Genomic DNA, 57,671 nt, shown 5'->3' with positions numbered 1-57,671 from the left:
ACCCTTGCGTAAGTTGCAATTGGCGGAGATGGCAATAACGAACTTCTATGTGGACTCTGTGAATGAACAGAAGCTCTCGGAAGATGCCATAAGAGGGATGTTAAAGGGCTTAGACCCGCACTCTACTTATACAGATGCTAAGGAAACGAAGGCAATGAATGAGCCTTTACAGGGCGACTTCGAGGGTATTGGCGTCCAATTTAACATGATTGAGGATACGTTAGTGGTGATTCAACCCATCGTGAATGGTCCTTCTCAGAAGGTAGGAATACTCTCTGGAGATCGTATCGTTAGTGTGAACGACTCAACGATAGCGGGTACTAAGATATCACGAGTGGACATTATGAAGCGTTTGAGGGGTAAGAAAGGAACGAAGGTGAAGTTAGGTATTGTGCGTCGAGGCGTCAATGGTATCCTAACATTCGTTGTCACACGTGATAAGATACCTGTTCATACGCTCAACGCAGCCTATATGATTCGCCCAACTGTGGGTTATATTTGCTTAGAAAGCTTTGGTATGAAGACCCACAAAGAGTTCATGGATGCTGTAAAAGAGCTTGAGAAGCAAGGTATGAAGAGCCTGATACTCGACTTACAAGACAATGGGGGCGGTTATCTTCAGGCTGCCGTACAGATTGCCAATGAGTTCCTAAAGGATAACGAGATGATTGTCTATACTGAAGGACGCAATGTTCGACGCCAGAACTACAAGGCTATTGGCAATGGAAGACTACAAAAGATGCGTGTTTATGTACTTGTGAATGAGTTCACAGCATCGGCTGCAGAGATTGTTACAGGGGCTATTCAAGACAATGACCGAGGCACAGTTGTTGGGCGCAGAACCTTTGGCAAGGGGCTTGTTCAGCGTCCGTTCGACTTCCCTGATGGTAGTATGATGCGTTTGACTATCGCCCATTATTATACACCAAGCGGTCGTTGTATTCAGAAACCATACAAGAAAGGCGACTTGAAAGACTATGAGATGGATCTTGAGAAACGTCTGAAACATGGTGAACTAACCAATCCTGATAGTATTCACTTCGACTCTTCTCAGAAGTTCTACACGCTTCGCAACCATCGAGTAGTATATGGTGGTGGCGGTATTATGCCCGATTACTTCGTGCCTTTAGATACAACTAAATACACGAAATATCATCGTCTCTTGGCTGCAAAGAACATCATTATGAATGCTTATCTGAAGTATGTTGATGCAAACAGAACAACTCTGAAAGGACTTTATAAGTCATTTGACACCTTCAATAAGAATTACGTAGTACCACAATCATTGCTTGACACGATTATAGCAGAGGGTAAGAAAGAGAAGGTGGAACCAAAGGATAAGGCAGAACTAACGGCTACCATGCCTTATCTCAAAGTTCAATTAAAAGCACTCGTAGCACGCGATTTGTGGGATATGAACGAATACTACCGCGTTTGGAACGAGCAGAGTGACATTGTGAATAAGGCCATTAAACTGTGTACAGCACCTAATACGGACAGGAGTCTGTAATTGATGTTTTAATCAAAAAGCGATATAAAAGACATTACAGGCTTCTATCTTGAAGAGAAGAACGTATGTAATAAGAAAAAGCGGCATGTGTGGTTTGACAAAGCCATACGTGCCGTTTTCTGTAAATTCACATATTCTCTGCCCTAATTTTACGTGTATTTCTATTCCTACTTGTTTCCCGCTATTTACAAATGCATGGGAATAAGAAAGGAAAGGAGACTGGGATTTGAAGCTATTCAGCCATCTGGAGGATTGTTCATTACCATAAAGAGTCCTTTTCCATTCCCTCTTTCATTCTTTCTTTGATACTCTCCATTGCTGTGGTGTCATGCCTTCCAGTGCTGAAAAGAGGTGAGAGAAATTGCTGACCGATGAGAAGCCGCAGGTCTGAGCAGCCTCTGTAATACTGAGCGAGGGCTCATCAATTAGCATCTGTTTGGCTTCATTCAGGCGCAGTTGGGACAGCCAAGTACCGAAAGGCATATTCAGCTCCATGTTGAGATATTGTGAGAGATAGGTGCGATTGGTATGCAGTTGCAGTGCTACTTCGTTGAGCGTTAGCTGCGTCTTCATGTATCGTTTCTTCTTTATCCACTGTTGGATCTCTTCTTCTATCTTCCTTTTTCTCTTCTGCCTCCCTGATAGTACTACCGCTTGTTGTGCCAGTGTGTTCTTTTCAAAATGCATGGCATAGTTGAGAATAGAGACAAAAAGATGGCAAAAGAAGATGACAAAGTTGAATAGTAGTAATATGGCAATCTTTTTACTGACGACCATGACTGCAACACCCAGCACTCCAGTGACAACACCCCAATACATGGGTAGTCGTAACCACAGTATGAAAGCTTGGACAGAAGGGTGTTGCCTTTGTGTCTCCACCCGCTTGTTAAGCGATCTTCTCATCAAAAGACTAAGGGTGAATGTCTCAACGAGAAAAACGACAGAAGCAATGACAAGGATGACAATGCGAACTCTGTCGTTGCCAAATCCTCCTCCCCACAGGGTTATGATGCAGGCTATAACGGGGATGAAATTACGTTCCATGTGTTCTGACTTGATTTCTTCTTCGCTGATAATAGCGGTGAAAGCCATGATAAAAAGAGTAAGGGCAGGGAAAAGTACGCCTATGGTGATGGCAATAGAATAGTAAGAAGAAAGTTCTCTGAGGTGAAAGTACCAGTGGATGAAGCTGAGGATAGCGACCATCAGCAGCCCTGTGGCAATGGCATAACGAGCCTGTCGGTAGCGACGTTTGGTAGGAGTATGGGGAAAGATAATGGAGAATAGGTTCAAGGCAAAGATGCACGCAACGATTGCCAGATAAAGTAGCAGGTAGTTATAGATACTATTGAAAAGCAAACTGTTCATTTTGTTCCCTCCTTATTAGTCTGATTGATCCGTTTTCTTGTGTCGAGTTTGCCTGCGCCATCTTATGGGTGAAAGTCCCTCATGTGCCTTGAAGTAATGGCTGAAAGCGGATGACGATGTGAAGCCTGTAGCCTCAGCAACTTGCTCCATGCTCATGATGGCATTGGATGCCAGCAAAATCTTAGCTTGCTTAAGGCGGATTTGTCCTATCCATTCACTAAAGGTTAGGTTCAGATAGGTATTGAGGTAAAGTGAGAGGTAGGTGCGGTTGGTTCCTAACTGACGAGAAACATCATTGATGGTTATGTTCTTCGTCAGGGCAGCAGGTGTCTTTTGCCAGCGTAGGGTACATCGCTGGAGTTTCTCTATGGTACCTTTATCAAGCCGTACATTCTTCTGCGGAAGTGTGATATTCAATACGACAAAATTGGCATTGAACATATAGTTAGTGAATGACAAGAACATATAGATAATAGAAAGGAGGCAGAGTGCCTTGTAGATTTCAATGCCCCAGTGAGGGAGAATAGACGGAATATAACTGGGGAATCCCAGTGCAATGACAAGCGTTACCGAACGTGCGAGCCAGGCGATAGACTGCTTGAAATTGTCAGCATAGAAGTTAGCCATCTTTTGTTGCGCCTTTCGGTAGTAGCTGTAGAAACGGATTCCCAAAAGAATAACCATTGTTAAGAGAACCACCGTTACAGTTATATGGCTGATCAGTCTGAACGTTCCACCTATGATGGCTCCGATGCAGAGGAAAGAAAGACAGCCAGCAAGGAAGATGATATTGTGGAGTACTCTTTTTCGAGTAATGTAATCAGGTTGGACAAACGGCAGGTAGATCATAGAAAGGAGCACCGTAACAATAAGATACAAGCTTAGGCTAATGGTCTCTGGATAGGGAATGCTGTAGATTTCTTCCTCCTTCAGCCAATACAAGAACGGCTCCATGGCAAAGATTAGGAAGTTGATGGCAAGCAGTTGACGTGCCCTCGTATATAGTTGGTAAGCTGGTTTCTTCTGCTTTTGGAGTACAAGGAGACAGATGCCGAATGTGACGAGTGTTGTCCATTCTGCAAACAGAATACTTTTCAAGAGGTCTATTTGTTGGTTCATCATTATACTTTAGACGGTTGGATCCTCGCTTCTGGTCAGCCGATTGGCTGCCCGCCACTGGCTGGTTCTACTACTGAAACCCGACTGACTGGCTATCTCGTCTTGACTGGCTTCTGGGTGTTCGCTGGCATACTGGGCTGCATATTCCAATCGTAGTCGGTTGATGTAGTTATAGAATCCACCGAACTCCTGCTTGAAAACCTTTGATACATAAGTCCGACCATAATCAGTCTGTGATGCTACGTGGGCAAGTGTTAGGTGAGGATTGAGGAAGCCTTTCTTCTGCTCCACAATCTCAAGAATGTCCGCCTTTATCTGGTTTACCTTCGCTGCGCTAATACCTTCCGTATTCTCAGGCTCTATATCTTCAGGTGATGGGATGAGGTTATTTCGTCTTATGTATTGCGATATAACTTCATCCATCTTTCGCATTGCCTCGGCATTGCTGCGGTTGGGATGGAGGGAGGCGAGCAATATGATGATATGCCAACCACTGAGCAGAAAATCAATCCAGGCTTTAAGTAATCGGCTGTCTGTGAAAAGAACAATCCATCCCGTCAGTGTGTAAGCCAGCGGCTGCCAGAGTACATAATTGGCAAACCGTACTGGGAACTCCTCCTCGTTGGAGTAGTTGTCTTGGTTGTATTCATTGGTCTTGCGATAAAGCCAGAAGGTAGAATAAACAAGATAGGCGAACAGGGATGCGCCTACTCCTATACAGACGTAGGCAATCTGACCACTCTGGTGTTCTGACAACTTCTTCGGAATGATGCTTAGGGCAAAGAGCAACAAGATAATCAGTACTGGAATCGATGCCATCAGTCGCAACCTATATTTCTCCCGCTTATAGCCAGAAGGATCAAAGTACTTGTGAAACAGTATGATCCATGTCGTCGGCATGAAGAGAATCGCATAGAACTTTGCCAGCATCCAAGTCTCTGTACGCATCGGATTGAGTACGTAAGGAAATAGAGCGATAGAGAAAAGAAGAAAGAAAATGCTTATTTTTCGTGCTGGGAAGAACTTGTCTGCGTATTTTGCATAGGGAGAGCACACGTGCCCCCATCTTATTGCTGCAAAGAAGACGCAGGAGAGGATAAAGGAGAAGCAGCCCAAAGAATATATCAGGATGTTGCTCATGAATAGGTGTTATTATTTATGTAAAGACAGATGTAAAGGCAGACAATATGCCCTTTTTGTTGTCTGTAGCACTGCAAAGTTAGTAAAAAGAAACGATAAATTACCTCTTTCATTGTTTAGTTTTAATCCTAAAGTATATTTCTATTTAGGCTATCATTCTTTAGTCATCATACTTAATTATGGTATAACTTCTATGTTTCTCAAACGTACACACTATACTTATTTTGTTTCTCCAAGTACTTTGGAGAGGTTCTCCAAAGCACTTGTAATAGTTGTACAAATGCCTTGGAGAAATAAAGAAAGACATTTGTATTGACCTTTCGAGATAAAACTTAAGGTTCTTCCGTTAAATGCGTAGATTGTTAATAGAATGAGATTAATCCACATACATGGTATGATTACCTTCAATTAGATGGTTTTACAAAGGGGGATAAACTACATAATAAACGTCATTAGGTGTGATGTCTATCTGTCTTCTACAAACAACTTATCCCCATGCCATAGATTTTTGTAAACTATTTTCACGCAGCTCTATACTAATACATGCTATTTGGGCTTCCAAAAGGCGCCAAATTGGCTTGCAAAAGATGCCCTTTAAGACCCTTACTAACGCCCTTTTGAAGTCCACTTAAGCACCTTTTACGTTACCACTTTATAACTAACTGGTATCTTGTTGGTTACAAGCCCACCCTTTTTATGTGCTTTTAGCCTTATTGATAAAAGTTTTATGTAATATTATGTAAAGACTTTTCAAGGCATTGTCATTGGATTTTCGAGTATTAAAAAGAAAAAAACTGGTTCGGAGGATGAGAAAAGAATAGATAGTTGATAGTCTTGGCTATGTCTTTGTTAAATGAGTACGTTATGTTCTGCCGTTAACACTATACAAAAAGTATCCACACATTTAACGGAAGAACCAAACTTAATTCCTCAACACTCTATTAGTTGAACTTGTAACCACCCTCTTTTGAGGAGCTTCATGTGTCCTGTTCCGTTACTACTTTGTACTGATTGTAGCAATTTTTGTACACTTTGAACGCTTCAAATTAGTATTTTTGATTCCATGGATAGTTGAATGTCCGTTAATATATGCACAGACGCATATTAATGATAGCCACAGAGTCTATCGTTTGTAAAGTTATTTGGCGACATTAAGTTGTTTTTTTATTTTTGTGAAAGCAACTATTGAGACCAAGAGACATTTTACGTATCAACTCCACACAATATATATCAGATTAATATAAGTATTTATGAACTTAAAGAAAAGAATTATGAAGCACCTGTCTTTATCATTAAAAGGGAGAGGGCGGCGGCTGATTCTGATTCAGCGGACAATGGTATTATTGATACTATTTGCCTCTTTCTCGGTTTCCAAAGCACAAAACGTGACTATAAGTCCCCAGTCTGGGAAGTTGGTTGCAGGTTTGACCTATGAAAATGAAGTTGGATTCCAACATGGTTGGAGTTCGTTGTGGCGGCATAATCAGTTGCCACTAACACTGACTGTTTCCGACAAGACGGAACTGGTGGAAGGGGGACAGCTGAAGGATCCAGCAGGTAACATCTCTTTAGATAACCAACAAGGAATGTATGTTGTGATGGGTGGAAAGAACGTTACAACCTGTATGAACATTTCTCTGCCCAAGGGCTTTCGCTTTACTCGTTATCGCATCGTTCTGATGAATAATCTTAATGGTAAAACGGTCAATACCATGCAGATTAAAGGCATGAATAAAGTTATGTACGAAACAGATGAAAAGTTTAATCAGAGTATTCCGAAAGCAAAAACAGACGTAATGGGATCATACAATGATTCCAAAGAGTATGTTATTGAGCGAACCAGTAAGGATGATGCCGATATGGGTAACAACCTTTATTTTTATTTCTGGAGGCAGTGGGACGAGTTCTATGGTGTGACTATCAAGTCATGCGAGCTTTACTTCACCGCTGAAGGACCATTTCAGGCAAACGTAGCTCCAGGTTCACCTTCTATGATTATCAAGGATGGTGTTAATATGGTGGATGTTCCTTTTGCTACCAGTAAGCTGGACTTAGGAGAAATAAAGCCGAACCAAAAAAGTGGCGTGACCTATTTTAGTTACGACTATCGTAATGTCAGGGAACTTATGGCGAACAATCATTTCTATCAGCAGGATGCTGTCACAAGTGACAAGAAACTGCCAGCAACAGCTAATACTGGTGACATCCAGGCATTAAACAATGATGGAAAGCTCTATTATGCCGTTGGTAATAACACCTATTATATTGAGACACCCACTTCAACCAAGTCGCAGGATGAAAAAGACATTCCGCTGGGTTATCGCATTACGAGTGCCAAAATCAAATATCACTATGGCACGGCTGCAAATTCTAGTAGTGTTCCTTACAATGATGGCTTCTATATTACGGCAAAAGGAGGAACCTTTGGTTTGAAGACATACTATCTTCAGCCAGATGGTAAGTGGAACGAGAACAGACCAGTAGTCTGGACAATGACTGGTGAAGGTAGTGGTAAACTCTACAGTGGGGGCAGTTATCTGTATACTCATTATGCAAACAAGACGTATTACCTGTATCCGACAAACAGTCCTACGAAGGCTTCGGTATTTCAGAAAATTGATGATCGTATCAGGAGAGTTGTTGATGGTAAGACTTTGTATCTCTCTATGCCTGACAGAAAGGGCAATGCCCAGCTGCAAGACAAGAGCAATGCTTTTGCCACATACTCACAGGCAAATGGAATAGTAGACAATCCAGCCTTCACTCCTTCACCTTATACTTTAAAGGTATATTCTACCGACAAGAACACCCCTTATAAAACTATTAAAGTAACCTCAGGGGCTGACGGAACCATTGAGATACCCAATCTAAACAACGATGCTGTCAAGTTTGAGGTGTCTGGTCTGGCTTCTGGTTCAAAAGCTCTTGTTACCTTTGAACTAACCCTTGAAGCACTGGATCCATTCATCAACTCTATTGACATCATCTGTCATTCGTTGAAAGCAAACGGTCCTACGCTAATGCAACAGTTCACATCCAACGATTTCCAAGTATCAGGGGGCAAGTTTCTTTTCTATGTGCCAAAGGATTTCATGGGGGATACAGAGAGATGTAAGTTCACGTTTGAGAACCTATACAGTAAGTATGGAGACAACACTTATCCCGGTGGAACACGCCATGCACGCTACTACTTCGCCAAGTCAGACTATTACAACAGCTTCGGTGATGGAAAGCAGTATATGGCTACTGGTATGGAAGAAGCCGACAAGAAAGTGAGCACTAAGATGTGCGGTGACAAGCCTTTCAAGTATAGCAACATTGATGAACTGAACAACAATAATACCAGTTCGAGCCCGACAACACTCAAGGAGTACCCTTATTCTGAGTCACTTTATAGAGAACAGGGCGGAACATTCACCAGCAACATTGAAGTTGCCATCAATAAGTCCAAGGAATGTTACCTTTTCACGGGAGATGAAACACGATGGAACATAGCACCGACCACTGCATTGGAGCATCGCTACTATGCCTATTACCTCATGGACATCAAGCTCATTGTTAAGGACTACAAGGCGCAGTGTGAATTGACAAAGATCTATGACCATACTTGCTACAACCTTGAAGGCAAAGATACAGATAAGCCTATGTATGGTGGCAGATTCGTTGCCCTTGATGCGCAGACAAATCAAAAGATACCTACAGGTAATGCTTACCTAACTGTTCCGATGATGGAGAAGGCTCTCACGGAAGCACTTGCTGCTAAGCATGCTACGGGATATGAGGTACTATATCTTGACTATACTGACCTTTATTCTGTCCATATTCCAGAGAAGAAAGAGATGGATCGCATGAAGGGACTGCTGAACCCGAACTGCTTAATCTACTTCCCAGAGCGTTCCAATTACAATGAGGATAACTATGTGCAGAAGACGAAGAGCGGAGACTACCATGCCTGCAAGAACATCGTTATTACTGACAGGCAACCATTCTTTGCTCCATACAAGATTACTGTTCCGAGGGAGAATTATGCAATCTATCAACGAGAGATCACTATCCCAAAGAATGGTAAGGTAGCGAATGCTTCCATTATCCTGCCGTTCACGCTCTCGTTGACAAATGGCATACACACTAATGCCACTGCGGATGCCTGCTCGTTCGAGGTGTTGAGAATGCACGAGGAAGACTGCCTGTTCCTGTCAGATCCCGAGACTGCTTCGTCCCGTAACTATTACGCATCGGCAAAGTTCGATCGTGTTGAGGGCAGCAGTACCGAAGCTAACGTACCTTACATGGTCAAGGTAATCAATGCACCTACCGATGAAAAGATTTCCTTCATTGCCACACAATATGGTGCGGATGTGATGGCATCTGAGGACAAACTGGAAACTTCAGGCTACACCTATTCGGGTGAAAAGGCAACAGGCAAGATTGCAGGCAATGCTTATCAGTTCAGCAACTGCGGTTCTTATGCAGGCATGAAGGTAGACAGAAACACAAAGAACGTATTCTACTTCTCTGGGAACATGTTCCTTAGTTCTAAGAATCTTCTCCTAATGTATCCGTCAGTTTACGTTTATCCTTTCCGTGCATGCTACCTCTACAACAGAAGTAGTCAGGGAGCAAAGGAGATGATAGGCTTTGATGTTATAACTGATTATGACGGTATGACAACAGGTATCTCCGACCTTACCCATGAGCCAGATCTTGCTGTCCAGACGGGCAGGGGACACATTATGGCAACGGCTGCAAAGTCCGTACATTTCAGTATCTACAATGCAAACGGAATGAAGGTCGAGACTGTGACGTTCAATGCTGGTGAAAGTAGAACGATAGAACTACCAGCAGGACTCTATCTTATCAATGGTACAAAGGTTATTGTAAACTAAATAATTCAATGTTATGAAACGAACGTATATTCCGCCTAAGACTTGGGAAACTCTGGTAGCATCCGAACTCCTTCTCACTGTAGGTAGTGGAAGTAGCAATGACCATGCTGATAGCAAAAAGAATCCTTTTTGGTCTGAAGGATATGAAGAAGATGAATCTCTCAATTCATCTTGGTCGAGAGTAAGAGGCATCTGGGAAGACTAATTGTCAGAGATTACAAACTTTGGTCTTGACAAATATTGAGATCGAAGTACCTTTCTGGCAAAGATTCCAGACAGAGGTTGTATTCTTTTAATTTAGAATCTGACACTTTAGTCAGATTAAAGTACTCTATATAAGATTTAAGGAAAGCGACACGCATGGTTCTTTGAAACCATACGTGTCGCTTTCTAGTATTTTATGTATCTTCTTTTTAGAAGCTAAGTGTGTAATATTTTACTATCGAAACAAGGGCTGATAGAGCAGAAATAATTATATGGTGCAGCCTTTCTGCAATTATGCTGAACTATGGGAGTACAATACAGGATGGCTGGTATAACGATAGACTACCTATTTCTCTGTCTGCATTCTCTTGAGAAGTGCAAGCGCCTTGTTCTCGTTCTCTTCCATAATCTCACGTTCGCCCGGACCCTTGTCATTGATTCCACAGAGATGAAGAATGCCATGTATGATAACACGAAACAGCTCTTCCTCATACAACTTACCAAATAGTTCAGCATTGGAGCGCACTGTGTCGAGTGAAATTACAAGGTCGCCATTCAGCACATCACCCTCATCATAATCAAAGGTAATGATGTCTGTGTAGTAATCATGCCCCAAGTACTCATTGTTCACTTCGAGTATCTTCTCGTCATCAACGAACATATACCCTATTTCCCCGACCTTCCTTCCGTAGGTAGCAGCGACTGCTTTAATCCAACGAGAAGTATCACGTTTCCTGATTTTAGGCATCTTTACGCCTTCTGCACTATATGTAATCATTTGCTTCAGTTGTTTTTCTATTCTTGTTAATACCCCTTTGGAAGGAACTCCGATATATCTCTTCCAAAGTGTTGAAGCTCTCTCACCATAGTAGAACTAATGCTTGACAGCTGTGGTTCAGCATAGAGGAAAATGGTCTCAACGCCTGACAATAATCTATTCACATCTGCTTGCTCCCGTTCATATTCGAAGTCTTTCACACTGCGAACACCTTTTATAATATATGTCGCTTGCTCTCTACGAGCGAAATCGATGGTTAAGTCGCTATATGCTTTTACTTCTATCTTGGAATTATCAGCATAGAGACGCTTGATACGCCCCACTCGCTCCTCCGCATCCAACATATACTTCTTCCGCTCATTCACCCCAACACCAATGATAATATGGTCGAAGAGCGGTAAAGCACGGCGTACAATAGAGGCGTGCCCAATAGTAAATGGATCGAAACTACCAACAAAGAGTCCTTTATTCATCTATTATCTCCCACCTAATCTTCTGTGCCAACATCTCCAAGAGAGCATTATCAGCAGCAGGAATACTTATTGTTCTATTCATCTTAACCTCCTTGTTTCTACCGCAAATATAGTTTATTTCCATTAGAAAACCAAATAGATAACAACTTTCTTATCAGTCGAATAGACTGGGTTGAAGCGGGTTGTCATGGAAAGAGTTGCGTCCTAAGTGGTCATAAGCAAGCTGAGTTGCAACACGCCCACGCGGTGTTCTCTTGATGAAACCTTCCATAATCAAGAATGGTTCGTACACCTCCTCAACCGTTCCGGCATCCTCACCTATGGCAGTAGCAATGGTTGATACGCCAACAGGACCACCTCTGAACTTGTCAATAATGGTAAGTAGTATCTTGTTATCGATCTCATCCAAGCCATATTGATCAATGTTCAATGACTGCAAGGACATCATTGCTATTTCTGGAGTTATCGTTCCATTGCCCTTCACTTGGGCGAAGTCTCTCACACGTCGAAGCAATGAGTTACAGATACGAGGCGTCCCACGCGAACGTCGAGAAATCTCAACTGCAGCCTCATCAACGATTGGAACCTTCAAAAGATACGCCGACCTCTTAATAATACGTTGTATTGTTTCGGGGTCATAATACTCTAGATGCAGGTTAATACCAAACCTCGCACGAAGCGGAGCAGTAAGAAGTCCACTGCGAGTAGTGGCTCCGACGAGTGTAAAAGGGTTCAGATCAATCTGTATGGAACGTGCTGAAGGACCCTTATCAATCATTATATCGATGCGATAGTCCTCCATTGCAGAGTATAAATACTCTTCAACGACAGGCGAAAGACGATGAATTTCATCAATAAAGAGTACGTCGTTGGGTTCTAATGATGTCAGAATACCAGCCAAATCACCTGGTTTATCAAGCACCGGACCAGAAGTTATCTTAAAGCCAACGCCTAATTCGTTTGCAATGATATTACTCAACGTCGTCTTACCCAGTCCCGGTGGACCATGCAAGAGCGTATGATCGAGTGGTTCTCCCCTGTACTTCGCTGCTTCAACGAACACTCGAAGGTTCTCAACAACCTTCTGTTGTCCACTAAAGTCATCGAATTTCAATGGGCGGAGAGCGTTCTCAAAGTCTTTCTCAGCCGATGAGAGCCTCTCTTCATGTATATCAAAATCTTCCGACATGTTATCTTTCTGTTTTAGAAAAAAAGAGTACTTGCGAACGTGTCAAACATCCTTATGTAGGGAAAAAACGGCTCGTTCAATATCTATTGAGTGTTTGTAAGATTCCAGTTATATACTCTTTATCAAATTGGATATATGACCTATGCTCTTTACAAGTGCTATTTATTTTCTGCAAAGGTAGTGTATTTTTTCCGTGCAGGTGCTTTGTTTCGGAAAATTTATCTAAATTTGCAACATGAACTAACGCTTTATCCTTATACGTATGATCAACAGAATGAATAAGAAACTACTTTATCGTGAGATCCTCGACTACATCATGATAGCCGCAGGAATGCTCTTCTACGCAATCGGTTGGACTATCTTTCTATTGCCCAACCACATTGGCAATGGTGGTGTAGCAGGTTTTGCATCTATCATCTATTGGGGAAATGGAATCCCCGTAAGCTGGACTTACTTCTGTCTGAACGCTATTTTACTAGCTGTGGCACTAAAGGTTCTCGGCTTAAAGTTCTGTATTCGCACCATTTATGGTGTAGTAGTTCTTACCATCTTAGTGAATGTCTTGAGCCAAGCCTTCCCTCATCCAATGCTCTTGCATGGGCAACCTTTCATGTCAGCAATCATCGGAGCAGTCTTTTGTGGTGTTGGTCTTGCTTTCGGACTATCGTATAATGGAAGTTCAGGTGGCTCCGATATCGTTGCAGCTATCGTCAACAAGTATCGCGATATATCGTTAGGTCGGGTCATCCTATTGGTTGATATGACGATAGTAACAGGTAGTTACGTCGTTCTTCATAGTTGGGAGCAAGTGATTTATGGCTATGTAAACCTCATCATAACATCCTTCGTACTTGATCAAGTCATCAATTCAAGTCGCAGATCAGTACAGTTCTTGATTATTTCTGAGCGTTATAAGGAGATATGCGATATGATTTCTCAAGCCCAGCCACACCGCACCAGCACCATTATTGACGCTAAGGGCTATTATACTGGGCATGACTTAAAGGTTGTAATCGTGGTTACACGCCAGCGAGAAGCCTCTTACGTTTATCGTATGATAGATGAGATTGACCCAGACGCATTCGTTACACAGAGTCAAGTAATGGGTGTTTTCGGTAAGGGATTCGATAAGTTTAAGGTGAAACGTAAGGCGCATAAGGAGCAGATAACATCGACAAGTAAAGAATAACATCAGTTCTGGTTGTAACGAAAAAGAGTGACAGGAATGTATTAAATATGCCATAATAGGGCTGTTTGATACATTCTTTTTTATGCTTATTATCAGCCTTTTATCTTAATCTAAGGCTCATATAAAACTAAGGAAAAGCCCTCACCAATTAGAGAGAATACGCCACAAAGTAGGGACAAATGCCCCATTCCACGACCTCTCTTCGAATGGGGAGGAGAGTAAATAGCCTCATGTGCAAACAACGGGGGCGTTTCCTTGCTATGAAGGAAGCCTCTCTTTGCGTCAACGAAACGCCCTTCTCAAATGGAAGAAAGCATCTACTCCTATTTAAATGATGCAACAAAATAATCCCCCGTTAGGCTCTCCTTCCCTTGGGGGAGGCTGGGAGAGGGTTTCCAGACGAGGATATCTGTTCCTATTTTGTGGCACTATTTGGGATTAAAAGAACCTGTTCAAGATAGCTTCTATGATGCACTCTTTTTGAAAAGAAAAGCGTTTACTAAAAGTGACTAAAGCCCCATGCAGGTCATGTGTGGCACTTTTCTTGTCTTATTCTTTATGTTTGGTTTGTTTGCAAAGATATTGCTCTTGTTATGAAAAGATGTTTTAGAGAGATGTGCTTATTGCCCTTTGTGAGTATTACTGACGACCTCCTGTTAAGAAATAGAGTGAGATTGGAGTAATACGTCGGAGTAATATAAATGGTAAAATACAAGTTGCTGTAAGGATAACAGGGGAAAGAAAATAGATAATTAGTAGACTTGTAGCCCCAGTGATAGGTAACCATTCCAACTTGAGAGACCATAAGATGATACCTTGAGGGAGTGTGTGTGCTGCATAGATAAAGAACGATGAATCCGTTAATATATTAGGGATCAACTTTGGAGTAAGCCCTTGTTGCTGTCTACGATCAATGATGTGTGTGGTCAGAGAGATTATTGTAACGATTAAGGCAGCATACATGAGGTTAGTAAGTTGTGCCCAATAGAAGAAACAAGCACCGATGATTCCATATATTCCGTAGGACTTAAACGTCTTTGTTACGTCCCATTTTTGAATGGAAAAGGTTGCTCCAAGACTAAAGAATAATAGGCTCTGCCCCCATTCTTCCCATTGATCGGGTAAATAATGGATAGCATATAGAAATATTATAAGCACGTATAATGCTAATCTTTTGTGCCTTCGAGAAAGGAAACGGATAGCAGTATAAATGAGCGGAGAGGCTAATGACAATACCATAAGGTTACGGACGAACCACAAAGGGATGTCTATTGGAGTAGCAATGCCGCCTTTATGTCCAATAAGACTTGTGTTCCAAAAGATTAAAAGATAATCTTTAAGGGTGAAATCAGATAGCGGCTTATCAATAATAGCAGTCCATCCTGGGCGTAAAGAACTACCAATGGCGATGATCAGGAGGAACAATAAGTTCCATAATATATAAGGTATGAGTAACGACTGCAGCCTATGACGGAGCTTGTTGATATACACTTTACGTGTAAACTGTTTACAATGAAAGAACAACAAGCCACTAATGAAAAAGAAAAACGGGTTCGCTAATGGAGCTAACGAACCCGATATAAAGTCGATGAATGTTTCTAATGATAGGTTGATATTACCTATTGGGAGCGAAAAAGATGCTTTTAGAGCGTTGTCCCAAGCAAAGGATACACCTTTGAAGTTAGAATGAACGAACAAAACTAGTACGATGAGAGGGAAGCGTAAAGCCGTAATAACCTGTGAAAGAGTGTTAGTTGTGTCCGTTTTAATCATCTTTTCCCTCTTATTCAGCCAATAGCTTAGCAGCCATCTCACGTCCTAAGCGAGCACATTCAGCCTTGATTTCTGGTGTGAGCGCCTGCTTCATCTCAACAGGTTCGCCCACCTTCTCGAAGTGGAGACGGTTCTCATTCCATTCGCCGATAGCAGCAACAGCCTTTGAAGCCCATGAGTAAGAGCCAAACCAACCGATGTAATGGTTCTTTATGTCACGATTGGCAACCTCTTGGAGTAGTACGTCCATCTCGTGATAAAGCCCTGCATTGTAAGTAGGAGCACCCACGATGAGACCACGGAAGCGGAAGATGTCTTGAAGAATGTAGCTATGGTGCGTCTTTGATACATTATAAAGACGAATGTCCTTAACGCCTGCTAAAGAGGCTGCACGTGCTATTTGTTCTGCCATTCGTTCGGTGTTTCCATACATTGTACCATAGCAGATGACCAAACCAGGGTCTGTCTCATACTTTGACATGCGGTCGTATAAACCAATAACCTTATCTACATACTTATGCCAAACGGGCCCATGTGTAGAGCAGATATAGTCTATATGAATACCAGCGAGCTTCTTCAAAGCATTCTGAACAGGTGTGCCATACTTTCCAACGATGTTTGAGTAATAGCGAACCATCTCTAACCAGCACCAGTCGGTATCAATCTCTTGATCGATAAAACCACCATTTAATGCACCAAAACAGCCGAAGGCATCGCCTGTGAAGAGGTGAGCAACCTCACCTTTACACAATGTCATCATTGTTTCCGGCCAGTGAACCATAGGTGTCATAAAGAACTGTAAGGTGTGAGCACCTAGTGAGATCTCCTCTCCGTTCTTAACTTCTATGGTGTTATCTTTGATTCCGTAGAAGCCAGACATCATGTCGAAGGTCTTCTTGTTACCAATGACTTGTATGTTAGGATAGTACTTCTTCAATAGAGCTAACGACCCGGAGTGGTCTGGCTCCATGTGATTAATGACGAGATAGTCAATCTGTCGGTCGCCTAAAACCTCTCGGAGCTTTTCAATGAACTGTACGAAGAAGTCTACCTCAACGGTATCAATAAGGCAAACCTTCTCATCGTCGATGAGATAAGAGTTGTAACTAACACCGTAAGGCAATGGCCACAAGCCCTCAAAGAGAGCCTTGTTCCGATCGTTAACGCCTACGTAATAAACTTTATTGGCAATTTCTATCATTTTTATATCATGTTTAGTGTGGTCTGTTCGGATGTGTTTTAGGAGTGAGAGAGCTTCATTTTCTCCCCAAACTCCTTGCTTACATAGTTGAAGATGTCCTTACAACAATCAGCAGAGAAGGCTAAGGCACATTCAATCACCTTGTCCCATTGTTCTTCCGTTAAGCCCCTTTCGAGGTCAGCACGTGTAATGCCATGTTTCAAGATACCGAATATAATGCCTGCATTGAAGTTGTCTCCGGCACCGATGGTACTAACAGTATTCGTGTTAAGAACAGGGTATGACTTCTTAAAATCACGTCCACCACGTACCTCAACAGGTTGACTTCCGTGTGTATAAACAAATTGTTTGCAATAGAAAGAAATCTCTGCATTATACACCTTATCGGCTTCCTCCTTTTTATAAAGCGTCGCAAAATCCTCATGACTACCACGCACAATATCTGCATAATCGAGGTTCTCTATCAGATTAGGCGTTATCTTGATGACCTCATCCTTATGAACTGGTCGGAAATTAACGTCATAATAGATGATAGCTCCATGCGAACGAGCATAATCAAGAAGCCCCATTACCTGTGGACGAATGACTGGATTCACTGCATAATACGAACCGAAAAGAACGATGTCATCGGGTTGTATATCTGGATAAGTAAACTCTAGTTGGTCATGAGGGTGGTCTTTATAGAAGATGTATTCGGCATCATTGTTCTTATCAAGGAATGCCAATGACACAGGAGACTTCGAATCAGGGAAGATACTGATGTTATCAGTACTCACACCATTATCCTTTAAGAACTTAATAATATATTCTCCGACATGGTCATTGCCTGCTTCTGAAATAAACGTAACGTCCACTCCGCATCGACCCAATGAAGTGATAGCATTGAAAGTAGAGCCACCTGGCACTGCTTCTACAGGTTTATTATCCTTGAAGATGATGTCTAAGACGGTCTCACCTATACCTATAATTTTTCGCATTTGATTGTGAATTACGATTGTGTTCCACTTTAGTTGTGCAAATATAGTGTAATTTGAGCGGACTACAAAAAGATTCCCTCTTCTTTTTTCATTGCTTATTAAAGACGCAAACTATCTCATTCTTTTTTCTTACTTTTGCACTATGATACACTATCAAACGGCAGTTTTGGATAACGGACTGCGTATTATCGCTCTTCAAACAGCCTCACCTGTGGTCTATTGTGGCTACCAAATCAATGCAGGAGCAGCCCATGAGCAGCCGAATGAGGAAGGAATAGCCCATTTCTGTGAGCATGTTACATTCAAGGGAACCACTCGTCGCACCGCTTTAGACGTCATTAACTGTCTTGAAGAGGTGGGAGGTGATTTAAATGCATTTACCACTAAGACCGATACGGTGTATTATTCGGCTATCTTGAAAGAGCACCTTTCACGTGCGATAAGCCTTCTTACGGATATAGTCTTCCATAGTGTCTATCCACAGAAAGAGATTGATAAGGAGGTGGAAGTCATCTGTGACGAGATAGAATCGTATAACGACAGCCCTTCCGAACTGATTTATGATGAGTTCGAGAACCTTATCTTTTATGGACATCCATTGGGGCATAACATCTTAGGGACGTCAGAACGTGTGCGAAAGTTCACTACCAAGGATGCACTTCACTTCACTCATCAACATTACCGACCTGATAATGCCGTCTTCTTTGCCTATGGTAACGTTGATTTCAACATGCTTTTGCAACTTTTGTCACAGGCGAATGGCACAAATGTGACCACGATTGGCGAACTTAATAAGCATTTGGAGAAGCCGCTACCAGTGTTGAGTGCATACGAACCACAGACAATTAAGATTGACAAACACACTCATCAAGCACATGTAATGATAGGTAATCGTGCCTATGCAGTGCATGACAAAAGGCGAATGGCACTCTATCTCTTGAATAATATATTAGGTGGTCCTGGCATGAATGCACGTTTGAACCTTGCATTACGCGAACGGAGAGGGCTGGTGTATACGGTGGAAAGTACGATGGTAAGCTACTCTTCAACTGGATTATGGAGTATTTACTTTGGTTGTGATGCGCAAGATGTGGACGAGTGTATGGCTCTTGTACGTGCAGAATTAGACCATTTCATCGACAAACCATTGACTGATTCAGAGCTAACAATAGCCAAACAGCAGATTAAAGGACAGATTGGTATTGCTTGCGACAACCGTGAGAACCTTGCACTCGACTTCGGTAAGGGCTTCTTGCACTATGGTTGGAAGAAGGACATCACGGCACTTTATTGTAATATTGACGCTATTACGGCAGAGGAGATACAAGCAGTTGCACAAGAGTTGTTCGTTGAAGAACAACTTACGAAACTAATTTACGAATAGGAATTGATTGATAAGAAACAGAGGTGTTTGACGTGTTTTTCTTCAAAAGAAAGATGGTCTTGGCATGATATTCTCTGTTTGCTCTAATATAGAAAATAGGTAACAAACATACGAAACATAAATAGTACAGGATAATGAAAGCAAACATTGCGCATACAGATAAGCAAAGAGTCGTTATCGTTGGAGGTGGACTTGGTGGATTGGAACTGGCTTCTAAGTTGGTTGATAACGACTTTCAAGTGGTCTTGATAGATAAGAATAACTATCATCAGTTCCCTCCCTTAATCTATCAAGTGGCATCAGCAGGACTCGAACCAAGTAGTATTTCGTTCCCATTCCGCCGTATCTTCCAAGGAAAAGACGATTTCTTCTTCCGCATGGCAAAGGTGGAAGCAGTGGACGCAAGCAATAAGATGATTAAAACATCAGTGGGTGACGTCCATTACGACTACCTTGTTTTGGCGGCAGGAGCGAAGACTAATTACTTTGGAAACAAGGAAATTGAGGCAACAACACTCCCGATGAAGACGGTGGGAGAGGCTATGCGCCTTCGTAATACCATCCTTCACAATCTTGAAAGAGCAGAGACTGAAGAAGATCCAGTACGCAAACAGGCTTTGATGAATATTGTTGTTGTGGGTGGTGGAGCCTCCGGTGTGGAGATAGCAGGTGCTGTTGCCGAGATGAAAAAGAACATCTTGGAGCGTGATTATCCTGATCTTGAGGCCTCACAGATGCACATTTATCTTGTAAATGCAGGTGACAGACTCCTTGCAGCGATGGATCCTGCATCCTCAGCAAGGGCTGAGCGCGATTTGAAAGAGCTACATGTGCATATTCGTCAGCCACAGTTTGCAACAGAATATAAGGATGGTATCTTGAAAACAAGTGCTGGGCTTGAGATTCCGGCAGAGACTGTTGTCTGGGTGAGTGGCGTCTGTGCGAACACTATAGAGGGTTTGCCGAAGGAAAGCATTGGGCATGCTGGCAGAATCTTGACCGATCGTTTCTGTCGCGTGAAGGGCTTGCAAGATGTCTATGCTATAGGCGATCAGAGTTTGATAGAGGGTGATAAGGACTATCCTTTGGGTCATCCTCAGTTGGCACAGGTGGCTTTGCAGCAGGCAAAATGTGTTGCACAGAATCTTAAAAACCAACTGCAAGGCAAGGACGAAGAGCCATTTAAATATAAAAACCTTGGTGTTATGGCAACCATCGGACGCAATCATGCGGTAGCAGAGATTAATGGTAAGAAGTTCGGTGGATTCCCTGCTTGGCTCTTATGGTTGGTAGTTCATCTTCGTTCCATTTTAGGAGTAAAGAACAAAACCTTCATTCTTTTGAATTGGATATGGAATTATCTGAATTACAAACAGAGCTTACGTCTGATATTGAAAGCTAAGTAATCAGTAGGTCTATGACCTCGGTACGATAAGAGATGACCCCTTGATACAATGTTAGATACCTTGTTCTATCATGTATGAAGGGGGCTTTTATTGTCCGCTGGATACTTCCTTTCGTTTGAAAATATGCTTTCCTTATCGAATAAATAGTTTAAAAAGTGGTATTAAATAAACTGATTCTCACGAGAAAATAGTTTATTTTTGATTTTCAATAACGCCTTTCTCCATCATAGAAGAAAGTTATCTCTGATTGAAGAGATGGTTGTTAGGAATAAAAAAAGGCTTCGCATCACTGCGAAACCTTGATTTAACATTAAACTTACTCACGTAAGTTGCATGTTTCTGTACTAACTCAAATAATTAACTTTAATAACGACTATTTTTCTATTTGACGTTACAAAGGTACGAAAAAGGTATTAAATAAGTGCATTTTAGTAAGTAAATTCTCTTCATTTTAGACTTTATAACAAAAAGAGGAGGTCGTCTGTATAGATTTGATGTATATATGTCTTTTGTCTATAATATTCATACTTTATTTCCCAGGAAGCCTGACTTATAGTTAGTTTTATTTGTTTGTTCCAACTTCTTGCAGTACCTTTGCACCCCATAAAGGTAGCATGCCACCTGAGAGTCTGCGTGTTTTAGTCGAAGAGAGGAGCGCAGGCAAGTGTCTTTCTGTGGGTTCGTTTGGTGGCGAGTTTACCTTTTCTATAGGATAATAAATAATAAACAAACGAATTTGAAGACATTTGAAGAGTTGGGCGTGAGCGAAGAGATTCGCCGTGCCATTAGTGAGCTTGGATTTGAACATCCAATGCCTGTACAAGAAGAAGTAATCCCTTATTTATTAGGTAATCGAAATGACGTTATCGCCTTAGCGCAGACTGGTACTGGAAAGACGGCTGCCTTTGGCTTACCACTGCTTCAGAGGATTGATACAAGCAGTAAGTCGACACAAGCGATAGTGCTTAGTCCGACCCGAGAGTTATGCTTGCAGATAGCAGATGACCTCAAGGACTTCGGTAAGTACATCCCTCATCTGCACATCGCAGCCGTTTATGGCGGTGCTTCCATCGATACCCAGATCCATCAGTTGCGCCATGGTGTACAAATCATTGTGGCTACTCCGGGTCGATTAATCGACTTAATGCACCGTGGAAAGGCTCGTTTAGACCAAGTACGGAACGTTGTTTTGGATGAAGCTGACGAAATGCTGAACATGGGTTTCCAAGAGAGTATCACCGAGATACTCACTGGTGTGCCTGAAGATCGTAATACTCTTCTCTTCTCAGCAACGATGAGTAGGGATGTAGAAAAGGTGGCAAAGGGTTACTTACACGACTATAAAGAGATTGTTGTGGGTAGTCGTAACGAAGGAGCGGAGAGCGTTAACCATATCTATTATATGGTGAATGCACGCGACAAGTACCTTGCTTTGAAGCGATTGGTGGACTTCTACCCTAAGATCTACGCCATTGTATTCTGTAGAACGAAGGTAGAAACACAAGAGATAGCCGATAAGTTGATTAAAGACGGATACAATGCTGAGTCGTTGCATGGCGACTTGTCACAGCAACAACGTGACCTTACTATGCAGAAGTTCCGCTCCCATCTCACACAAATCCTCGTTGCGACTGATGTTGCAGCACGTGGATTGGATGTGAATGATTTGACGCATGTCATCAACTATGGGCTTCCTGACGATATAGAAAACTATACGCACCGTTCGGGTCGTACAGGTCGTGCGGGCAAGAAGGGTACTTCCATTTCGATTATCCACTCTCGTGAGAAATATAAGGTACGTAACATTGAACGTGAGATAGGTAAGGAATTTATTGATGGAACGCTTCCTTCGCCTGAAGAGATATGCAAGAAACAACTCTTCAAAACGATGGATAACATCTTGAAGACGGATGTGGATGAGGAGCAGATAGCACCTTACATGGAGGATATCAACCGCCAGTTTGAGTATATAGATAAGGAGGATCTGATCAAGAAGATTGTTACGTCCACCTTTGGACGCTTCCTCGACTATTATAAGAATGCGCCAGAGATTGAGAAACCATCGGCTCGCAGCAGTCGTGAGGAGGGTCGTAGTGGGCGTAGTGAGGGCAGAGCAACACGCAGCCGTGGCGCACGTAAGGCAGAAAAGGGCTTTAAGCGACTCTTTATTAACCTCGGTAAGAATGATGGCTTCTATCCTGGTGAGGTAATGCAGTTCATTAATAAGAATATGAATGGGCACCAGGCAGTGGGGCATATAGACCTTCTTGCGAAGCAAAGTTACATCGAAGTGCCTGAACAAGACGCCCAGAAAGTGATGAAAGCCTTAGATGGTGCTGTCTACAAGAGGCGTAAAGTGCGTTGTAATGATGCTGATGAGCCAGGGCACGGACGCTCGGCTGGTGGTCGTTCTACTGGTGGTCGTGGTGGTTATGGAAGCCGTACTGAAGGACGCCAAGACGATCGTGGGCGCAGAGGTCGTGGGCGTCGTCAAGCAGAGAATGACGCTCCGTTTGCTACACATAAGTTCAAGAAGGACGATTGGAAAGAGCTTATGAAAGGTGCACCAGCAAAGCTGAAAGGTGAAGAACCCGACTTCTCAGAAGAGGGGTGGGCACGTAGACGCCCGAAGAAGTAAGTCTTATCAACCTTAGTCCGCTGTTATGTTCTATTGTCGTTACCAATCTCCCTTGGGCATACTCGTGCTTGCTGAAGCTGAAGGAAAGCTAAGATATTGCTGGTGGGAGGATGTTATGGAGAGGAAGATAGGCGATGATTGGACGGAAGTCGTTTGTTCGGATGATTCCTTATTGGCTGAGGCTTGTCGGCAGTTAAACAATTATTTCTCTGGCAAACGAGGCTCATTTGACTTACCATTGGGCTTTGACGGAACACCCTTCCAACGCCTCGCATGGCAGACCTTATTAACCATTCCTTATGGAGCGACGCTCTCTTATACCGAACAAGCCCGAAGAATGGGACGAAAGAAGGCTGTAAGAGCAGTTGGGAATGCCAATGGTCATAACCCTTTAATGCTCTTTGTTCCCTGTCATCGAGTCATTGCTTCGAATGGAACTCTGGGTGGTTATGCGGGTGGAACAGACCGAAAAAGACAATTACTAAGCATAGAGAAAGAGGATGTGTCAGATTAGACACATCCTTTTTGTTGGTAGTAAGCAACCTGTCTCACGCTCCTTAATAATAATGAGTAGACTTCGCTTTGATGGAAGTAAAGCTGTGTTATCACCGTTGTGATATTTCAGTATCATGTGGGTGATACTCCAGTATCATCAGCGTGATATTCCAGTATCATCGGCGTGATATTCCAGTATCATCAGCGTGATACTCCAGTTTCATAAGGATGAAACTCGGTTGGATTGGTAGTTCCTATGTTGTATTACGATAAGAAGCAGGGCTTTGATACCTATCTTGCGGTTTGTTCATAGCTAAAAAGAGGCTGTATCACATCCTTTTATCAATCGTTTGTATTGATAAGAGAACCGATACAGCCTCTTGGTTATTTGTGTTACGCTATCTGGTGATTGATATTCTCTTCATCAGATAACCGATTTTACTTGTGCTTATTGTGGATTGATCTCCTTTAGTAGGCGGTCAGCATGTCCCCACTTATCCATGAGATAGAGTACAAAACGGATGTCAACGCCAATGCAACGAGCAAGTTTGCGGTCGAAGTTGATGTCACTTGAGAGGCTATCCCAGTTGCCATCAAAGGCGAGACCAATGAGTCGTCCCTTGCCATCAAACATCGGGGAACCAGAGTTACCACCAGTGATATCATTGTTAGTAAGGAAACATAGTTGCATCTTACCAGTCGTCTTGTCAGTGTAAGGACCGAAGTCTTTGGCACTCATAAGCTCTTTCATGATAGGTTCTACCTGATAGTCCTCTATCTTCGAGCCCTCATCCATCTTCTTAACAATGCTCTCTGCGGTTGTATAATAGTTGCTGTTGAAGCCTCCAATCATGTATCCTCCCACCTGTCCATACGATAGGCGCATGGTGGAATTGGCGTCGCTATAATGTGGCAAGTCCATCTCCATTTGTACTTTAGCCTCACACAACTTCTTCTCTTCAGCATCAATCTCTTCCGTCTTATTGCTTAGGTCGGCAAGAATGGCACGATAATTCATGAGCAAACCAACGCCTAACATCACTCCAGGATCCTTGAGCGTCTTCTCGTTCTGATAGAACTTTTGACCTTTCTTGAGTAGTTTGCTATGTGAATAGAGCCACTTGGTGTACTTCTCATAATCGTTGCCGAACTTCGTCTTGATGATCTCGTAGAAGTCAGGAAGGAACTTAGCTGGCACATGTTCACCATAGTTCTTTAGCATGGCAGCCGCCATCTCTTGGTCAAGGGCAGGGTTCCATTCATCTTGATTATCCTCATATACCATGTATTGCTTCTTTGGTTCGTTCGCAGGACCATACACCTTGAGGGAGCCACGAGCCATATTAAGTGCTCTGGTGAATAACTCTGACGTTCTCCAGAACGACTCCATCCAATACATACTGGCAAGTTTTGCATCATTACTATTCGAATAGAGCTTAGCCAACTTATCGAAGTCAACCTTTACAGTTGGGTCTTGGATATTCTTCTCTTGGAGCCATGCACGAATGCGAGCTTCGTACTCTGCCTTCTGACGAATCAGTCCGATAGAGTCGATACACTTGTTCATTCCCATGGAGTTCTTCCAATAGTTCGCAGCCTGGACATACCTGTTCTCGTATTGTATACGTGTCTTCTCGTTCTTATCCATGTACTTCTTCATGAGTGCGAGTTTGATATCTCGGGCTTGGACACGTACTGAATTGTCGATGTCACGGCGCTGTTGAATACCATAAGAAGACAAGTAACGACTTGTTGAACCAGGGTAACCAATGGTCATAGCGAAGTCCTTGTCCTTGTAACCCTGCATACTCACGGGTGCCCAATGGGCTGGGTGATAAGGCACATTGTCCTTTGAGTAGGCTGCAGGACCATTCGTTTTAGGGTCTGCGTAGATGCGGAATACAGAGAAGTCACACGTCTGTCTCGGCCACATCCAGTTATCTGTCTCACCTCCAAACTTACCCATACTCTTAGGTACAGTGAATACTAAACGGACGTCAGGGAAGTCTTGATAAGTTGTTGCATAATACTTGTTTCCCTCGTAGAATGGGTCGATATTGATGTGCAAAGTCTTATCGATTGCCTTGATTGAGTCGGTTAGATGATTCGTGAGAGAGTCTAATATGGCTTCAGTCTGTTCTGCGTTCTTTCCTGCGATGAGCTTGTTCACACGTGCCGTAACGTCCTCTTGCTTCTTCATAAACGACACATAGAGGTTCTCGTTAGGTAGTTCTTCAACGTAATTCTTTGCATAGAAGCCATCCTTCATATAGTCATGTTCTACAGTGGAGTGGGCGTTGATAGCACTAAAACCGCAATGGTGATTGGTGAAGACCAATCCATCTGGAGATACGACAACGCCAGAACAGTAACCAGAGAAGCTCACAACGTAATTGCTAATAGCGTTGGGAGAGTTGTAAATCATGTCACATGGCAACTGAAAACCCTCTGCCACCATCTGTTCGTAGACAGCATCTGGGAGGTTGTGGAGTGTCCACATACCTTCATCAGCATGGATAGAAGGACTGCTTAAAGCCAATGACGCAGCAATAAGTAAGGTTGATTTCTTCATGTTTAATATAATTGGTTGATGATATTCTTAGGTTTCTTTCATTCCTCAAACACTCTCCTTAACTCTTATGTCTCCGTATCTTTATCAGTGGAAGGTCGTGGTAAAGGACGTGAGCAACGAAGAGTAAGATGATAATCGTGTTCACTGTAAGGGCGAGAGGGGCGGATAAACGTTCATTGCTGATTGTTATTCCCGCAAAGAAAAGACCGCCGATGAGCACATAAACAAAGATACTCTTCAATGGATAAGCAATGGGATACTTACATTGACCGACGATATAAGAGAGTATCATTGCCGTTGCATTGCCTAAGAAACCAGCCCATGCACAGGCAATGTAACCATAACGTGGTACGAAGATCACGTTGATTCCAATGATTACAGCACATCCAATTCCAGAGAAATAGGCACCCCAGATGGTCTTATCAATGAGCTTATACCAGAAACTAAGGTTGAAGTAAACGCCCGTCATGATACCGCCAGCCATCACGATAGGTACGACCTTCAGTCCAACCCAATAGTCACGACCAATGATATGACGCAGAATATCCATGTAGCCCATTACCACCAAGAAGGCAAGTAAGGTAAAGATGATAAAGAACTTCATAGCTCTTGCGTATGTCTCTTTGTTGTCTTTGTCTCGAGACTTACCAAAGACGAAGGGTTCATAAGCGTATCTGAATGCCTGCGTAATCATTGACATGATCATAGCAATCTTACTGGCGGCACCGAAGATACCGAGTTGTGTATGTGCATCGTTATTCTTGTAGACATAAGGAAAGAGTATGTAACCAGCCGTCTGATTAAGTATTCCGGCAATACCGAGGATGAGGATAGGCCAAGAATAGGATAGCATCTTCTTTGCGAGAGGCATATCAAAGAGCTTCCCACTGCCGAAGAATCCGTCTTTCAGCTCTCTCCAGAAGCAGAAAGTGATAGTTCCTGTACATGCCAAGTTGATGTAGAAGGCATAACCCACCTCATGTCCACCTAATACGAGATAGTAAGCAAGGTTCAAGATGATATTCAGTGCGATGAATAAGAGTTTGAAAGCTGCAAACTTGATAGGGCGTTTCTTATATCTAAGATACGCAAAGGGAATGCACTGGAAAGCATCGATCGCTACAGTGATGGCCATTGCCCATACGTAAGAGGGGTGCTCCGAATAGCCCATAAAGTTACAGATGGGCTGTATAAAGATGAATACTAGAGCAATAAAGAGCAGGGATGTGAAGCCTACAAGCGTCAATGTCGTTGAATAGACACGCTTTGGATCCTGATCACTCTTATTGGCGTAACGGAAGAAGGTGGTCTCCATTCCGTAAGTAAGGATGACGAGTAAGAGGGCAGTATAGGCGTATATGTTTGTGATAACACCATATCCTCCGCTCGCCGCACTAATCTTTGCGGTGTAAAGGGGTACGAGAAGATAGTTTAAGAACCTTCCGATGATACTGCTCATACCATAGATAGCAGTGTCTTTTGCAAGTGATTTTAAATTTGCCATTGCTTGTTTTTATTATTAGGCACCCACTTTTAGAGAAGTAGTAACCCCTAATCGTCTTATATTTGTTACTAGAAGAAGATATAACAGATAGCGATTGCAGCTATTACACCAGCCAAGTCGGCTAGCAATCCACAGGCTACTGCATGTCGAGTGTACTTAATGCTAACACTACCGAAGTAGACTGCTAGAATGTAGAAGGTGGTATCTGTTGATCCTTGGAAGATACAACTCAATCGTCCAACGAATGAGTCTGCACCGTATGTCCTCATTGCTTCAATCATTAATCCACGTGCCCCGCTACCTGAAAGAGGTTTCATAAGAGCCGTAGGGAGTGCATCGACGAATCGAGTGTCCAGTCCGCAGATTTCGACAAACCATCTAATACCTTTCATCATAAGCTCCATACCACCTGAAGCACGGAATACTCCGACAGCTACTAAGATAGCAACTAGATAAGGAATAATGCGTACTGCCGTATGAAAACCCTCTTTTGCTCCTTCAATGAAAGCGTTATAAACGTTGATCTTCTTTAGTAGTCCGGCAGTGATGAATAGGACGATAATGGTCATCAAGATGAGGTTTGAGGCAATAGAAGTTACTGTTGCCATGGTCTGCTTGTCCATTTGTCCAAAGCCCCAGATGACTACTCCGACAAAACCCATCAGTCCGATGAGCCCTAAGAGGAGCGTGGGTTGGAAGATATTAATGCGTTGCCAGCCTGCAGTAATCAGTATTCCAACCAGTGTAGCGACGGTAGTTGCCAATAAGATAGGGATGAATACGTCCGTTGGTTGGGCTGCCCCGTACATGCTTCGATAGCCAAGAATAGCTGTTGGAATGATGGTTAGTCCTGAAGTATTCAGCACTAAGAACATGATCATGGGGTTTGTTGCTGTGTCTTTCTTCGTGTTTAGCTCCTGCATTTGGCTCATCGCCTTTAGTCCGGTAGGCGTTGCTGCATTGTCAAGACCCAACATGTTGGATGCAATATTCATGAAGATCGACCCCATGACAGGGTGGTTTCGTGGGATATCAGGGAACAGCTTTGATAGGAAAGGGCTCAACATGCGTGCAAGGACATTGACGATTCCCGCTTGCTCACCTATCTTCATGATGCCCAACCACAATGCCAAGATTCCAGTTAGGTTCAGTGATGTTGTAAAAGCGGTCTCAGATGATTCGAAGGTAGCCTTTACCATCTTTTCAAATATAGTCGTGTCGCCCATCAGAAGAGAGATAATTCCAAAGATGAAAGCGATGATGAAGAACGCTATCCAAATATAGTTCAGTACCATTTAACCTATTTGTTACTGTTAATTCTTTGTCTTTTGATTGATGAAGAGGGAACTACTGGTAGCGAATGTGCCATTCTTCCCATTGCAAAGATACGCATTTATGCGTTAACATGGGGCATAATAAAGAAAAAAGATAGGTGCTTGTGGCGAAAGAAAGGGGGATGATAGGGGTAAAGGTATGCTCATTGAAAGCCTCCCCAACCCCCTCCGAAGGAGGGGAGGTGCCTACGGGGGATAGAAAAGGAACGCCCTTCTCGATTTAAGAAGGGCGTTTCCTTACATTGAAGAGGGCGTTCCTTTGGTGTGAAGAAAGCACTTCCTTGATTGTACCTATTATCCATCTCGAAAAGAAACATCGTCTTAACGTAGGGACAGACGCCCTCGTCTGTCCGTCAAGCGGATGTTTTCTTGTTAATAAATTAGGGTGTGAAGGCGGACAGACGAGGGCGTCTGTCCCTACGTTATCGTGTCATATCGTGCAGTTAGTCCTAAGACTCTCTAAAAAATATGATGTCATATCTATTAGATTGTCCTATTACTTTGATTAGTAAGTGATAGGATTGAGGAAACATCGTGGTTGTGCTCTCCTTGTTTATTCCTTATGGATTTATGGCTGTCCCTCGTAGTTCCTGCCTCGTTTTTGTCTTATTGGATAGTCCCGAAATATCCTATTTTATTTTTTATTATGGTTGCTGTCAGTTTTAACATTTGGTGTGATGCACACGTTTTCAATGACTTATGAGGACGGAAGGCGTGACAGATGTGACAGCAAATTCAAAATGCGTCATAGCGATAGATACGAAAAGAGGATATGTCAACGGGTGACATATCTTCTTTGTTATGTTCGTGTTAGTAGTTTACTAACCTATTACATCGGATTAATCAGCAAACTTTGCCTTGATGAACTCACGATTCAAACGAGCGATATTAGCAATCTTCTCGTTCTTAGGACATACTGCCTCACAAGCACGTGTGTTGGTACAGTTACCGAAACCAACCTCATCCATCTTAGCTACCATAGCCTTTGCACGCTTAGCAGCCTCAGGCTTACCCTGTGGCAAGAGAGCCAACTGACTAACCTTAGATGATACGAAGAGCATTGCTGAACCATTCTTACAAGCTGCAACACAAGCACCACAACCGATACATGTTGCGCAGTCCATTGCCTCGTCAGCATTGTCCTTAGAGATAAGAATAGCGTTTGCATCCTGTGCCTGACCAGTACGGATAGATGTGTAACCACCTGCCTGAATAATCTTATCGAAGGCTGTACGGTCTACCATACAGTCCTTGATAACTGGGAAACCAGCTGAACGCCATGGCTCAACAGTGATAACATCACCATCGTTGAAACGACGCATATAAAGCTGACAGGTTGTTGCACCACGCTCAGTCTTACCATGTGGAGTACCATTAATATATAGTGAACACATACCGCAAATACCCTCGCGGCAATCGTGATCGAAGACGAATGGTTCATCACCAGCCTCTATCAACTCCTCGTTAAGGATGTCAAGCATCTCAAGGAATGAGGTGTCGTCTGGGATGTTCTTCATCTCATGTGTATCGAAATGACCCTGATCCTGTGGACCGTTCTGCTTCCAATACTTAATAGTGAATGATATATTCTTTGCCATTTTAGTTCTTGTAATTACGTGTTTGTACCTTGATTGCCTCATACTCAAGAGGTTCCTTGATAAGCTCTGGAGTCTTGGTGTCATCACCCTGATACTCCCAGCAGCCAACATAGAAGAAGTTCTCGTCGTCACGCTTAGCCTCACCTTCCTCAGTCTGGTGCTCCTCACGGAAGTGACCACCACAGCTTTCCTCACGATGCAACGCATCATAAGCAACGAGCTCACCCATAAGGATAAAGTCACGAAGGTGAATTGCCTTATCAAGCTCAACGTTCAAGCCTTCCTTCTTACCAGGGATAAAGAGATTAGAGTTGAACTCCTCGCGAAGAGCCTTCAACTGCTTGAGACCTTCCTCGAGTCCTTCTTTGGTACGACCCATACCTACATACTCCCACATAATATGACCCAACTCCTTGTGGATAGAGTCAACAGAACGCTTACCATGGATATTCATCAAGCGATCAATCTCTGCATTGACGGCCTTCTCAGCCTCTTCAAACTCAGGGCGATCAGTTGGAACCTTTGCCCAGAGTGCCTGATCAGCAAGATAGTTCTGAATAGTATATGGCAATACAAAGTAACCATCAGCAAGACCCTGCATCAAAGCAGAAGCACCAAGACGGTTAGCTCCGTGGTCAGAGAAGTTACACTCACCAATAGAGAATAGACCAGGAACGGTTGTCATCAGCTCGTAGTCAACCCAGATACCACCCATTGTGTAGTGGATAGCAGGGAAAATCATCATTGGATTGTAGTACTTCACGCCGTTAATCTCATTTGCCAACTCACCTGGGTTGACGTCTGTAATCTCCTCATACATATCGAAGAGGTTACCATAACGCTGAAGAATTGTATCAATACCGAGGCGGTTGATAGACTCGGAGAAGTCCAAGAACACAGCCAAACCAGTGTTGTTTACACCGAAGCCCTTATCGCAACGCTCCTTAGCAGCACGTGAAGCAACGTCACGTGGTACGAGGTTACCGAATGCAGGGTAGCGACGCTCCAAGTAGTAGTCGCGGTCTTCTTCTGGAATATCAGAGCCCTTCTTTGTACCAGCCTGCAATGCCTTAGCATCTTCGAGCTTCTTAGGAACCCAGATACGACCATCGTTACGCAGAGATTCTGACATCAATGTCAACTTAGACTGCTTGTCGCCATGTACAGGAATACAGGTTGGGTGAATCTGAACGTAAGATGGGTTAGCCATGTAAGCACCCTTACGATAGCACTGAACAGCGGCTGTACAGTTACAACCCATAGCGTTGGTTGAAAGGAAGTAAGTGTTACCATAGCCACCAGTAGCTATAACAACTGCGTTTGCAGAGAAGCGCTCCAACTTACCAGTTACAAGGTTCTTCGCAATGATACCACGTGCGTGACCGTCAACGATAACGACGTCTTCCATCTCATAACGTGTATAGAGCTTTACCTTACCAGCCTGAATCTGTGCGCTTAATGATGAGTATGCACCAAGCAACAACTGCTGACCTGTCTGTCCCTTAGCATAGAAGGTACGACTTACTTGAGCACCACCAAAGGAACGATTAGCCAACATACCGCCATACTCACGGGCGAATGGCACGCCCTGAGCAACGCACTGATCGATGATGTCGTTAGACACTTCTGCCAAACGATAAACGTTCGCTTCACGAGCACGATAGTCACCACCTTTCACTGTATCATAGAACAAACGGTAAACAGAGTCACCATCGTTCTGATAGTTCTTAGCAGCATTGATACCACCTTGTGCAGCGATTGAGTGTGCACGGCGAGGTGAGTCTTGGATGCAGAAGTTCAATACGTTGAAGCCCATCTCACCGAGAGAAGCAGCTGCACTGGCACCAGCCAAACCGGTACCAACAACGATAACATCCAGTTTCAGTTTATTCTTTGGGTTAACCAAACGCTGATGTGCCTTGTAGTTGGTCCATTTCTCAGCTACTGGTCCTTCTGGTATTTTGGAATCTAATATCTTTGTCATGATTGTTTTGAATTTAGTTTTCAATTTAGATACTTAACTATGCAAGGCTAGGAGCACATCCGAAAGCGAATGCGAGTACTACAATAAGGAAGCACAACATCAATAATGTCACATAGACAAGACCGATGGTCTTCCAGCGATTGAACCATACTTTACCATTGACACCTACTGTTTGCATAGCACTCCAGAAGCCGTGTGAGAGGTGGAACCACAATGCACAGATCCAGATAACATACAGAACTACGTACACAGGATTGGCAAATGTGTCCTGAATGAACGCAAAGCCATCAGCTGGGTGATGTGCTACTGTCATGCCAACAAGCTCTGCAAACATCATGTTATACCAGAAGTTGAACAAGTGAAGAGCGATACCAAGCAAGATGATGATACCCAATACGAGCATGTTCTGGCTTGCCCACTCCACCTTTGCAGGCTTTTCTGTGACTGCATAACGGTTGTCGCCACGTGCACGACGGTTCTGTGCTGTAAGGATGAAGGCGTAGACAATGTGACAAACAGCCAATGCGCCAAGACCAACTGTTGCAACAACTGCATACCAGTTAGCACCCAATAGCTCACAAATCATATTGTAGGCACTACCAGAGAAGAGCGCTACAAGATTCATACAGCAGTGGAACGTCATGAATAGAATAAGGGCTATACCCGTCACGGACATAATCACCTTTCTACCAATAGATGAATTGATTAACCACATAAATGTTTTGATTTTAAATATTTAAACTGTTAGAATTATTACTTCTAATGGTTATCAGGAGGCAAGATAATTATTAACTCCCACCTAAAAGACTTCGTTCTCTCAGAGAGATACCAAAAAGTTGGTATGCAACGAGGGCTATTTTGCTGCAAAAGTACTATATTTTAATGATTTAACAAAGCTATTTCATCAAAATGTATAGTATTTAGACTTAAAATAAGGAAACACTATCTATCCTAACAAATGAGGATAGAATAAAAGTTATAAAAAGCCTTTTTCAATCCTATCTTTTCCCTATTTAAAATCCTATTTATCATCCCTTATTTTCAAGAAGAAGTTCTTTCTGTTTCATCATGGTTATGTTCTATCAGATAGCCAAGCCTTAGGTCTATCTCAATCATAGTTTCTTACTATCGGAAAAGAGGCTTCTAAGAACGAGAAAATAGATTAAAAAGTCCAGAAAAATGAATTAAAGTAGAACTAAAAATAGTCTATTTTCCTGAGTAGATAAGTCTCTTTTCAAAGATAGACAAGTGTTTCCTCCGTTATTCATAGGTGTATTCTGTGTTTTTATCTCTGTTTTCTTATGTGTGAATCAGCTATTCTTCTTTTATATAATTCATCGCTTCGAAGTTATACAATTCATCGCATCAAAGTAGGGACAGACGCCCTCGTCTGTCCGCCAGTTACCCCTACATGATAGCCCGTTAGGCAATATCCCTCTTTTCAGAGGGGCTTGGAGAGGTTTCTGTCAGTTGTGTTTGGGCGGACAGACGAGGGCGTCTGTCCCTACTTGTAAAATCTCATTCCCTATCTATATCAATGGTTATTGACTAAAAGGAAGTAATGGAAAGGAGAGTAAACAGTGCCACTTTAAACAGAACCAATAACTTGCAAACTTGTCAACCAGCCACTTCGTAAACTTGATCTAATAACTTGTTAACTTGTCAACCAGTCAACTCGTCAACTTGATCTAATAACTCGTAAACTTGTCAACCAGCCACTTCGTCAACTTGATCTCATCATAATTTTGAATAAAAGAGCCATGTTACTAACCATTCTGTTCTTATGTTACTTTGTCTTATCTGTGCATTACTAAAACAAGAAGTTTCTATGCTCTCTGTCTTAATTGAACCGTTACTCTGTCCTAAAACTACATGAAAATAGGGACACACAAGCTGTGCATCCCTATGAATCTATACTTTGTTATGGTGTTTATATCGGCTTATCGTCTTGCCATGAAGTAGCTTGTACCAGCCTGTGCCTGCTGAAGTTCATACAAACCAGTGGCATCTGGCGTTACATCAACCGTCAAACCGTTGTTGAGGAAAGCCTTAACAGAACCATTACCATTAAACTGGATCACCTTCTGCTCTTTGCCTTCTGCATTCATATACCATGTGTTCTCTTGCTTATTATATGTGAAGTAGTAAACCTGACCATCGGGTTTTGTGATCTGATAACCATTCTCTAAGTACTTAACAGCATAGATGAGACCATCGTCACCTTTGATGTTTCGGGTCTTACCAACACGATTGGCAACAGGGTTGTCACCCGTCCAGAACTCAATAGAGTTAAGTACTAACGTGTCTGCCATACCGCAGAATGCGTATGCAGGAGATATTACTAAGAAGATAATCTCATTGATGAACTTAGACTTAGTGGCGTGTTTATTCCACTGCGCAAGCTTGTTGAACAAGGCAAATGAACCTACACAAGAACTCATGAGGGTTGCTGCTACGAGCAAGCTAACCACTGTTTTAATACTTTTTGTCGTCATACTTTTTGTTTTAAAGTGAATAATAATAATGTTGTTAATTAATTTGTTGTTTCTTATTAGTCGTTTTCAATGATCGTACACAGCTTTGCCACTTCCGCTTCAAAGTCTGTTTTGTTGATAGCTTTGGCTTTAAGTGCAGAGCGATAGTTGTATATTGTCTGTGGAGAATAGAACAGTAAGTCGGCTATCTCGGCACTTTCTTTCACGCCAAGGCGTATGAGTGCCATGATACGTTGGTCTGTTGTTAACTCGTTGGAATGGGTGTTTTTTATCTGATAGTTCGCTTTTAAGAGTGCATTTAACTCTTTCGTGAAACTTGGATAGAGGTCTAAAAAAGCCTTATCAAAGCGTGAGAGGAATGTAGAAGCATCTTCTTCGGAGAGCCGTTCGGATGAGAGTTGACTCAAGAGTTCGCTTGTTTGGTTGGCTTTTATCTTCCTTTTCACCAGCGTTTGTTGCCGTTTTAAACGTGAGATATACTTTGCGCAGAGGTCGATATACAGCTTTGCCAGTCCTTCCCGTTTACGGTTTGTGTCCATTAATAGGGCATTTAGCTTGTGTAACTGGGTGTTCAAGTCTTTCTGTCGAGTGTTAAGTTCCGACAAGCTATCATTGTTCTTTTGTAGTTCTCGTTGTTGCAAACGTAGTCGTTTGGTCTGTTTTACAATGTAAATGATGGCTACGAGGAGGAAAAGAAGGAGCAGTGATACAGCTATGATAGCGATCATTTGTACCCGATTACGTGCATTCAAGGTCTGTTGATAGCTGTTGACAATAACTGGCAACTTGTTTGATATCTCAATAATGCGCAGTCGGTTGTTATAGAACCGCGCATCTTCCAACGACTTCTGAATATACTCCTGCGCTCGATCAATTCGGCTTTTATCGTGCTCAAAGATGTACATAGCGAGCGTTTGTAAGGCGTAATTCTCCATCGTGCAGTTCTCTGCATCAGCGATACTGGACAATAGGAGATACTTTTCTTGCTGATCCGTTCGCCCTTCATTGGCGTAGTTACCAGACAAGGCAAAGCATGCCATGGCAAAAAAACGTGAGTGGGAGGGAAGCTGATGGATTGCTTTTAGGTAATGCAAGCGTGCTTTCTTCGGGTCATTCAGTACGAAAACGCAATACTCGCCGTAGTAGTATTCGTAAGTTTTGGCGGTTTCATCGCAATAATCCATTGCTTTAATCAATGCTTGCTTAGCCTTTTCACGATGGATGGGAGCGTATTTCTGGTCATTACAAAAGTCTGCCCAATAAGTGTGAATACGGAAGATAGAGAAGTAAAAGTCGAACTTCTGCGTATTATCCAATGCCGTTGTATCCACTAAACTCATGGTTTCTATAGCCTCACCATATAGTCCGCCGATAGAAAGAAGCTCCGCTTTATGAATGAGATTATTGTTATAATAATAGGTGTTTGCCGTTTTTTCTGCCAAGGTGATGCCCTTATCAAGGTAAATCATAGCTGAATCAAATTGGAAAACATAGTATTCTTGATAAAGCAAGTCGTATGTTTGCAATCGTTTTAAAGCCCTTTCTTCTGTAAATAATCCCCTTTTTATTTGGTTAATAGTCTCATTCTTTCTTTTAATATGAGCTGTTTGCTGGCTCAAGAGAAGGTCTAACTTCTCTTGTAAATATTGTGTTTCATTGTCAGCAAAGAGGCCTGTTGGCAATGCTAATAAGGATATGTATAAAAGTAATCTACGCATCTTTTAATCCTTTCTGACTGCAAAGATAATACATTATGATCAATTAAAAGGTATCTACCTGATATAATTATTATACTTATGTAAGGACTTGATTGATAGCATCCTAAGCGATTCTACTTGTCAGATTCGTCTACTTGTTGACTACTCAAAGAACCTTTTATCCACTTTTTTAGTTATCTTTGCAAATAGAGATAATTAAAAATTGAAATCCAACTTATACTTTTAACAAAACAATGAAGAAGACCAGTATTGCCCTTATAGGGCTTTTGATGGGAATGGCAAGTTATGCTTCAGCGCAGACGGTGACCTCGCCTAATGGGAAGATAGCTGTTAAGTTCTCACTTACAGGTAATGGTGTGCCAACCTATGAGATGACTTACAAAGGTAAGGAAGTCGTTAAATCCTCTCATCTCGGTATAGAATTAGCAAAAGACAAGCACGCTAGTAAGGGACTAAATGAGACTAATTTGATGGATGGCTTTCAAACAACTAACACCAAGAAAACTACCTTTGACGAAACATGGAAGCCTGTTTGGGGTGAGACATCAACGATTCGTAACTATTATAACGAGCTTGAGGTAGACCTCAATCAACCCAGTAGTAAGCGCAACATCATCATTCGTTTCCGCGTTTATGACGATGGAATGGGCTTGCGTTATGAGTTCCCACAACAGAAAGAGTTAAATTACTTCGTTATAAAAGAGGAACACACGCAGTTCGCAATGGCTGGTGATCACACTGCATGGTGGCTTCCTGGCGACTATGACACACAGGAGCAAGAGACGCAGGAAAGCAAGCTCTCTGAGATACGCTCACGTTTCCATGATGCTGTGAATTGGACGAACTCTTCTGTAGGAGTATTCTCTGAAACGGGCGTTCAGACCTCTTTACAGATGAAGTCAAACGATGGTCTCTACATTAATATACATGAGGCTGCATGTGAGAACTACGCTACGATGCACCTTAACTTGGATGATAAGAACATGGTGTTTGAGTCTTGGTTGACTCCAGATGCTACTGGTTTAAAAGGTTTCATGCAGACACCTTGCACAACACCTTGGCGTACGGTCATGGTGAGCGATGATGCACGTGATATGTTAGCAAGCAATTTGATTCTCAATCTCAATGAACCATGTAAGATTGAAGATACCTCTTGGATTCATCCAACTAAGTACTGCGGTGTATGGTGGGAAATGATTGCTGGTGGTAAGTCATGGGCTTATACTGATGATTTCAACTCTATTCAACTTGGTAAGACAGACTATGCTCATGCCAAACCAAACGGTCATCACCCTGCAAACACAGCCAACGTGAAGCGATACATAGACTTTGCTGCAGCGAACGGATTGGATCAAGTGTTGGTAGAAGGCTGGAATATCGGTTGGGAAGACTGGTTCGGGCACTGGAAACAAGATGTGTTTGACTTCGTAACTCCCTATCCTGACTTTGATATAAAGGCTCTTAACGAGTACGCCCATTCGAAGGGTGTGAAGCTGATGATGCACCATGAGACCTCTTCAAGTGCTCTTAACTATGAGAGACACTTAGAGGATGCGCTCAACCTGATGAATAAGTACGGTTATGATGCAGTAAAGACTGGATATGTCGGAGACATCATTCCACGTGGTGACCATCACTATTCTCAATCAATGAACAACCACTACATGCATGTAATTAAGGAGGCGGCGAAGCACCATATAATGGTGAATGCACATGAGGCAACGCGTCCTACAGGTCTTTGCCGTACTTATCCGAACATGGTGGGCAATGAGTCTGCACGCGGAACAGAGTACGAAGCATTCGGAGGAAGCGACCCTAACCACACTGTGATATTGCCTTTCACACGCTTACAGGGCGGTCCTATGGATTACACTCCTGGTATCTTAGAGACTCAACTGTCTACTTGGTGCAGCAACAAGAGCTGGGTTCACACCACACTCGTTGGTCAGCTCGCTCTTTACCTAACCATGTATAGTCCATTGCAGATGGCTGCCGACCTTCCAGAGAACTATCAGAAGTACAACGATGCATTCCAGTTTATTAAGGATGTAGCCGTTGACTGGGACGATAGTCGTTATCTAGAGGCAGAACCAGCACGCTATATTACAGTTGCAAGAAAGGCTAAAGGCACCAATAACTGGTTCGTTGGAGGTAAGACGGGACTTGCTGCTCACACGAGCAACATCAAGTTAGACTTCCTTGATAAGGGTCGCAAATATGAAGCAACCATCTATGCTGATGCTAAGGATGCCGATTATGAGAAGAATCCAAAGGCATATACTATCACGAAGCGTAGCGTTAAGAAGGGTGATGTTCTTAAGTTACAAGAGGCTCGTGGAGGTGGTTTCGCCATTAGTATTAAGGCTCTTTAAAGAGAATGAAACACATTACGTGTAAATAAGGTATTGGCGAGTCGCATGACTTATGCAGGTTTCCACGGGTTATTCTCGTGCCAGTCATAAGTGTTGCGACTCGCTATTTTATCTCTCTTGAATACCCTTTTTCCTTTGAACATACTAAAGACTCAGAGTGTACGTATATATATTGATGAATTCAGTTAATAGGTATTTTCCAACCTTTGCAAAGGATTTTAATGCTCTATTAAAGCCCAACGAACAGATCATACCGAGGCAATTAAGACGCCTGTCAACTAATCTTCGCATTTTCGCCTTCATCCGTCTTGGCGTAAAAGAGGTGAATTGATCTGCTCATTCCAGGCGTTGTTCCAAGACCACCATCTATACTTATCACTCGCGAGTACGCCTTAAATCTATCAGTCCTGATAAGTTTGATGATCAGGTGATGGAGCTCTGATCAGTTAAAGATAGCATTGAGAAATATTATAGCTGATAGTGAGAATAGACGATAAAGTAAGTTTTTATCGTTATATTCCTACTATCTATTGAAGTATTTCCACTACTTTTATTCGATGGAATGGGGCTTTAGTAGTTTTCTTTCCCCTGCTTTCCTGTGGTCTTGTTGATGCCTTGTTATTCAATAGGAAACGCCCCTTTATGATGAAGCTAATATCCGATATACTTTGTAGATAGGCTCTTTAAAACAGAAAAATAATCTATTTACCCAGTTATTTTAATCTATTTATAAATTATTTTTAATCTATTTTTTATTGAACAAAAGCCCATTTCGCAGTAGACGTATCGTCTCCGTACTATTAAAGAGGCACTCTCTTGGCATGTAGGACACATAGAATACACTCCTAAAAGACTTCCTTTACCTCTATAAAGTCATGGTAATCTCCACGAATCATGTTGCGTTGCTGGAGGTCGTCTAATAGGGCGATAAGACTATTCCAAAAGCCTTTCATATTGTATAGAACCACCTTTTTATGGTGATAACCGATAGTGTGTGAGGCCGTAATAGTAAATAGTTCGTCAAGAGTTCCTATTCCACCGGGTAGTACGTAGAACACATCTGCACGCTCCATCATAATAGCTTTGCGGTCTGTGAGGTCTTCGCAAGGGATCTCTACATCCACGTAATCACTCATTCTGCGCCCTTCCTCCATGATACGAGGGATGACGCCGATGGTTCGCCCACCTGCTTCATGAACGGACTTACCGATACATTCCATCAGACCAGAGTTCCCTCCGCCATACACTAAGGTGTGCCCATTCTCGCCAATCCATCTTCCCAGCTCCTCTGTCAATCGGAAGTAATCTGGATCGATGTTGTTATTTGCTGAACAAAATACTGCTATCTCCATCTTATTGCCTATGTTTTTGTTAGTCTGCAAAGATACTAAAAATAGATGAATTGAGTACTGACTATTGCTTTCTAATTCATTTCCTTGCTTCTATGAGAGTCTCCCCAAGCCTTTCCGAAAGGAGGAAATGTCTCCCACGAGGCGTGGATGTGACCTGAAATAACACCCACAAAGTAGGGACAGACGAGGGCGTCTGTCCCTACTTTGTGGCATTTCGTATAGCAAATAGAAGCATTCATTGGGATAGAGAGAACCATCCTAACTAATTTCCGTTAGGTACTCCTCCCCTTAGGGGAGGCTGGGTGGGGTTTCCAGACGAGGGCGTCTGTCCCTACTGTTCAGCATCATTTCAAGCAGAAGTAATCATAATTTTGAATTTTTGAATTATGAATTATGAATTAAGAGAGGGGCTTGTCGGGAAACAAAAAGGCTACATAAGCGATTGCGCAAATGGTTGCAAATCGGCTTACGTAGCCCATGTTTTAGTTTTTAAAAACCTTAAGTCTATAAGAATTACTTCTTTAGCTTCAAGTCATAATTCATGTCCTTGCTGTTAACAGCAGGCTCTTCAAAGTCAGAGTTAACCAATCGGAGGGTTGAATCATTTACTACGAGAAGGTTGGTAGTGTTGCCCTTGCCCAACTCAAACTGGTAGTAAGTATTCTTCTTACCCTTAACATCCTTCTCTACAACCTTATACTTACCTGTGTAGCTGTAAGTGGTGTCTACCTCGGTATCAGACTTCATATAAGCCTCTGAAACGCTGTAGCCATTGGTTGAATCTTTCGCTAATGCGACATGATACTTGATACCCGCAACGTCTGCAGCAGGTGTCATTCCTTCATAAACTGATGAGTCAGCTGCAGCAGAATCCTGCGTTGTTGAATCCTTACTCTCTGCGTTGGTTGTAGTCTTGCCATTGTTGCAAGCTACCATAGCTGCGCATGCAGCTACTAATAACATTACTTTTTTCATAACTTTCTATACATTAGTATGTGATTAATCTTTATACTCTTGGGCTGCAAAGATATTATATTTTCTTTGAAAGAAGCAAGTTTTTTAACCTTTATTTTATCTTTATAGCCATTGCACGCAATTGTTGGTTGCCTGTTTGATCGGTAACTCTAATGACGAAGTGATAATCTCCTGGGTCAATATCTGTTGGTATTTTGATATCTTGCTTAGCATCGAAAGTCTTGTTACCTACAGGAATTTTGAAGTCTTGTTGGTAGAGGAAAGGCTTTACAGGCTTCTTCTTTGGATCCATAGAACAGCCTTGAGCCTGTGTGCCATGCGTGTGATGGTCGAAGTTGTTGTGTATCTCTATGTTGTAATTACCTAATTCGTCATTATCAGTAAGGCGATAACGGAAAGGAATAATGCCTCCTCTTTGAAATACATCACAATCCATTGGAACGGCAGTAATGCCTTGATCAGTGATAGTTGGTAGTTGGTTGTCTTTTACAATGTCGTCGTTATTGGTGCAAGCTACTGTTCCCAATAGCATTACAGTGGTTGTTAAACCAAATAAAACCTTTCTCATAAGTCTCTTGTTCTATGTTTGTTCGTTGTTAATTAGTTGGTTCTTCGTAAAGATGTAAGGTATATGTGCCCGCCACCTGATAGAAGGGTAGGGCGGACACATGTGCTGTTTACTCTTATTGTTATTGATGAAGAATATTACAAGGAAGTTATTTTACGATAAAATCCTCAATCTCTTCGGTTGTCTCGCGACCATCAACATCCTTCACAGTGAAGTGTATGTGGTACTTTCCTTGTTTACATTCAGCAGGTACAGCAAGCTCTTTGTTAAAGGTAACCTTACCTGTTTTGCCATTGAGATCATTGACTTCCATCTCATGTTCCTTGTCTCCGTGGAACTCTACCTCAATCTCTTTAATGGCTGACGTTGTCTCTATATTGGCTTGGAAAGTAAGCTTTTCATTAGGTGCAGCAGTCATCTTGTTTACCTTTAGATTGGTTATCTTCGGTGCCTTAGGATCGACAGTCATCTTCTTTAACTGGATCTTTTCACCGATGTAACGAGTGGTGTTATCAACCGTTGTAACTGCAATAATACAAGTATATTCACCTTCTTCGAGGTCGTTTGAGAGCTTGAGATGCTCATGGAACTTGGTGTTTAATACGCCAACATACTTTGCATCTGTGTATGATTGAAGCTTTACTTGCCTATTATCCTTTAATAGGGCAACTTGGATAACACGGATTTTTGCACTTGAGACAATGTCACACTCAAGGTGAATATCACCTCCGATGATACCTATCTTGTTGTTGTCATGACCGAACTCTGGGTTCTTAAACTCAATAGTACTTGGTGTAACATCATCGTTATCACATGATGTCAATACCATTGCAAACACACTTAAGAGTGCTAAAGCACCAATAAATAATTTCTTTTTCATTGTTTAAATTGTTTTAAGTAAGGCTTTCGCCTTGTTTTGTAATCTTATAACTTGTCTTTGATGACTTGTTTATTTATGTTTAAGGAAAGGGAGTCATGGGGGAAGAAGATGTGTATATGTCTGCCCACCACGCTCATCCTTTCACTGTCTCAGATTTGATTTATAAGATTAAGTGCTATTTCTTCTTTAGAAGTCCAGCCCTACCATTAATGCTACATTGCGTCCCGGTTCAGGTACATTGATGAGTCGATAGAAGCTAGTATGGTCGTAATACTTTCGGTTCAAGAGGTTTTCTGCATTGAGATTAATGCGTAGTTTCTTGTTACCGAGGTTGAAATTCTTTCCTGCATTGAGGTTTAGAGTGTAATAACCTGGCGTCTGCTTCTCTGGTGGAACTATATTGTTTTGCCTACCAGTGACATGCAAGTTGAATGCTACAAACCCTTCATTACCCATCTTCTCACGACAGAAATCATACTTGATAGTGGCATCTGCTGACCAAGGAGTACTGAATGGAAGAGTGTAACCCTTCTTTGCTCCTGACAACTGTTCGGCATATAGATATTCACCCTTTAGTTCCGTGCTCAGAGAAGGGAGTATCTTCCAGTTTAATTGTAGCTCTGCTCCATAGCGAATTACGCGACTTTGTGTATAAAAATACCATTGTAAGCCTTCGTAGTAATCGGGAGTTGGATTCATGTAGATGTAGTTTGGGAAGTAATTGAGGTAGGGATCGAACTGAACGGAGAGTCGATCATTGCCCCAGTGAATACCTGCATCCACTTGATAAGACTCTTCTGGTTTGAGGTCTGGATTACCTTTCTCGTATCTAAAGATGTGATAATTGACACCATCTGTACCGAGTTCCTTTGGTATTGGAACACGGAAACTCTTACCGATATTGAGCTTCAATATCCATTGCTTGACTGCATAGTTTACACCAGCTGACCATGTCAAGCTATTGAAAGAACGGCTAAGATTGATGGAGCGTTCCTTATATACGGAGTCAGTAGCATTGATTGGTGTCTTGAACCAGTCGTTGTAACTGTGCAAGTGAGTATGTACGTGGTCATAACGAACACCAGCATTCAAAATCAAGTCGTTCGTTACCTTAAAGCGGTCGAAGGCGTAGGCTCCGAATGAACTCGTCTCGAAGTCTGGAATAATAAAGCCCCATCCTGCACGGCGGTTATGCTGATATTCACTGTTGATACCCGTTGTCAGTGTGTGTCGTTCGCCCATTGTGAGGCGCATAATGACGTTGGCTGTGTAGGTATCTTTCTTAAATTCACGTTCAAGCGTATGTGGAGGAATTGGCATATAACCATGTGATACCGCTTCTGCAAGTTCCTTTCTATGGTTGTTCTGATAGGCTATGTTGGCTTCAAGAGCTAGGTTACCATGTTGATAAACAGTGTGGCTCATTGCCTTAAAATGGTTCACACTCTGATAGGGTAAGTCGATGTCTCGACGTGACTTATCATAGTCAATGCTTGACAATCTGACCTCCAGACCATGTGCATTAGCAAAGAATCCGCTCTTTGAATATGTATCAGAAAACTTCAACTCTGTATGGAAGTTATAATGCTTGTAACCAATGGTTACGCTCCCATCACGCTCTAATCCAGCTGTGTTACGAAGTCTTTTCTTATAGAGAGGGATGTCGTAAGAGAAGTACTGAATACTATTGGTTGGTACTTTGTAATCGGCATAATCAATGTAAGTTGCGTTTGCCTTCCAATAGAAATGCTTACCAGTTCCTTGCAAACGGGCTGCTGCTCCAATTGATGCGTTATTGCTTCTCGTGAAGAGAGAGGCACTTCCTTCAAATGGTTTTGTAGGTATGAAGTTGGTGTAAAGGTTGATAACTCCACCAATAGCGTCCGATCCATAGAGTAGAGCAGCTGGTCCTTTGATCACTTCGATACGGTCGATAGCGAACTGATCAATCTCTAATCCGTGGTCATCTCCCCACTGTTGTCCTTCATGTTTGATGCCATCTTCGGTTACAACCATTCGATTAAAACCGAGTCCACGTATCGTGGGTTTCGATTGTCCGGAACCGATACTCATTGCCTTAACTCCTGGTATTCCGCTGAGTGATTGCATGAGACTTCCTGTGAAGTTTGTCTGTAAGTACGATTTGTCAATATGTATGGTATTGACTGAAGATGACATTTGTGTCTCTTTCTGACGATCGCCTAATACGGTGACATTTTGCATAACAATACTACTATCAACGTCGCTTTTTTCTTTCTCTGGAACGACTATTGATGTGTGTTGTACGGCTACTGCTGTCACACAGATAGGTGATAGAACGAAAGCTAAAATAGCTTTATTCATTATCACGTGTTCTAATGTTTAAATAAAAGAAATGCTGTTTCAGCTCTCCTTTATATGCGTTGGAAGCAATATAAAAGAGGGTGTTTGTGCGCCATGACGACAGATTATAGACTTACAATAAGGCGTATTCTCCCCTATACGAGAGGATGCAATACTACGCTATAATCCCTGTCGTGATGACGGAAAGAGGGCTTAATAAAAGATAATAAGCTGATAATCAGGAAGGCTAATAACAGTGATTATCATTTATGAACGTCCCCTTTAAAGACGTGTAGGGGGAGCTCTAAGGCTGGTGACTTCAACTTCTGGGCGTACATAAGAGATGTGCGTAAAAAGGAAGAGGAAACCCAATAAGATAGGAGTTGCTGTTGCAAGCAAGACATCCGCACCTTTTACAAAGTTGAAAAAGGCAAAGTGACAGATGGAACAAGAGTCAGGATTGTGGCTTTGACCTTGTTGTCCTGTTGCGTGATGACCATTAGCAAGCTCAGTTTCAACCTGACATACATGCACAGACTTTACTACCATTGGCAACATGAAGAGTGCCAACAGCAGCCATGCAATAAATGTCTTTTTTGCGTTATAAGCCTGCTTTGTCATCTATAATCTATCTATTTGGAAGCAAAGTTATTTATTATTTCGTTATGAAGCAAGTATTATCTTTCCTTTTTGATATTCTTAACATTGAAGTTGAGAATACCAATTTTGTTGGTTAGTATAGGTCGATGGGTATTTAACTATTGGATATAAAATACCCTCGAAAAGCCAAGTAGTGGGCTTTCCGAGGGCAAGGTATTATGGAAAAATCTTATTAATTGTTATTCTCTACATCGTTATTCTCGCGACGTGGGCGACGCTCTTCATGACGATGCTCACCATCACGACGTGGACGACGGTCACCTCTTGGGCGACGTTGAGGCTCTACATAACCCTCTGGCTTCTCAAGCAATACACGACGAGAAAGCTTGTACTTACCAGTCTTAGGATCGATGTCGAGTAATTTAACCTTAATCTTGTCGCCTTCCTTGATACCTGCTTCTTCAACTGTCTCAAGACGCTTCCAGTCGATTTCAGAGATATGGAGCAATCCATCTTTACCTGGCAGAATCTCTACGAAGCAACCGTATGGCATGATAGAACGTACAGTTCCTTCATATACCTCGCCAATCTCTGGAACTGCAACGATTGCCTTTATCTTACCAAGAGCAGCATCAATAGAATCCTTGTTAGGCGCAGAAACTTGCACCTTACCTATTCCCTCTGTCTCTTCGATAGTGATAGTAGCACCTGTTTCTTCCTGTATCTGCTGGATAATCTTACCACCAGGACCTATCACTGCACCAATGAACTCCTTTGGAATCTCCAATTGGATAATACGTGGAACTTGTGGTTTCATTTCCTGACGTGGCTCTGCGATAGTCTCTGTCAATAGGTTGAGAATATGCTCACGACCAGCCTTAGCCTGCATCAAAGCCTTCTCCAAGATTTCGAATGATAGACCATCACACTTGATATCCATCTGTGTTGCAGTCAAACCATCCTTAGTACCTGTAGTCTTAAAGTCCATATCTCCTAAGTGATCCTCATCACCAAGAATATCGCTCAATACTGCATATTTGTCCTCGCCTGGGTTCTTGATAAGCCCCATTGCAATGCCAGATACAGGCTTCTTCATTGGAACACCTGCATCCATCAATGCCAATGTTCCTGCACATACGGTAGCCATAGAAGAAGAACCATTAGACTCAAGAATCTGGCTAACTAAGCGTACTGTGTATGGGAAGTCTGCTGGAATCTGACCTTTCAAAGCACGCCATGCAAGGTGACCATGACCAATCTCACGACGACCAACACCACGTTGCGCCTTAGCTTCACCTGTACAGAATGGAGGGAAGTTATAGTGTAAGAGGAAGCGTTGATAGCTCTTATCTAACACGTTGTCAACCATCTTCTCGTCCATCTTGGTACCGAGTGTACAAGTTGATAAAGACATCGTTTCACCGCGTTGGAAGATAGCACTTCCGTGTGGCATTGGTAGAGTATCTACCTCACACCATATTGGTCGAATCTCATCCGTTGCACGTCCATCCATACGCTTGCCAGTGTCAAGAACACTGCGACGCATAGAGTCACGTTGAACATCAGCAAAGTATCTTTCTATTTCTGCGTGTTTTTCTTCGAGGTCGTCTTCACTTAAGTCAGTGTGTGCTGCATCGTATGCTTCAATGAAATCAGACTTGATTTTCTCGTAGGTTTCCTCACGATGTTTCTTATCGTTGTCACCGCTTTGAGCCTCAGCATAGCAAGCATCGTATGTCTCTTTGCGTACCTGTTCGCGTAAGTCTTCATCATTGATTTCGTCGTCATACTCACGTTTCACGTCAGTACCACATGCCTTAGAAAGCTCTTCCTGCATCTCACACATAGGTTTGATAGCCTCATGTGCTGCCTTCAATGCGCCTATAAGATCTTGTTCAGAAACCTCATCCATCTCACCCTCAACCATCATAATGTTGTCCTTAGTGGCACCCACCATGAGATCCATGTCTGCATGTTTCATCTGCTCGAAAGTAGGGTTGATGACATACTCACCATTAACACGTGCAACGCGCACCTCTGATGTAGGATAATCAATAGGGATGTCAGAAGCTGCTAAAGCTGCTGATGCTGCAAATCCTGCGAGAGCGTCTGGCTGATCAATGCCATCGGCTGATAACAGCATTACCTGTACATAAACTTCGCAGTGATAATCTGATGGGAATAGTGGGCGAAGTACGCGATCCACAAGGCGTGAAGTAAGGATTTCATCGTCATTTGCTTTGCCTTCGCGTTTGGTGAAACCACCTGGATAACGTCCTGCTGCAGCATATTGCTCGCGATAATCAACTTGCAAAGGCATAAAGTCTGTACCCGGAACTGCCTCTTTAGCTGCACAAACAGTGGCGAGAAGTACTGTGTTGCCCATGCGGAGCACTGCGGCTCCGTCTGCCTGCTTTGCAACCTTTCCGGTTTCAATTGAGATGGTTCTTCCATCTGGCAATTGAACTGTTTTCGTAATTACGTTCATCTAAAATTAAAAATACTTATTGTTTTGACCAACATCTAGGGAACAAAAAGTGATATGTACGTAAGGTTTGATACCTTCTAACGTCCCTTTTCACGCATCCCTTCAAAATTAATCCGTGCAAATTTACCTATTATATATGTAACAGACAAATAATTATGGCTCTATTTTAATAGTTGTCAGTTATAATATATCGTTATGTGTGAGTAACTAATAAGCTTGACTTATATTTTCCTTTCTATTATATATTTGTATTGCCTTATGAGAAACTTGACGGCATTTTAATCTTAGTAGGATGTTCAAAGAACTTACAGAAAAAGTCTCATATTGATATTTTTTAGTACCTTTGCTAATCGGTTATCATGGTAGTCATTTGCTCTATTGTTTTTAGATGTAGACGAAAGTGGGGATGTTTAATGATGTGTCGTGATTAAAGCCGTTTTCAATGTACAGTGTTTAACTAATTGTTTAGTAACTGATGGGAAATATTCTAACTGCAATAACAGCGATTGTGGGCAACTCCTTGGAACTCTCAGGGAATGCGCTGGGGGAAATACAGAATAGGGTAAATCAGATGGGGGCAGCTCTTGAAGATTATGTGAAGAATGCTTTTGCCGACTGTATTGGGAAAGATCAAAGAACAATTAATTCTCTGCGTAACTCTACATTCTCGTATTTGGGTAATAATACAAATCCCCCTGATGCAATGTTAAAGGGTAGCGACGCTATAGAGATAAAGAAGGTAGAGTCTGCTAAAAACACCTTACAGTTTAATAGCAGCTATCCTAAGAATAAATTAAGTTCAGGTAATCCGAAAATTTCAGTAAAGTGCAAGAATTGCGAAGAATGGAATACAAAAGACATGATTTACGTTGTAGGGCATGTTGAAGAATCCATTTTACATAATATATTCTTTGTATATGGAGATGTTTATTGTGATGCCCACAATGTTTATGAAAATGTAGAGAATACCATCAAAGAGTGTGTTCAGTCATTAGATGGTATAGAGTCGTCTGAAACAAGAGAACTTGGAAGGGTAAATAAAGTTGACCATCTTGGTATTTCAAGTCTCAGAGTAAGGGGAATGTGGGTTATAGCCTCTCCTTTCAAGCAATTTGAATATTTGTATGAAGATAAAGCTAAGGAGGAAGGTTATTCCTTTAGGTTGATTGCTATTATTCCTGTAGATAAGTATGACACTTTTAAGAATAAATCAGATTTTGAAACTTTCTGCATGGATCATGCAGTAGTTGTCAACGATGAAGATATACCCGATCCTCAAAATCCTGCAGAAATGATCAAGTGTAAAGTCGTAATATATAAGGTACAATGAATTTAATAAGTTTGTTCTCTGGTGCTGGTGGTCTTGATAAAGGCTTTCATAATGCTGGTTTTAGAACTATGGTTGCTAATGAATTTGACCCGAAGATATGCCCAACATTTAAGGCTAACTTCCCTGATACAAAATTAATTGAGGGAGATATCAGAAATGTAAAGGACGGTGAATTTCCTAAGCACGTGGCTGGAATTATCGGTGGACCTCCCTGTCAATCATGGAGTGAAGCTGGAAGTTTGAAAGGTATTGATGATGCACGTGGGCAGCTGTTTTATGAGTATATACGTATTTTGGAGGCTGTTCAACCCTTGTTCTTCGTTGCGGAAAATGTATCTGGTATTCTTGCAAAGCGCCATTCGGAGGCGGTCAATGGTTTCATGAAACTTTTTGATAAGGCTGGCTACGATGTAAACTTGAAAATGATAAACGCCAATGATTTTGATGTCCCAGAAGACCGCGATCGTGTTTTTTTTATTGGTTTTCGTAAGGATTTGAAAATCTATGATTATGAATATCCAACTCCATGTATGCATAAGCCAACGCTTCGTGAGTGTATTTGGGATCTCAAGGACAATGTAATCCCCGCTCTTGATAAGAATAAAACCAATGGCGACAAATGTGCCGTACCTAATCATGAATACTTTATGGGGGCATATTCGCCGATATTTTTATCCCGGAATAGAGTTAGAAGTTGGGATGAGCCTGGATTTACCGTTCAGGCAAGCGGTCGCCAGTGCCAGTTACATCCTCAGGCTCCAAAGATGATAAAGATAGAAAAGAATAAACAGATATTTGTGCCAGGAAAAGAAGAACTTTATAGACGTATGTCTGTTCGTGAAGTTGCGAGGGTGCAGACTTTTCCAGATGACTATATTTTTTTATATACTGATGTTAATATGGGGTATAAAATGATTGGCAATGCTGTCCCTGTAAATTTGGCTTATCATGTTGCGATGAGTATTAAGCATATACTTGACAAGTATGGTATAGGTTATAGGGATTAGGGTGACAGTTTGAAATTGTCTCTTTTGTGGTACAATGATTATTTGTTGTATAAACATTCAAGGTAGAAGTGTAATGGATGATAGCAAGAATTGACCTCCGTGTTGGAGACGGACGTTCTTGGCGCGAAGCGACAAGGTTGTCTGCCTCCAATACGTAAAAACGACCGGCGATGCAGAAAAATTAAAAAGGAGACTACTGTCTCCCAAAGATTCATTACTTTTGTATTGTTATATGTATAAGCATTTAACCCGTGAGCGAAGGTACGCAATCTACCTGGAAAACAAAGAAAACAGACCCATAAAACAATTGCTTAGCTCATAGGGACAGAGCAAATCAGCCGTGAGTCGGGAGCTAAGCGCAATGCGACAAAGAACGGTAAGTATGTCTGAGACAAGGCTGATGCCCTTTCTCTGAGCCGTATACATCGTGTAAGATGATCTGTAACGATACAAGCGATACACTTGCTGCAAACTCCGACATAAGATGAAGTATCGCCACATCCCCCAGTACAGACATGCGACCAAGGCTCCAGGCATCAGGAACAGGGTGGGTGTACACGAACGTCTCAAGGAGGCTGACGGCAGCCGGTTTGGAGATAGGGAGATAGACTTGATTGTCGATAAGGACAGCAATACCATTCTAACGATGGAAGAGCGCAGCACGAATTTTCCTCATTATGGAAAAGCTCAAGTATGGTAAGAAGGTCATGCCTCTTGCCAAGATGGTATGGCTGCTGCTGCCCTACATGGGAGAGTATCTTAAGACGATCACAACGGGTAACGAAAGTGAGTTTGTATAGCATGAGTGGATTACACGCAGGTTGGCATTGGATATCTATTTCACGGATGTATACGCCTCATGGCTGAAAGGAACTATCGAGAATACTAACAAACTTTCATTATTTCCATAAATCATACCTTCATTCTTTCGTTATTTCAATAATTCTTCTTACCTTTGCGCCCGTTTAAAGTGAATTAACTGATTAACGATGATGTTACAAGCAAAGAATTTCGATACAGCAAGTGCTTGCGCCTTGTATAATAAAGGTGTAAATACATCTGTCGTTACCTTGGATTCTTTAACACATCAAGATGAGAAAAAGATGGCAAATTATTTGGTAGTCTCAAATAATTGTATACTCTCTCTCTCTCTCTTCTCTCTCTCTCTAGTAGAGCAGGCTTATATTACATATTTTTTCTTCTCGCGTACGCGCGCGCGTGGCGTTGCGTGATCCCAGTAAACAAAGGACTTCTAGGAGTTTCCTTTGTCCTTTTTTATGTCCTTACTTAAAGTAGAATATAGAGAAATTAAGAATGAAATAATAACTATTTTTTCAATAAAGCAATGAGAAATAAACAAATGAAGACGGATTATTCTGCGCCTAATTGCATGATAATCCGAGTAAATGAGACCACTAATTTGATGTATACGTCTTTTCCTAGCCAGCATAACCCAGGAATTCACGGTACAGGTCCTTCTAGTGCGAAAGCTGCAACTATATGGCAGGAAGAAGAGGAAGATGGCGATACACAGAACGCCTCTTCTTGGAAAGACTAAGAGAGTTATAAGCAAGAATCAGAAACGAAACAAAGAAAGAATGAAAACAAGACAATTATTTAAAACCCATCTATTATCTTTTGCTGCAATTTGCAGTATGGTACTGGCGACAGCTTCCTGTGCCAATGAAGATATAGCACAGAATGGTACAGGTGGCAATAAAGATAAGAACTTTACAACCTTCGTTACAGGCGAGCCAACTAAGACACGCACCTCAATGGATTACAACGATGGTGCTTTCTATTGGGAGGAGGGCGACAAGATCTATGTGAAGGATGATGACGGACATTGGCAGACAAGTAATGCTGTGGATGCTGCTCATGCACATTCTGCCTCTTTTACGTTTAAAGTGCCTGGTAAATTCAACAACAGTGGTTCTTATAAGGTTTATTATCCAGGTAAGAACGGAAGTAATAATCAGGTAAGCATACCAGCTAGCCAGACTCAGACAGAGCCGAATACAACCAAGCACTTCGGCGAATCTGGCGACTGTGGCACGGCTGATGCGACTGGTACTATTGGTGGTAAAGTCTTCAGCTTTCAACTTAATCATCAGGCTTCCATCCTTGTCTTCCAGCCTTCTACGAACAATGACGTGTTGAAGCACTGCTATCTGACCAAGATAGAGGTAAGCTCTAATAATGATATTACGGACACCTACACCCTGGACCCTACTAATGGTGAACTGACAGGTACAGGTAGTGGAAAGACAATTGAGCTCACGACTAAAGGTAGTGGCACTTATGCCAATGGCTTCCCTTTGAATACAACTTCTCCCAACATTGCTCTCAATGGTGCCTATATGTTCATTAAGCCAGGTCCACATATACTCAAAGTGCGCTATTGGGTAAAGGATATGGTAACTGGCACAGAAGGTACGGTTACCAAGATTCTTAGTTCATTTAATTATCAAAAGAACACCTACTATGATATGACTGCTAACCTGAATATAAGGGACTATGATGGTGGTCAATACTATATGTGGGATGCTAAAGACCAGTATTGGAAAGGTTGGGAATGGACAACGAATCTTTCTGATCGTCAGCCTACTGTGAATGATGAAAAAGGCGAGAACTATCCAAAGACCAATGGTGACAGTCGTTGGTATAGTGAAGTTTATCCAGGTTACAATGTTCAGAATGATGCAAGTAAGAACTCTCTATTTACAGCTCTCCCCAATGTCAACGTAATGGTATGGTATGCCATGAAGGGTGACCCACGCTGGGATGCTGAAGAGCTTTGGACAACTATGGGGCATTTGTACAAGGGTGGTATGTGGTTCTTAAAGAAGGAAAAAATAGCCAGCAAGAACAGTACGACTACCGCAGCTATGGCTAACGCAGATCCTAACGGAATAGACTGGCGTAAAACAGGTAAGGTTGAGTCCAACACTACCCTCAATTCTGGTCAGCCTTCTGCCGGTGAGATAGGCAATTACTTCTACCTTCCTGCTTTGGGTGACTATGGAGATGGTAAATTGACTAGCCTTCAGAGTAAAGGTTACTTCTGGTCGGCTAGTGGTAATCCTATAGACCCTAAGGGTGCGTATGCTCTGAATTTCGAAAGTGGTAGTGTCACAGTGCGTTACTATTACCGCTCCCACGGATTCAGAGTGCAGACGTTTGAATAGGATGTTTCCTCAAACTCCAAGGATAGATATAAAACAAAGATATGAGAACATAAGAGTATCATAACGTAAATCTGAAATATGGGCGGTCAATTCTGACCGCCCATTTGTAAATAATATTTATTAGTCTGTTGAGAAGTGATATTGGGGATAACTTTTTTAGAAGTTCCTACAAAATTGATCTCAAAAGGGAGAATTACGGAAGTAGGACTTGTGGGGCACGGAAGTACGACCCGTGGGGCACGAAATGTACTTTCGTGCCCCACGAAAGTACATTTCGTCGATGTTAACAATTACACCCCTTCGTTTAACAATATTTTACCCACGAAAGTTCTCTCCTCAGAATATAGCCTTAAGAATCTTATTTGTTCAATTGAAATAATTTGTTAGAAATTTTCATTAGCCACTTCATTGTTAGTCGGACTATGCTTGAGAATTAAGATGCGATAGGGGACAGATAATATTTGATACTAATTGCTTTGCTGTTTTATCAATTTGAGTTACCTTTGCACGAGACATTAAAAGTTAAGAACGTAATATCTATTAATCAATGAAGTATACTACTGGAAGATTATTCGTTGCAGGCATAGCTGTTGTGGGATTGATGGTGCTGACAAGTTGTGCTGGTGAGCAATTTCATGTAAAGGGAACCATCGCAAATGCTAAGGATTCAGTGCTCTATTTTGAGCATAATGGACTAGAAGGTTTCTCTACGGTCGACTCTGTTAAGCTCAATGAAAAAGGCGGTTTTTCGTTCTCTTCAGATAAGGTTGATAACCCAGAGTTCTATCGATTACGTATAGCCGGACAGATTATTAATATCGCTATAGACTCTACTGAAACGGTTAATGTACAGGCTACTTATCCGCAGATGGCAACGGATTATTCTGTAAAAGGATCTTATGAGAATGAGAAAATAAAGGAGTTAGCTTTGAAGCAAGTTGACTTGCAAGCCCAGTGTCAAACTATTTATGCCGAGCGTCCAGATATTGCCGACTCTTTAGTGAATGTTCTTGTTAGTGGTTATAAGCAAGACGTGTCACGTAATTACATCTTCAAGGAGCCAATGCGAGCTTATAGTTATTTCGCTCTGTTCCAGTATATTGTTGTTGGAAATGAGGCTCGTTTGATATTTGATCCTACTAAGGATGCCAAGGATAATAAGGTGTTTGGGGCAGTTGCAACGAGTTGGGACACTTATTACCCAGGTTCGGATCGTACACAGAACCTGCATAATATTACCATCAAGGGTATGAAAGACGAGCGAATTGTGCAAGCACAGAATAAGCCTGTAGAGGTTGATGCGAAGGAGATGGGAGTTATTGACTTGCCATTACGCGATAATCGTGGTGTAGAACATCATCTAACTGATTTAAAAGGAAAGGTTGTTCTGCTTGACTTCCATGTTTTTGCGACAGAAGGATCAACTGAGTATATTATGAAAATGCGTGAACTTTATAACAAGTATCATGATCGTGGATTGGAGATATACATGGTTTCCCTCGATGATAACGCCCATTTCTGGAAAGAACAAGTAGCTAATCTTCCTTGGATAAATGTTTATGACGATACGGGTATCAGTCGTGCATATACAGCTCCAGCGCAGACTATGCCAATCATCTATCTCATTGATCGTGGTAATAACGTAGTGAAGAACCCTTCACAGATAAAGAATTTGAGTGAAGAAATAGAGAAACTATTATAATAAAAGGTTGTAGATTTAATAAGGAGGGTGTGCCAATAACTTTTGACACACCCTCTTACATCTTATCTGTATAACAGTTTACTGTTAGTATTTCGTTTCTATGGATACAGCAGGGGAAAGTACTTAAAAACTCTTCAACCATGCTTTGAGATCCATCATTAGTTCTTCGTGATAACGGAAACCAATCTTACTACCCCAACCATGACCACCACCAGGGTAAACATGGAGTGAAGCGCGAACATCATTGCGATAAAGTTCCGTGTAGTAGTTAACACCATTTGCTGGTGGAACAGTATCATCATCGTCACTAAGAGCGATGAATGCGCGAGGAGTAACACGACTAACGTTCATATCTGCACTGTATTTCTTCTCGTCACGTTTGCTTGGACGCTTACCTAAGAAGTTGATACGACTCCCTTCATGTCCATAGCCTTCTACCATTGAAATGACAGGGTAGAAAAGAATCTGGAAGTTTGGTTTTGCCTCACCTTGGCTACATGTTGCAATAGTTGCTGCAAGGTGTCCACCAGCAGAAAATCCCATGATACCAATGTCATTACGGTTAATCTTCCAACTGGTAGCATTCATACGTACCAACTTCATTGCTTGTTCGGCATCAGAAATAGGTACATTGGGTTCACCATGTGGTAAACGATACTTTAGAACGATGGCAGCTATACCTTGATTCTGAAAGAATTCCCCCCAATCATAGCCTTCTTTATCCATAGAAAGAGAGGTGTATCCGCCACCAGGGCAAATGACAACAGCGCGCCCAGTGGCTTCTTTTTCTATTGGAAGGTATACACGTACCTTTGCTGTGTCCTGTGGATCGCCGTTATCATAAGGTGGACGACCATTATAGAGTTTAACATCAAAAGCCCTCTGAGCCGACATTGACATTGCAATGGCAGCTAATCCAGCTACAAGAAAAAGTTTTCTTAATTTCATTCTAATATAATGTTTATTTGATTCTAATCCACTAAGATGTAATAATCAAAACTTTAATTAATAATGACGGTTGAGCCTCCTTCGCTATCACCTAATTGTAGCGCATTGTTGCAAAGATAACAAAAAGAAAGGATTAAACTATTGCATGTTTAGAGTTTTTAGTATATTTGCAGGCAGAAGAAACAAAAGGCATAGTGCCTAAAGGTATTTTAAAGATTGCGAGGTTTCTGTTAATAACTGTTCTTGAATAGCTCATTTAATGTTGAAGAAGTTGTACCCTCACAATCCATCATTCATTCCCAATCATAGTCTATGCACGTATTAGAGAAGTTTAAGTATTGTCCTGTATGTGGAAGTAAGCATTTTGTTGAACAGAGTGAAAAGAGTAAACTCTGCGAGAGTTGTGGCTTTGAGTATTTTCTAAACCCTAGTTCTGCGGTTGCAGCCTTTATAATGAACGATAAAGGTGAGCTCTTGGTGACACGAAGAAAGTTTGATCCAGGACGTGGAACGTTGGATCTTCCCGGTGGTTTCTGTGATATTGGTGAGACGATCGGAGAAGCTTTATCACGTGAAGTAGAGGAAGAAACGAACCTCATCATCAAAGAAAAGCATTACTTCTGTTCGCTTCCGAATAAGTATCGTTATAGTGGCTTTGATATTCCGACATTGGATACCTTCTTTGTTTGTAAGGTCGAAGATGAGGCGAAGTTACATCCCGCAGACGATGTAGCAGAAGCCGTTTGGACACCTCTAAAGGATATTCACACAGAACAATTTGGGCTTCGCTCCATCCGACAAGCCCTTCATGATTTTCTTCATAGGCATACTGAATACTTAAAAAAGTAGAAAATTTATCTATTAAATAAGGTGTAAGCAAAAAGTTTAAGTACTTTTGCGCTCTTGAAAAAATGTACAATTAGTGATTATGCAAGAGAATCTGGTAATAGTAGAGAGTCCTGCAAAGGCTAAAACAATTGAGAAGTTTCTTGGTAAAGACTATA

Annotated in this window: 44 protein-coding genes (2 of these 44 cut by a window edge); 19 read left to right on the top strand and 25 right to left on the bottom strand. The window is 42.1% G+C overall.

Features of this window, described 5'->3' with window-relative positions:
* Nucleotides 1–1,510: the 3' portion of a S41 family peptidase gene (locus J5A55_RS07970; RefSeq protein WP_039851192.1), read on the top strand. 77 nt of this gene lie to the left of the window's left edge; the window shows 1,510 of its 1,587 coding nt (coding positions 78–1,587); the start codon falls outside the window, past its left edge; it ends in the stop codon at nucleotides 1,508–1,510.
* A 291-nt stretch (nucleotides 1,511–1,801) separates the two neighbouring features.
* Here J5A55_RS07970 and J5A55_RS07965 read toward each other — a convergent pair whose 3' ends face one another.
* From J5A55_RS07965 to J5A55_RS07955, 3 genes are read right to left on the bottom strand one after another with little or no spacing between them, the layout of a single operon-like run.
* Nucleotides 1,802–2,878 (bottom strand): helix-turn-helix transcriptional regulator, encoded by a 1,077-nt coding sequence (locus J5A55_RS07965; protein ID WP_004382994.1) that lies wholly within the window; start codon nucleotides 2,876–2,878, stop codon nucleotides 1,802–1,804.
* Nucleotides 2,879–2,893: 15 nt separating this feature from the next.
* A complete protein-coding gene (locus J5A55_RS07960) occupies nucleotides 2,894–4,000 on the bottom strand; it encodes an AraC family transcriptional regulator (protein ID WP_004382993.1) in 1,107 nt (368 codons plus the stop codon).
* Between the two features lie 6 nt (nucleotides 4,001–4,006).
* Nucleotides 4,007–5,137 carry a helix-turn-helix transcriptional regulator gene (locus tag J5A55_RS07955; RefSeq protein WP_004382992.1) on the bottom strand — a complete coding sequence of 377 codons (1,131 nt, stop codon included), beginning with the start codon at nucleotides 5,135–5,137 and terminating at the stop codon, nucleotides 4,007–4,009.
* A gap of 1,250 nt (nucleotides 5,138–6,387) precedes the next feature.
* Here J5A55_RS07955 and J5A55_RS07950 point away from each other — a divergent pair.
* Nucleotides 6,388–10,023 carry a hypothetical protein gene (locus J5A55_RS07950; RefSeq protein WP_004382990.1) on the top strand — a complete coding sequence of 1,212 codons (3,636 nt, stop codon included), beginning with the start codon at nucleotides 6,388–6,390 and terminating at the stop codon, nucleotides 10,021–10,023.
* 13 nt (nucleotides 10,024–10,036) lie between these two features.
* Nucleotides 10,037–10,228, top strand: coding sequence for a hypothetical protein (locus tag J5A55_RS07945; protein ID WP_004382989.1), 192 nt, complete (start codon nucleotides 10,037–10,039; stop codon nucleotides 10,226–10,228).
* 345 nt (nucleotides 10,229–10,573) lie between these two features.
* Here the strand turns inward: J5A55_RS07945 and ybeY are convergent, their stop codons facing one another.
* The 3 genes from ybeY to ruvB all read right to left on the bottom strand — a co-directional run bounded on the left by ybeY (nucleotide 10,574) and on the right by ruvB (nucleotide 12,667).
* Entirely contained in the window at nucleotides 10,574–11,005 is a 432-nt protein-coding gene (ybeY, locus tag J5A55_RS07940; RefSeq protein WP_004382988.1) for an rRNA maturation RNase YbeY, read from the bottom strand.
* A gap of 26 nt (nucleotides 11,006–11,031) precedes the next feature.
* The gene (gene coaD, locus J5A55_RS07935; protein ID WP_004382987.1) at nucleotides 11,032–11,478 is read right to left on the bottom strand and encodes a pantetheine-phosphate adenylyltransferase; all 447 of its coding nucleotides are present in this window, start codon (nucleotides 11,476–11,478) and stop codon (nucleotides 11,032–11,034) included.
* Between the two features lie 154 nt (nucleotides 11,479–11,632).
* Nucleotides 11,633–12,667, bottom strand: coding sequence for a Holliday junction branch migration DNA helicase RuvB (ruvB, locus tag J5A55_RS07930; RefSeq protein ID WP_004382985.1), 1,035 nt, complete (start codon nucleotides 12,665–12,667; stop codon nucleotides 11,633–11,635).
* Between the two features lie 262 nt (nucleotides 12,668–12,929).
* Here ruvB and J5A55_RS07925 point away from each other — a divergent pair, with 262 nt between their 5' ends.
* A complete protein-coding gene (locus J5A55_RS07925; RefSeq protein ID WP_004382983.1) occupies nucleotides 12,930–13,856 on the top strand; it encodes a YitT family protein in 927 nt (308 codons plus the stop codon).
* Nucleotides 13,857–14,495: 639 nt separating this feature from the next.
* Here the strand turns inward: J5A55_RS07925 and J5A55_RS07920 are convergent.
* The 3 genes from J5A55_RS07920 to J5A55_RS07910 are packed head-to-tail and all read right to left on the bottom strand — an operon-like array spanning nucleotide 14,496 to nucleotide 17,807.
* Nucleotides 14,496–15,629, bottom strand: a complete 1,134-nt coding sequence (locus tag J5A55_RS07920; protein WP_004382981.1) for an acyltransferase family protein — start codon at nucleotides 15,627–15,629, stop codon at nucleotides 14,496–14,498.
* Between the two features lie 10 nt (nucleotides 15,630–15,639).
* Nucleotides 15,640–16,830 carry an FprA family A-type flavoprotein gene (locus tag J5A55_RS07915; RefSeq protein WP_004382980.1) on the bottom strand — a complete coding sequence of 397 codons (1,191 nt, stop codon included), beginning with the start codon at nucleotides 16,828–16,830 and terminating at the stop codon, nucleotides 15,640–15,642.
* A gap of 38 nt (nucleotides 16,831–16,868) precedes the next feature.
* Nucleotides 16,869–17,807 carry a carbohydrate kinase family protein gene (locus J5A55_RS07910; RefSeq protein WP_004382979.1) on the bottom strand — a complete coding sequence of 313 codons (939 nt, stop codon included), beginning with the start codon at nucleotides 17,805–17,807 and terminating at the stop codon, nucleotides 16,869–16,871.
* A 142-nt stretch (nucleotides 17,808–17,949) separates the two neighbouring features.
* On the opposite strand from J5A55_RS07910, the gene J5A55_RS07905 reads away from it, so the two are divergent.
* The 4 genes from J5A55_RS07905 to J5A55_RS07890 all read left to right on the top strand — a co-directional run bounded on the left by J5A55_RS07905 (nucleotide 17,950) and on the right by J5A55_RS07890 (nucleotide 23,749).
* A complete protein-coding gene (locus J5A55_RS07905) occupies nucleotides 17,950–19,191 on the top strand; it encodes a M16 family metallopeptidase (RefSeq protein WP_004382978.1) in 1,242 nt (413 codons plus the stop codon).
* Between the two features lie 134 nt (nucleotides 19,192–19,325).
* The gene (locus J5A55_RS07900; protein WP_004382975.1) at nucleotides 19,326–20,597 is read left to right on the top strand and encodes an NAD(P)/FAD-dependent oxidoreductase; all 1,272 of its coding nucleotides are present in this window, start codon (nucleotides 19,326–19,328) and stop codon (nucleotides 20,595–20,597) included.
* Between the two features lie 736 nt (nucleotides 20,598–21,333).
* Entirely contained in the window at nucleotides 21,334–23,235 is a 1,902-nt protein-coding gene (locus J5A55_RS07895; RefSeq protein ID WP_039851190.1) for a DEAD/DEAH box helicase, read from the top strand.
* A 25-nt stretch (nucleotides 23,236–23,260) separates the two neighbouring features.
* Nucleotides 23,261–23,749 carry a methylated-DNA--[protein]-cysteine S-methyltransferase gene (locus J5A55_RS07890; protein ID WP_004382969.1) on the top strand — a complete coding sequence of 163 codons (489 nt, stop codon included), beginning with the start codon at nucleotides 23,261–23,263 and terminating at the stop codon, nucleotides 23,747–23,749.
* 429 nt (nucleotides 23,750–24,178) lie between these two features.
* Here the strand turns inward: J5A55_RS07890 and J5A55_RS07885 are convergent, their stop codons facing one another.
* From J5A55_RS07885 to J5A55_RS07850, 8 genes are all read right to left on the bottom strand, one after another.
* Nucleotides 24,179–26,302 (bottom strand): S46 family peptidase, encoded by a 2,124-nt coding sequence (locus J5A55_RS07885; protein ID WP_004382967.1) that lies wholly within the window; start codon nucleotides 26,300–26,302, stop codon nucleotides 24,179–24,181.
* Between the two features lie 58 nt (nucleotides 26,303–26,360).
* A complete protein-coding gene (locus J5A55_RS07880; RefSeq protein ID WP_004382966.1) occupies nucleotides 26,361–27,806 on the bottom strand; it encodes a lipopolysaccharide biosynthesis protein in 1,446 nt (481 codons plus the stop codon).
* Nucleotides 27,807–27,874: 68 nt separating this feature from the next.
* Nucleotides 27,875–29,101: a nucleoside recognition domain-containing protein gene (locus J5A55_RS07875; protein WP_004382965.1), complete on the bottom strand. Its 1,227-nt coding sequence runs from the start codon at nucleotides 29,099–29,101 to the stop codon at nucleotides 27,875–27,877.
* Between the two features lie 878 nt (nucleotides 29,102–29,979).
* Nucleotides 29,980–30,738 (bottom strand): succinate dehydrogenase/fumarate reductase iron-sulfur subunit, encoded by a 759-nt coding sequence (locus J5A55_RS07870; protein ID WP_004382960.1) that lies wholly within the window; start codon nucleotides 30,736–30,738, stop codon nucleotides 29,980–29,982.
* A 1-nt stretch (nucleotide 30,739) separates the two neighbouring features.
* Nucleotides 30,740–32,722: a fumarate reductase/succinate dehydrogenase flavoprotein subunit gene (locus J5A55_RS07865; RefSeq protein WP_004382959.1), complete on the bottom strand. Its 1,983-nt coding sequence runs from the start codon at nucleotides 32,720–32,722 to the stop codon at nucleotides 30,740–30,742.
* Between the two features lie 37 nt (nucleotides 32,723–32,759).
* Complete coding sequence (locus J5A55_RS07860) at nucleotides 32,760–33,437, bottom strand: succinate dehydrogenase/fumarate reductase cytochrome b subunit (RefSeq protein ID WP_004382958.1); 678 nt, start codon at nucleotides 33,435–33,437, stop codon at nucleotides 32,760–32,762.
* A gap of 1,225 nt (nucleotides 33,438–34,662) precedes the next feature.
* Entirely contained in the window at nucleotides 34,663–35,217 is a 555-nt protein-coding gene (locus tag J5A55_RS07855) for a DUF3332 domain-containing protein (RefSeq protein ID WP_004382956.1), read from the bottom strand.
* Between the two features lie 56 nt (nucleotides 35,218–35,273).
* Nucleotides 35,274–36,935, bottom strand: coding sequence for a DUF6377 domain-containing protein (locus tag J5A55_RS07850; protein WP_004382955.1), 1,662 nt, complete (start codon nucleotides 36,933–36,935; stop codon nucleotides 35,274–35,276).
* Between the two features lie 233 nt (nucleotides 36,936–37,168).
* On the opposite strand from J5A55_RS07850, the gene J5A55_RS07845 reads away from it, so the two are divergent.
* Together J5A55_RS07845 and J5A55_RS12350 are read left to right on the top strand one after the other, a co-directional pair.
* Nucleotides 37,169–39,307 carry a glycoside hydrolase family 97 protein gene (locus J5A55_RS07845; protein WP_004382954.1) on the top strand — a complete coding sequence of 713 codons (2,139 nt, stop codon included), beginning with the start codon at nucleotides 37,169–37,171 and terminating at the stop codon, nucleotides 39,305–39,307.
* A 175-nt stretch (nucleotides 39,308–39,482) separates the two neighbouring features.
* Nucleotides 39,483–39,638, top strand: a complete 156-nt coding sequence (locus J5A55_RS12350; RefSeq protein WP_234396066.1) for a DUF6377 domain-containing protein — start codon at nucleotides 39,483–39,485, stop codon at nucleotides 39,636–39,638.
* Nucleotides 39,639–40,152: 514 nt separating this feature from the next.
* Here J5A55_RS12350 and J5A55_RS07840 read toward each other — a convergent pair.
* From J5A55_RS07840 to pnp, 7 genes are all read right to left on the bottom strand, one after another.
* Nucleotides 40,153–40,659, bottom strand: coding sequence for an LOG family protein (locus tag J5A55_RS07840; RefSeq protein ID WP_004382953.1), 507 nt, complete (start codon nucleotides 40,657–40,659; stop codon nucleotides 40,153–40,155).
* Between the two features lie 513 nt (nucleotides 40,660–41,172).
* Entirely contained in the window at nucleotides 41,173–41,634 is a 462-nt protein-coding gene (locus J5A55_RS07835; RefSeq protein WP_004382951.1) for a copper resistance protein NlpE N-terminal domain-containing protein, read from the bottom strand.
* A 91-nt stretch (nucleotides 41,635–41,725) separates the two neighbouring features.
* The gene (locus tag J5A55_RS07830) at nucleotides 41,726–42,202 is read right to left on the bottom strand and encodes a DUF4625 domain-containing protein (RefSeq protein ID WP_004382950.1); all 477 of its coding nucleotides are present in this window, start codon (nucleotides 42,200–42,202) and stop codon (nucleotides 41,726–41,728) included.
* 148 nt (nucleotides 42,203–42,350) lie between these two features.
* On the bottom strand, nucleotides 42,351–43,082 hold the full coding sequence (locus J5A55_RS07825; RefSeq protein WP_004382949.1) for a DUF4625 domain-containing protein: 732 nt from the start codon (nucleotides 43,080–43,082) through the stop codon (nucleotides 42,351–42,353).
* A gap of 186 nt (nucleotides 43,083–43,268) precedes the next feature.
* Nucleotides 43,269–45,425 (bottom strand): TonB-dependent receptor, encoded by a 2,157-nt coding sequence (locus tag J5A55_RS07820; protein ID WP_004382948.1) that lies wholly within the window; start codon nucleotides 45,423–45,425, stop codon nucleotides 43,269–43,271.
* 261 nt (nucleotides 45,426–45,686) lie between these two features.
* The gene (locus J5A55_RS07815) at nucleotides 45,687–46,025 is read right to left on the bottom strand and encodes a hypothetical protein (RefSeq protein ID WP_004382947.1); all 339 of its coding nucleotides are present in this window, start codon (nucleotides 46,023–46,025) and stop codon (nucleotides 45,687–45,689) included.
* 211 nt (nucleotides 46,026–46,236) lie between these two features.
* Nucleotides 46,237–48,492: a polyribonucleotide nucleotidyltransferase gene (pnp, locus tag J5A55_RS07810; protein ID WP_004382945.1), complete on the bottom strand. Its 2,256-nt coding sequence runs from the start codon at nucleotides 48,490–48,492 to the stop codon at nucleotides 46,237–46,239.
* A 475-nt stretch (nucleotides 48,493–48,967) separates the two neighbouring features.
* Between pnp and J5A55_RS07805 the strand changes: the two genes are divergently transcribed.
* From J5A55_RS07805 to J5A55_RS07780, 7 genes are all read left to right on the top strand, one after another.
* Nucleotides 48,968–49,822 carry an NgoPII family restriction endonuclease gene (locus tag J5A55_RS07805; RefSeq protein WP_004382944.1) on the top strand — a complete coding sequence of 285 codons (855 nt, stop codon included), beginning with the start codon at nucleotides 48,968–48,970 and terminating at the stop codon, nucleotides 49,820–49,822.
* Entirely contained in the window at nucleotides 49,819–50,829 is a 1,011-nt protein-coding gene (locus J5A55_RS07800; RefSeq protein ID WP_211802926.1) for a DNA cytosine methyltransferase, read from the top strand. Before J5A55_RS07805 ends, J5A55_RS07800 begins: the two co-directional genes overlap by 4 nt.
* Nucleotides 50,830–51,313: 484 nt before the next feature.
* Nucleotides 51,314–51,529: a hypothetical protein gene (locus J5A55_RS12345; RefSeq protein ID WP_004382940.1), complete on the top strand. Its 216-nt coding sequence runs from the start codon at nucleotides 51,314–51,316 to the stop codon at nucleotides 51,527–51,529.
* Nucleotides 51,507–51,629 carry a hypothetical protein gene (locus J5A55_RS12475; RefSeq protein WP_004382939.1) on the top strand — a complete coding sequence of 41 codons (123 nt, stop codon included), beginning with the start codon at nucleotides 51,507–51,509 and terminating at the stop codon, nucleotides 51,627–51,629. The genes J5A55_RS12345 and J5A55_RS12475 overlap by 23 nt, the downstream gene beginning before the upstream one ends.
* Before the next feature lie 545 nt (nucleotides 51,630–52,174).
* Entirely contained in the window at nucleotides 52,175–52,387 is a 213-nt protein-coding gene (locus tag J5A55_RS07790; RefSeq protein ID WP_039851185.1) for a hypothetical protein, read from the top strand.
* 40 nt (nucleotides 52,388–52,427) lie between these two features.
* Nucleotides 52,428–54,017: an Lcl C-terminal domain-containing protein gene (locus J5A55_RS07785; protein WP_039851183.1), complete on the top strand. Its 1,590-nt coding sequence runs from the start codon at nucleotides 52,428–52,430 to the stop codon at nucleotides 54,015–54,017.
* A 547-nt stretch (nucleotides 54,018–54,564) separates the two neighbouring features.
* Nucleotides 54,565–55,719, top strand: a complete 1,155-nt coding sequence (locus J5A55_RS07780) for a TlpA disulfide reductase family protein (protein WP_004382936.1) — start codon at nucleotides 54,565–54,567, stop codon at nucleotides 55,717–55,719.
* Between the two features lie 123 nt (nucleotides 55,720–55,842).
* Here J5A55_RS07780 and J5A55_RS07775 read toward each other — a convergent pair whose 3' ends face one another.
* Nucleotides 55,843–56,667, bottom strand: coding sequence for an alpha/beta hydrolase (locus J5A55_RS07775; RefSeq protein WP_004382935.1), 825 nt, complete (start codon nucleotides 56,665–56,667; stop codon nucleotides 55,843–55,845).
* Between the two features lie 312 nt (nucleotides 56,668–56,979).
* Between J5A55_RS07775 and J5A55_RS07770 the strand changes: the two genes are divergently transcribed.
* Together J5A55_RS07770 and topA are read left to right on the top strand one after the other, a co-directional pair.
* Complete coding sequence (locus J5A55_RS07770) at nucleotides 56,980–57,516, top strand: NUDIX domain-containing protein (RefSeq protein ID WP_004382934.1); 537 nt, start codon at nucleotides 56,980–56,982, stop codon at nucleotides 57,514–57,516.
* A 79-nt stretch (nucleotides 57,517–57,595) separates the two neighbouring features.
* On the top strand, nucleotides 57,596–57,671 hold the 5' end (the start) of the coding sequence (gene topA, locus J5A55_RS07765; RefSeq protein ID WP_004382933.1) for a type I DNA topoisomerase. The gene runs 2,261 nt beyond the window's last position; 76 of the gene's 2,337 nt are visible here — the first part of the coding sequence; its start codon is at nucleotides 57,596–57,598; the stop codon falls past the right edge of the window.

This window comes from Prevotella veroralis (genome assembly GCF_018127765.1).
Classification (GTDB): domain Bacteria; phylum Bacteroidota; class Bacteroidia; order Bacteroidales; family Bacteroidaceae; genus Prevotella; species Prevotella veroralis.
Note: the sequence above shows the minus strand (reverse complement) of the source record. Positions and strands in the feature narration are given on the sequence as shown.

What these genes read in the sequence shown, in the direction of transcription:
- J5A55_RS07835 (WP_004382951.1), bottom strand. Translation starts at nt 41,634, where the DNA reads ATGAAAAAAGTAATGTTATTAGTAGCTGCATGCGCAGCTATGGTAGCT.
- J5A55_RS07845 (WP_004382954.1), top strand. Translation starts at nt 37,169, where the DNA reads ATGAAGAAGACCAGTATTGCCCTTATAGGGCTTTTGATGGGAATGGCA.
- J5A55_RS07950 (WP_004382990.1), top strand. Translation starts at nt 6,388, where the DNA reads ATGAACTTAAAGAAAAGAATTATGAAGCACCTGTCTTTATCATTAAAA.
- J5A55_RS07965 (WP_004382994.1), bottom strand. Translation starts at nt 2,878, where the DNA reads ATGAACAGTTTGCTTTTCAATAGTATCTATAACTACCTGCTACTTTAT.
- J5A55_RS07855 (WP_004382956.1), bottom strand. Translation starts at nt 35,217, where the DNA reads ATGACGACAAAAAGTATTAAAACAGTGGTTAGCTTGCTCGTAGCAGCA.
- J5A55_RS07960 (WP_004382993.1), bottom strand. Translation starts at nt 4,000, where the DNA reads ATGATGAACCAACAAATAGACCTCTTGAAAAGTATTCTGTTTGCAGAA.
- J5A55_RS07775 (WP_004382935.1), bottom strand. Translation starts at nt 56,667, where the DNA reads ATGAAATTAAGAAAACTTTTTCTTGTAGCTGGATTAGCTGCCATTGCA.
- J5A55_RS07920 (WP_004382981.1), bottom strand. Translation starts at nt 15,629, where the DNA reads ATGATTAAAACGGACACAACTAACACTCTTTCACAGGTTATTACGGCT.
- J5A55_RS12475 (WP_004382939.1), top strand. Translation starts at nt 51,507, where the DNA reads ATGGAAAAGCTCAAGTATGGTAAGAAGGTCATGCCTCTTGCCAAGATG.
- J5A55_RS07880 (WP_004382966.1), bottom strand. Translation starts at nt 27,806, where the DNA reads ATGGCAAATTTAAAATCACTTGCAAAAGACACTGCTATCTATGGTATG.
- J5A55_RS07955 (WP_004382992.1), bottom strand. Translation starts at nt 5,137, where the DNA reads ATGAGCAACATCCTGATATATTCTTTGGGCTGCTTCTCCTTTATCCTC.
- J5A55_RS07825 (WP_004382949.1), bottom strand. Translation starts at nt 43,082, where the DNA reads ATGAAAAAGAAATTATTTATTGGTGCTTTAGCACTCTTAAGTGTGTTT.
- coaD (WP_004382987.1), bottom strand. Translation starts at nt 11,478, where the DNA reads ATGAATAAAGGACTCTTTGTTGGTAGTTTCGATCCATTTACTATTGGG.
- J5A55_RS07925 (WP_004382983.1), top strand. Translation starts at nt 12,930, where the DNA reads ATGATCAACAGAATGAATAAGAAACTACTTTATCGTGAGATCCTCGAC.
- J5A55_RS07900 (WP_004382975.1), top strand. Translation starts at nt 19,326, where the DNA reads ATGAAAGCAAACATTGCGCATACAGATAAGCAAAGAGTCGTTATCGTT.
- J5A55_RS07780 (WP_004382936.1), top strand. Translation starts at nt 54,565, where the DNA reads ATGAAGTATACTACTGGAAGATTATTCGTTGCAGGCATAGCTGTTGTG.
- ybeY (WP_004382988.1), bottom strand. Translation starts at nt 11,005, where the DNA reads ATGATTACATATAGTGCAGAAGGCGTAAAGATGCCTAAAATCAGGAAA.
- J5A55_RS07910 (WP_004382979.1), bottom strand. Translation starts at nt 17,807, where the DNA reads ATGCGAAAAATTATAGGTATAGGTGAGACCGTCTTAGACATCATCTTC.
- J5A55_RS07820 (WP_004382948.1), bottom strand. Translation starts at nt 45,425, where the DNA reads ATGAATAAAGCTATTTTAGCTTTCGTTCTATCACCTATCTGTGTGACA.
- J5A55_RS07885 (WP_004382967.1), bottom strand. Translation starts at nt 26,302, where the DNA reads ATGAAGAAATCAACCTTACTTATTGCTGCGTCATTGGCTTTAAGCAGT.
- J5A55_RS07805 (WP_004382944.1), top strand. Translation starts at nt 48,968, where the DNA reads ATGGGAAATATTCTAACTGCAATAACAGCGATTGTGGGCAACTCCTTG.
- J5A55_RS07905 (WP_004382978.1), top strand. Translation starts at nt 17,950, where the DNA reads ATGATACACTATCAAACGGCAGTTTTGGATAACGGACTGCGTATTATC.
- J5A55_RS07945 (WP_004382989.1), top strand. Translation starts at nt 10,037, where the DNA reads ATGAAACGAACGTATATTCCGCCTAAGACTTGGGAAACTCTGGTAGCA.
- J5A55_RS07840 (WP_004382953.1), bottom strand. Translation starts at nt 40,659, where the DNA reads ATGGAGATAGCAGTATTTTGTTCAGCAAATAACAACATCGATCCAGAT.
- J5A55_RS07800 (WP_211802926.1), top strand. Translation starts at nt 49,819, where the DNA reads ATGAATTTAATAAGTTTGTTCTCTGGTGCTGGTGGTCTTGATAAAGGC.
- J5A55_RS07915 (WP_004382980.1), bottom strand. Translation starts at nt 16,830, where the DNA reads ATGATAGAAATTGCCAATAAAGTTTATTACGTAGGCGTTAACGATCGG.
- ruvB (WP_004382985.1), bottom strand. Translation starts at nt 12,667, where the DNA reads ATGTCGGAAGATTTTGATATACATGAAGAGAGGCTCTCATCGGCTGAG.
- J5A55_RS07830 (WP_004382950.1), bottom strand. Translation starts at nt 42,202, where the DNA reads ATGAGAAAGGTTTTATTTGGTTTAACAACCACTGTAATGCTATTGGGA.
- J5A55_RS07815 (WP_004382947.1), bottom strand. Translation starts at nt 46,025, where the DNA reads ATGACAAAGCAGGCTTATAACGCAAAAAAGACATTTATTGCATGGCTG.
- J5A55_RS07850 (WP_004382955.1), bottom strand. Translation starts at nt 36,935, where the DNA reads ATGCGTAGATTACTTTTATACATATCCTTATTAGCATTGCCAACAGGC.
- J5A55_RS12345 (WP_004382940.1), top strand. Translation starts at nt 51,314, where the DNA reads ATGAAGTATCGCCACATCCCCCAGTACAGACATGCGACCAAGGCTCCA.
- J5A55_RS12350 (WP_234396066.1), top strand. Translation starts at nt 39,483, where the DNA reads ATGAATTCAGTTAATAGGTATTTTCCAACCTTTGCAAAGGATTTTAAT.
- J5A55_RS07890 (WP_004382969.1), top strand. Translation starts at nt 23,261, where the DNA reads ATGTTCTATTGTCGTTACCAATCTCCCTTGGGCATACTCGTGCTTGCT.
- J5A55_RS07870 (WP_004382960.1), bottom strand. Translation starts at nt 30,738, where the DNA reads ATGGCAAAGAATATATCATTCACTATTAAGTATTGGAAGCAGAACGGT.
- pnp (WP_004382945.1), bottom strand. Translation starts at nt 48,492, where the DNA reads ATGAACGTAATTACGAAAACAGTTCAATTGCCAGATGGAAGAACCATC.
- J5A55_RS07785 (WP_039851183.1), top strand. Translation starts at nt 52,428, where the DNA reads ATGAAAACAAGACAATTATTTAAAACCCATCTATTATCTTTTGCTGCA.
- J5A55_RS07860 (WP_004382958.1), bottom strand. Translation starts at nt 33,437, where the DNA reads ATGTGGTTAATCAATTCATCTATTGGTAGAAAGGTGATTATGTCCGTG.
- J5A55_RS07875 (WP_004382965.1), bottom strand. Translation starts at nt 29,101, where the DNA reads ATGGTACTGAACTATATTTGGATAGCGTTCTTCATCATCGCTTTCATC.
- J5A55_RS07770 (WP_004382934.1), top strand. Translation starts at nt 56,980, where the DNA reads ATGCACGTATTAGAGAAGTTTAAGTATTGTCCTGTATGTGGAAGTAAG.
- J5A55_RS07865 (WP_004382959.1), bottom strand. Translation starts at nt 32,722, where the DNA reads ATGACAAAGATATTAGATTCCAAAATACCAGAAGGACCAGTAGCTGAG.
- J5A55_RS07790 (WP_039851185.1), top strand. Translation starts at nt 52,175, where the DNA reads ATGAGAAATAAACAAATGAAGACGGATTATTCTGCGCCTAATTGCATG.